At 36.7% G+C, this 57,671-nt stretch carries 57 protein-coding genes and 1 pseudogene (1 of these 58 running past the window's edge); 4 read left to right on the forward strand and 54 right to left on the reverse strand.

Annotated features, from left to right (window positions below; all coding sequences use genetic code 11):
• Nucleotides 1–464: 464 nt before the first annotated feature.
• The 7 genes from ACOMCU_RS20305 to ACOMCU_RS20335 all read right to left on the reverse strand — a co-directional run bounded on the left by ACOMCU_RS20305 (nt 465) and on the right by ACOMCU_RS20335 (nt 11,260).
• The gene (locus ACOMCU_RS20305) at nt 465–1,772 is read right to left on the reverse strand and encodes a murein hydrolase activator EnvC family protein (RefSeq protein WP_421051196.1); all 1,308 of its coding nucleotides are present in this window, start codon (nt 1,770–1,772) and stop codon (nt 465–467) included.
• A gap of 109 nt (nt 1,773–1,881) precedes the next feature.
• The gene (gene ftsX, locus ACOMCU_RS20310; protein WP_421051197.1) at nt 1,882–2,766 is read right to left on the reverse strand and encodes a permease-like cell division protein FtsX; all 885 of its coding nucleotides are present in this window, start codon (nt 2,764–2,766) and stop codon (nt 1,882–1,884) included.
• Nucleotides 2,756–3,442: a cell division ATP-binding protein FtsE gene (gene ftsE / locus ACOMCU_RS20315; RefSeq protein WP_010858075.1), complete on the reverse strand. Its 687-nt coding sequence runs from the start codon at nt 3,440–3,442 to the stop codon at nt 2,756–2,758. Before ftsE ends, ftsX begins: the two co-directional genes overlap by 11 nt.
• 826 nt (nt 3,443–4,268) lie before the next feature.
• A complete protein-coding gene (locus tag ACOMCU_RS20320; protein ID WP_421051199.1) occupies nt 4,269–5,456 on the reverse strand; it encodes a DUF4097 family beta strand repeat-containing protein in 1,188 nt (395 codons plus the stop codon).
• Between the two features lie 260 nt (nt 5,457–5,716).
• Nucleotides 5,717–8,581 (reverse strand): excinuclease ABC subunit UvrA, encoded by a 2,865-nt coding sequence (gene uvrA, locus ACOMCU_RS20325; protein WP_421051200.1) that lies wholly within the window; start codon nt 8,579–8,581, stop codon nt 5,717–5,719.
• A gap of 8 nt (nt 8,582–8,589) precedes the next feature.
• Nucleotides 8,590–10,569, reverse strand: coding sequence for an excinuclease ABC subunit UvrB (gene uvrB / locus ACOMCU_RS20330; protein ID WP_421051201.1), 1,980 nt, complete (start codon nt 10,567–10,569; stop codon nt 8,590–8,592).
• Between the two features lie 448 nt (nt 10,570–11,017).
• A complete protein-coding gene (locus tag ACOMCU_RS20335; RefSeq protein WP_010858071.1) occupies nt 11,018–11,260 on the reverse strand; it encodes an IDEAL domain-containing protein in 243 nt (80 codons plus the stop codon).
• Between the two features lie 227 nt (nt 11,261–11,487).
• Here ACOMCU_RS20335 and ACOMCU_RS20340 point away from each other — a divergent pair, with 227 nt between their 5' ends.
• The gene (locus ACOMCU_RS20340) at nt 11,488–11,997 is read left to right on the forward strand and encodes a competence protein ComK (RefSeq protein WP_010858070.1); all 510 of its coding nucleotides are present in this window, start codon (nt 11,488–11,490) and stop codon (nt 11,995–11,997) included.
• Nucleotides 11,998–12,101: 104 nt separating this feature from the next.
• Here the strand turns inward: ACOMCU_RS20340 and prfB are convergent.
• The 43 genes and pseudogenes from prfB to ACOMCU_RS20555 all read right to left on the reverse strand — a co-directional run bounded on the left by prfB (nt 12,102) and on the right by ACOMCU_RS20555 (nt 52,021).
• Nucleotides 12,102–13,203, reverse strand: a protein-coding gene (prfB, locus tag ACOMCU_RS20345; protein ID WP_421051252.1) for a peptide chain release factor 2 whose coding sequence is annotated in 2 segments (ribosomal slippage) — nt 12,102–13,130 and nt 13,132–13,203 — 1,101 coding nt in all. Because the reading frame shifts where the segments join, the coding sequence is not laid out codon by codon here.
• A 175-nt stretch (nt 13,204–13,378) separates the two neighbouring features.
• On the reverse strand, nt 13,379–13,936 hold the full coding sequence (locus ACOMCU_RS20350) for a competence protein ComK (protein ID WP_010858068.1): 558 nt from the start codon (nt 13,934–13,936) through the stop codon (nt 13,379–13,381).
• A gap of 436 nt (nt 13,937–14,372) precedes the next feature.
• Nucleotides 14,373–16,883 carry a preprotein translocase subunit SecA gene (gene secA, locus ACOMCU_RS20355; protein WP_010858067.1) on the reverse strand — a complete coding sequence of 837 codons (2,511 nt, stop codon included), beginning with the start codon at nt 16,881–16,883 and terminating at the stop codon, nt 14,373–14,375.
• A gap of 352 nt (nt 16,884–17,235) precedes the next feature.
• The gene (gene hpf, locus ACOMCU_RS20360) at nt 17,236–17,787 is read right to left on the reverse strand and encodes a ribosome hibernation-promoting factor, HPF/YfiA family (protein ID WP_054768184.1); all 552 of its coding nucleotides are present in this window, start codon (nt 17,785–17,787) and stop codon (nt 17,236–17,238) included.
• 90 nt (nt 17,788–17,877) lie between these two features.
• Nucleotides 17,878–18,207: a PilZ domain-containing protein gene (locus ACOMCU_RS20365; protein ID WP_235616334.1), complete on the reverse strand. Its 330-nt coding sequence runs from the start codon at nt 18,205–18,207 to the stop codon at nt 17,878–17,880.
• 316 nt (nt 18,208–18,523) lie between these two features.
• Nucleotides 18,524–18,745, reverse strand: a complete 222-nt coding sequence (locus ACOMCU_RS20370) for an IS3 family transposase (protein WP_421051202.1) — start codon at nt 18,743–18,745, stop codon at nt 18,524–18,526.
• Nucleotides 18,746–18,929: 184 nt separating this feature from the next.
• Nucleotides 18,930–19,292, reverse strand: coding sequence for an IS3 family transposase (locus ACOMCU_RS20375; protein ID WP_421051203.1), 363 nt, complete (start codon nt 19,290–19,292; stop codon nt 18,930–18,932).
• A 59-nt stretch (nt 19,293–19,351) separates the two neighbouring features.
• Nucleotides 19,352–19,912 carry a helix-turn-helix domain-containing protein gene (locus ACOMCU_RS20380; protein ID WP_421051204.1) on the reverse strand — a complete coding sequence of 187 codons (561 nt, stop codon included), beginning with the start codon at nt 19,910–19,912 and terminating at the stop codon, nt 19,352–19,354.
• A 76-nt stretch (nt 19,913–19,988) separates the two neighbouring features.
• Nucleotides 19,989–20,399, reverse strand: a complete 411-nt coding sequence (gene fliS / locus ACOMCU_RS20385; RefSeq protein ID WP_421051205.1) for a flagellar export chaperone FliS — start codon at nt 20,397–20,399, stop codon at nt 19,989–19,991.
• 74 nt (nt 20,400–20,473) lie between these two features.
• The gene (locus tag ACOMCU_RS20390) at nt 20,474–20,833 is read right to left on the reverse strand and encodes a flagellar protein FliT (RefSeq protein WP_421051206.1); all 360 of its coding nucleotides are present in this window, start codon (nt 20,831–20,833) and stop codon (nt 20,474–20,476) included.
• 34 nt (nt 20,834–20,867) lie between these two features.
• Nucleotides 20,868–23,351 (reverse strand): flagellar filament capping protein FliD, encoded by a 2,484-nt coding sequence (gene fliD, locus ACOMCU_RS20395; RefSeq protein WP_421051208.1) that lies wholly within the window; start codon nt 23,349–23,351, stop codon nt 20,868–20,870.
• A 22-nt stretch (nt 23,352–23,373) separates the two neighbouring features.
• Nucleotides 23,374–23,757, reverse strand: a complete 384-nt coding sequence (locus ACOMCU_RS20400) for a flagellar protein FlaG (protein ID WP_421051209.1) — start codon at nt 23,755–23,757, stop codon at nt 23,374–23,376.
• A gap of 221 nt (nt 23,758–23,978) precedes the next feature.
• Nucleotides 23,979–25,351: pseudogene (tnpC, locus tag ACOMCU_RS20405) on the reverse strand (IS66 family transposase).
• A 24-nt stretch (nt 25,352–25,375) separates the two neighbouring features.
• Nucleotides 25,376–25,729, reverse strand: a complete 354-nt coding sequence (tnpB, locus tag ACOMCU_RS20410; RefSeq protein WP_421051210.1) for an IS66 family insertion sequence element accessory protein TnpB — start codon at nt 25,727–25,729, stop codon at nt 25,376–25,378.
• A complete protein-coding gene (locus ACOMCU_RS20415; protein ID WP_421051212.1) occupies nt 25,726–25,920 on the reverse strand; it encodes a hypothetical protein in 195 nt (64 codons plus the stop codon). The genes tnpB and ACOMCU_RS20415 overlap by 4 nt, the downstream gene beginning before the upstream one ends.
• 184 nt (nt 25,921–26,104) lie before the next feature.
• Nucleotides 26,105–27,325, reverse strand: coding sequence for a flagellin lysine-N-methylase (gene fliB, locus ACOMCU_RS20420; RefSeq protein ID WP_421051214.1), 1,221 nt, complete (start codon nt 27,323–27,325; stop codon nt 26,105–26,107).
• A 199-nt stretch (nt 27,326–27,524) separates the two neighbouring features.
• Complete coding sequence (pseC, locus tag ACOMCU_RS20425; RefSeq protein WP_421051215.1) at nt 27,525–28,661, reverse strand: UDP-4-amino-4,6-dideoxy-N-acetyl-beta-L-altrosamine transaminase; 1,137 nt, start codon at nt 28,659–28,661, stop codon at nt 27,525–27,527.
• Nucleotides 28,658–29,704: a pseudaminic acid synthase gene (gene pseI / locus ACOMCU_RS20430; RefSeq protein ID WP_421051216.1), complete on the reverse strand. Its 1,047-nt coding sequence runs from the start codon at nt 29,702–29,704 to the stop codon at nt 28,658–28,660. The genes pseC and pseI overlap by 4 nt, the downstream gene beginning before the upstream one ends.
• The gene (gene pseG / locus ACOMCU_RS20435) at nt 29,701–30,660 is read right to left on the reverse strand and encodes a UDP-2,4-diacetamido-2,4,6-trideoxy-beta-L-altropyranose hydrolase (protein WP_421051217.1); all 960 of its coding nucleotides are present in this window, start codon (nt 30,658–30,660) and stop codon (nt 29,701–29,703) included. The genes pseI and pseG overlap by 4 nt, the downstream gene beginning before the upstream one ends.
• Complete coding sequence (locus ACOMCU_RS20440) at nt 30,660–31,382, reverse strand: cytidylyltransferase domain-containing protein (RefSeq protein WP_421051218.1); 723 nt, start codon at nt 31,380–31,382, stop codon at nt 30,660–30,662. Before ACOMCU_RS20440 ends, pseG begins: the two co-directional genes overlap by 1 nt.
• Nucleotides 31,383–31,397: 15 nt before the next feature.
• Nucleotides 31,398–32,570 (reverse strand): acyl-CoA reductase, encoded by a 1,173-nt coding sequence (locus tag ACOMCU_RS20445; protein WP_421051219.1) that lies wholly within the window; start codon nt 32,568–32,570, stop codon nt 31,398–31,400.
• Nucleotides 32,567–33,628, reverse strand: coding sequence for an acyl-protein synthetase (locus ACOMCU_RS20450; RefSeq protein WP_421051220.1), 1,062 nt, complete (start codon nt 33,626–33,628; stop codon nt 32,567–32,569). Before ACOMCU_RS20450 ends, ACOMCU_RS20445 begins: the two co-directional genes overlap by 4 nt.
• The gene (locus ACOMCU_RS20455; protein WP_421051221.1) at nt 33,625–34,959 is read right to left on the reverse strand and encodes an AMP-binding protein; all 1,335 of its coding nucleotides are present in this window, start codon (nt 34,957–34,959) and stop codon (nt 33,625–33,627) included. The genes ACOMCU_RS20450 and ACOMCU_RS20455 overlap by 4 nt, the downstream gene beginning before the upstream one ends.
• A gap of 58 nt (nt 34,960–35,017) precedes the next feature.
• Nucleotides 35,018–35,989, reverse strand: a complete 972-nt coding sequence (locus ACOMCU_RS20460; RefSeq protein WP_421051222.1) for a transketolase family protein — start codon at nt 35,987–35,989, stop codon at nt 35,018–35,020.
• Nucleotides 35,982–36,812 (reverse strand): transketolase, encoded by an 831-nt coding sequence (locus ACOMCU_RS20465; RefSeq protein WP_421051223.1) that lies wholly within the window; start codon nt 36,810–36,812, stop codon nt 35,982–35,984. The genes ACOMCU_RS20460 and ACOMCU_RS20465 overlap by 8 nt, the downstream gene beginning before the upstream one ends.
• On the reverse strand, nt 36,805–37,560 hold the full coding sequence (locus tag ACOMCU_RS20470; protein ID WP_421051224.1) for an SDR family NAD(P)-dependent oxidoreductase: 756 nt from the start codon (nt 37,558–37,560) through the stop codon (nt 36,805–36,807). Before ACOMCU_RS20470 ends, ACOMCU_RS20465 begins: the two co-directional genes overlap by 8 nt.
• 16 nt (nt 37,561–37,576) lie before the next feature.
• The gene (locus tag ACOMCU_RS20475) at nt 37,577–37,816 is read right to left on the reverse strand and encodes an acyl carrier protein (RefSeq protein WP_402928215.1); all 240 of its coding nucleotides are present in this window, start codon (nt 37,814–37,816) and stop codon (nt 37,577–37,579) included.
• A gap of 7 nt (nt 37,817–37,823) precedes the next feature.
• Nucleotides 37,824–38,387, reverse strand: coding sequence for a UDP-4-amino-4,6-dideoxy-N-acetyl-beta-L-altrosamine N-acetyltransferase (gene pseH / locus ACOMCU_RS20480; protein WP_421051225.1), 564 nt, complete (start codon nt 38,385–38,387; stop codon nt 37,824–37,826).
• A gap of 129 nt (nt 38,388–38,516) precedes the next feature.
• A complete protein-coding gene (gene pseB / locus ACOMCU_RS20485) occupies nt 38,517–39,506 on the reverse strand; it encodes a UDP-N-acetylglucosamine 4,6-dehydratase (inverting) (protein ID WP_421051226.1) in 990 nt (329 codons plus the stop codon).
• A gap of 145 nt (nt 39,507–39,651) precedes the next feature.
• Complete coding sequence (locus ACOMCU_RS20490) at nt 39,652–40,860, reverse strand: motility associated factor glycosyltransferase family protein (RefSeq protein WP_421051227.1); 1,209 nt, start codon at nt 40,858–40,860, stop codon at nt 39,652–39,654.
• Nucleotides 40,860–41,207, reverse strand: a complete 348-nt coding sequence (locus tag ACOMCU_RS20495) for a hypothetical protein (RefSeq protein WP_421051229.1) — start codon at nt 41,205–41,207, stop codon at nt 40,860–40,862. The genes ACOMCU_RS20490 and ACOMCU_RS20495 overlap by 1 nt, the downstream gene beginning before the upstream one ends.
• A 7-nt stretch (nt 41,208–41,214) precedes the next feature.
• Nucleotides 41,215–42,918, reverse strand: a complete 1,704-nt coding sequence (locus tag ACOMCU_RS20500; protein WP_421051230.1) for a motility associated factor glycosyltransferase family protein — start codon at nt 42,916–42,918, stop codon at nt 41,215–41,217.
• Between the two features lie 97 nt (nt 42,919–43,015).
• Entirely contained in the window at nt 43,016–43,828 is an 813-nt protein-coding gene (locus ACOMCU_RS20505; RefSeq protein WP_421051231.1) for a flagellin, read from the reverse strand.
• A 197-nt stretch (nt 43,829–44,025) separates the two neighbouring features.
• Complete coding sequence (gene csrA, locus ACOMCU_RS20510) at nt 44,026–44,244, reverse strand: carbon storage regulator CsrA (RefSeq protein WP_421051232.1); 219 nt, start codon at nt 44,242–44,244, stop codon at nt 44,026–44,028.
• A complete protein-coding gene (gene fliW / locus ACOMCU_RS20515; protein WP_421051233.1) occupies nt 44,244–44,687 on the reverse strand; it encodes a flagellar assembly protein FliW in 444 nt (147 codons plus the stop codon). The genes csrA and fliW overlap by 1 nt, the downstream gene beginning before the upstream one ends.
• Nucleotides 44,688–44,704: 17 nt before the next feature.
• Nucleotides 44,705–45,268, reverse strand: a complete 564-nt coding sequence (locus tag ACOMCU_RS20520; protein ID WP_421051234.1) for a DUF6470 family protein — start codon at nt 45,266–45,268, stop codon at nt 44,705–44,707.
• Nucleotides 45,269–45,416: 148 nt separating this feature from the next.
• Nucleotides 45,417–46,340 (reverse strand): flagellar hook-associated protein FlgL, encoded by a 924-nt coding sequence (gene flgL, locus ACOMCU_RS20525; protein ID WP_421051235.1) that lies wholly within the window; start codon nt 46,338–46,340, stop codon nt 45,417–45,419.
• Between the two features lie 73 nt (nt 46,341–46,413).
• Nucleotides 46,414–48,003: a flagellar hook-associated protein FlgK gene (flgK, locus tag ACOMCU_RS20530; protein ID WP_421051237.1), complete on the reverse strand. Its 1,590-nt coding sequence runs from the start codon at nt 48,001–48,003 to the stop codon at nt 46,414–46,416.
• A 64-nt stretch (nt 48,004–48,067) separates the two neighbouring features.
• Nucleotides 48,068–48,568, reverse strand: coding sequence for a flagellar protein FlgN (locus ACOMCU_RS20535; RefSeq protein WP_421051238.1), 501 nt, complete (start codon nt 48,566–48,568; stop codon nt 48,068–48,070).
• Between the two features lie 27 nt (nt 48,569–48,595).
• Nucleotides 48,596–48,856, reverse strand: coding sequence for a flagellar biosynthesis anti-sigma factor FlgM (flgM, locus tag ACOMCU_RS20540; RefSeq protein ID WP_010861190.1), 261 nt, complete (start codon nt 48,854–48,856; stop codon nt 48,596–48,598).
• A 416-nt stretch (nt 48,857–49,272) separates the two neighbouring features.
• On the reverse strand, nt 49,273–49,686 hold the full coding sequence (locus ACOMCU_RS20545) for a TIGR03826 family flagellar region protein (protein WP_107923592.1): 414 nt from the start codon (nt 49,684–49,686) through the stop codon (nt 49,273–49,275).
• 380 nt (nt 49,687–50,066) lie between these two features.
• On the reverse strand, nt 50,067–50,657 hold the full coding sequence (locus tag ACOMCU_RS20550) for a ComF family protein (RefSeq protein ID WP_421051241.1): 591 nt from the start codon (nt 50,655–50,657) through the stop codon (nt 50,067–50,069).
• Nucleotides 50,654–52,021, reverse strand: a complete 1,368-nt coding sequence (locus ACOMCU_RS20555) for a DEAD/DEAH box helicase (protein ID WP_010861187.1) — start codon at nt 52,019–52,021, stop codon at nt 50,654–50,656. The genes ACOMCU_RS20550 and ACOMCU_RS20555 overlap by 4 nt, the downstream gene beginning before the upstream one ends.
• Between ACOMCU_RS20555 and ACOMCU_RS20560 the strand changes: the two genes are divergently transcribed.
• Nucleotides 52,011–52,253 (forward strand): hypothetical protein, encoded by a 243-nt coding sequence (locus ACOMCU_RS20560; RefSeq protein ID WP_421051242.1) that lies wholly within the window; start codon nt 52,011–52,013, stop codon nt 52,251–52,253. The two genes, ACOMCU_RS20555 and ACOMCU_RS20560, sit on opposite strands and share 11 nt — an antisense overlap.
• A gap of 26 nt (nt 52,254–52,279) precedes the next feature.
• On the opposite strand, the gene ACOMCU_RS20565 is transcribed toward ACOMCU_RS20560, so the two are convergent.
• The 4 genes from ACOMCU_RS20565 to ACOMCU_RS20580 form a co-directional block, all read right to left on the reverse strand.
• Entirely contained in the window at nt 52,280–53,122 is an 843-nt protein-coding gene (locus tag ACOMCU_RS20565; RefSeq protein ID WP_421051243.1) for a DegV family protein, read from the reverse strand.
• A gap of 231 nt (nt 53,123–53,353) precedes the next feature.
• On the reverse strand, nt 53,354–53,899 hold the full coding sequence (locus ACOMCU_RS20570; protein ID WP_010861184.1) for a DUF3225 domain-containing protein: 546 nt from the start codon (nt 53,897–53,899) through the stop codon (nt 53,354–53,356).
• 331 nt (nt 53,900–54,230) lie between these two features.
• Nucleotides 54,231–54,905: a response regulator transcription factor gene (locus ACOMCU_RS20575; protein ID WP_010861183.1), complete on the reverse strand. Its 675-nt coding sequence runs from the start codon at nt 54,903–54,905 to the stop codon at nt 54,231–54,233.
• Between the two features lie 36 nt (nt 54,906–54,941).
• Nucleotides 54,942–56,090 carry a sensor histidine kinase gene (locus ACOMCU_RS20580; protein WP_010861182.1) on the reverse strand — a complete coding sequence of 383 codons (1,149 nt, stop codon included), beginning with the start codon at nt 56,088–56,090 and terminating at the stop codon, nt 54,942–54,944.
• Nucleotides 56,091–56,248: 158 nt separating this feature from the next.
• On the opposite strand from ACOMCU_RS20580, the gene ACOMCU_RS20585 reads away from it, so the two are divergent.
• The gene (locus ACOMCU_RS20585; protein ID WP_010861181.1) at nt 56,249–56,884 is read left to right on the forward strand and encodes a YigZ family protein; all 636 of its coding nucleotides are present in this window, start codon (nt 56,249–56,251) and stop codon (nt 56,882–56,884) included.
• A 338-nt stretch (nt 56,885–57,222) separates the two neighbouring features.
• Nucleotides 57,223–57,671: the start of an LCP family protein gene (locus tag ACOMCU_RS20590; RefSeq protein ID WP_421051244.1), read on the forward strand. It continues 613 nt past the right edge of the window; 449 of the gene's 1,062 nt are visible here — the first part of the coding sequence; it begins with the start codon at nt 57,223–57,225; the stop codon falls past the right edge of the window.

The following is a 57,671-nucleotide window of genomic DNA, read 5'->3' on the forward strand; positions in this document are numbered from 1 at the left end:
AAGCTCCTGCGGTGCCTTCAACTCATGCGATTCCCGCAGAAGTCGCCGCCTGCGCTCCAATCAACTAGTGTACGTTTATAAATGATGGAGGTGATAGATATGACAACGGAAAATATAAATAATAAACAAGAATTAATTAGACATGCTGACATTGGAAAATCATTGAACGTCCTATTTGGGCGCATCATGTGGAAGAAGCAGATCATTTCGTCATCAAAGTGACATGAAACAAATTCTATGCACGTCGAGAAGAACGATTGAACGTGTATTGCCTGCCATAAATTTGAAGAAGCTAGCTAAGTAGAAAATAGTTGATTGTAGCGTACTACTACTCTCGTTAATAGGGGCTATTTGTAACGAATATTTCTGATAAAATTTCAAAAGGTATTCGGAATGTGTTCATTTCCGAATACCTTTTGTCGTCAGTCTAAAGCTAACATTCTAATGTGTAGCTTTCGTTATTGTTATAAAGGAATATATTTCAGTGGATTTACACTACCAACTGCTTGTCCCTGCCAAGAACCAATATGCACCTCAAAGTGTAAGTGAGGACCGGTTGAACGACCAGTACTTCCCATCGCTGCAATTTGCTGCCCTTGTGTCACTTCTGTTCCAACACTCACGTTGAACGAATTTAAATGTGCATATACGGTTGTATAAATTTGACCGTTGATAGAATGCGTAAGAATTACGACATTACCATACGAGCTAAGCGGTGCTGCATATGATACGACACCGTCAGCAGCTGCCCAAATCGGTGTGCCTGTTTTGTTAGCAAGGTCCACTCCATAGTGGAATTCTGGACCAGCACCAATATTGCGCCAACCGTATGGGGATGTTAAACGGCCATTTGTTGGTTTAATCCATGTACCATTAGATTGTGGTGCATTGACTGTGGAAGAGCCAGAAGAGCCACCTGAATTTGCTGCTGCGGCTGCTGCGGCTGCTGCTGCCGCTTTACGTTTTGCTTCTTGTTGGCGTGCCACTTCTGCTAAACGATTTTGTTCTGCAATGATTTGCTGTTGTAATTCTGCACTGATATCAAGCGCCTCAGAATATTCTTTTTCAAGTAATACTTTTTCAGATTTTAGCTTTTCTTGTTCTTTTTCTAATTGATCGACTAAAGTATTTTTCTGTGCTTTTTGTCCATCTAATGATGATTTTAGACGCTCAAGCTCTGCTTTGTTGTCTTCAAGCTTTTGTCGCTTGTTTTCCAAAGCTTGCTTTTGTTCTTCTAATGTTTCTTTATCTGCTTTTTGGTCACGTATGATTTGACGATCTGCTTCAAGCAATGCATTGACAGCTGAGAAGCGGTCGATGAAATCGACAAAGCTATTGGAACCAAGTAAAACATCTATATAGCTGACCGAACCACCCGCTTGAATCGCGCGCGCACGATCCTGTAATAATACATCGCGCTCTTCAATTTTACGCATTAGCTCGTTGATAGATTCTTCTAATGCTTTAATCTCTGCGTTTGTCGTTTGAATATCCGCTAATACATTTTTTATATTACTATTTGTTTTGTCGATTTCAGCGTTTAACGATTGAATTTGATCTAATAATTTTTGTTGTTTTTCTTCATTCGCACTAATAGCACTTGTCTTATTACTGATTGAAGAATTTAATTCATTTTTCTTTGTTTCGACTTGTTTTTTCTCATCTTTTAAATCCGATAAACTAGTTGCATACGCTGATGGAGTTTGGATAAAAAGGAATAGTGCAGTCACTGCTGCAAATGTTTTTATAGAGTTTTTTGCCATACTTTTCACCGATCGAACTCCCCTTCGACTATTAATATCTATATTTCACTTAAGGCGTAATGTAGTTGTGGTTGACGATTCAATGAACTAAAAAATACGACTTACATTTTGAGTCAAGTTAAATTTTCAAAAACTTACGAACTGACATGAAACTTCCCCAAATACCGATCAGCACACCAATAAGTAACAGTAGACCGCTTACCTGGTACACTAGTGGTGAGAAATCGAGTAATTGAACGAGCTCCCCTTTTAAACGTGGTGCAATAATTTTATATACATTGTGGTAAAGGGTTGCGACAACCGCAATTGGAATAATAGACCCTAAAATTCCAAGCCACATACCTTCTAATAAAAATGGAATTCGTACAAATGAATTCGTTGCCCCAACAAGTTTCATAATTTCAATTTCATCACGACGTGCAATAATTGTTATTCGAATGGTATTGGAAATTAGGAAAATGGCTGTAAATAATAACCCTAAAATTAACACCAGTCCTACATTACGACTAATATTTAGGAAGTTGAAAAGTTTTTCTACTTTACCTTCACCATACATTACGTCATATGTATAGTCATATTTGTCAATTGCCTTTGCAACGGTTGCTGTTTGCTGTGGATCTGTTGCCTTGACATAAATTACATTGCGTAATGGGTTACTTTGCTCAAATAACTTGAAGTCATCGCCAAAATCTTTTACTAATTTCGTTAACTCATTTTCCTTTGTCGAATACGTCATCTCCTCGACAGCGGGCAGTTTTTCAATTTTTGTCTGTAGCTCTTTTTCAGCAGCTTCATCTGCTGTTTCATCAATTAAAACTTTGATTTCAACATCATTTTCTAAATCTGAGGCTACTTTGTTTAAGTTCATCATAATCAGTGCAAATACGCCTACAAGTATCAAAGTAACGGTTACTGCACTGACTGAGGCAATTGTCATCCAACTATTACGACCAAGTGATTTTATACTTTCTCGGAAGTGACGTTTTATCGTATTAAATTTCATAGCCGTAATCACCTCCGTGTTCATCACGGACAATCATTCCGCCTTCAATCGCAATTACCCGGCGGCGAATCGTATTCACAATCTCGCGGTTATGGGTCGCCATCACGATCGTTGTACCCCGTGCATTAATTTCTTCAAATAAATTCATAATCTCCCAAGATGTCTCTGGATCTAGGTTCCCAGTTGGTTCATCCGCAATTACCACTTTCGGTACATTAACAATGGAACGCGCAATGGAAACACGTTGCTGCTCCCCACCTGAAAGTTCATTCGGGAACATTCTCGCCTTATGTTTCAGTCCTACCAGCTCAAGTACTTCCATAACACGACGACGAATCTCTGCTGGTTCCTCTTCAATTACCTCTAAAGCAAATGCCACATTTTCATAGACATTTAGACGAGGAAGTAATTTAAAATCTTGGAAAACAACACCAAGTTGTCGGCGCAGGAAAGGTACTTTTTTATTTTTCAATGTTCCTAAGTCGATGCCGTTTACAGTAATTTCGCCTGAAGTTGCTTTTTCCTCACGATACATCAATTTGATAAATGTCGATTTACCTGCACCACTGGGCCCCACAACATAGACAAATTCACCTTGCTTTATGTTAACCGAAAGGCCATTTGTCGCAACGACACCATTCGGGTACTTCTTTGTCACATTTTTCATTTCTATCATATTTAAACCACCTAAACCTCTTACACATGTAAGATGTATTTCTTTTTCTATTATAGCACTCAATCTATGTTTTTTTATTACAGTTTCATTTCATTCCTTGGAAGTTGCTTCTATTTAAATATTATATTGTCAAAGATTATACTAGTGTATTATAAAATGACAGCAAAAATAAACAGGGATCGCTTCAAAAGTATGTAAGTCGATCCCTGTTTTATGTATATGCAACGTAGGCAATACCAACGTCAAAAAGCATTCAAGCTATGTTATTTCATTGTCTCATACTGTAGACAAACTCAAAAAATTGATTTTGTCACAGTATTTTTTCTTTTCAAATAGAAGTATCTATATGAACCCGTTGATTCCCGCTACGGCTGACGCTTTTCGGGCACGGCTTCAGTCTCCTCGTCGCTACGCTCCTGCGGGGCCTTCACCTCATGCTATTCCCGCAGAAGTCGCCGCCTGCGCTCCAATCAACTAGTGTATCCTATTTAACGTCAACGAAAGAAGGTAGAAGAAGACAGTATAAATCCAATCCACCTCAATGCGCAAGTTGTCCGTTATTGGCTCCATGTACAACGAGTAGCATCATCGGAAAATCATTGACGTCCTATTTGGGCGCATCATGGGGAAGAAGCCGATCATTTATGTCATAAGTCCAAAAATGGCGGAAAACAGTTGCTCATAGCGTACTACTGTCGTTTATAGGGCTATTTGTCACTACTATTTCTGATGAAATTTCAAAAGGTATTCAGAATGTGATTATTCCGAATACCTTTTGTCGTTAATCTCAAGCTATGTTATTTCGTAGCCTGAATGCTTTATCTTTTTATAATTCTTGCTCGTCTGTAGTTGTATAACGTACCAAAACTGCACCCGTTTTAGATTCGCCTTCGATAAATAAACGGTTTGCATTGTCTACTTCTTTGTCGAAGCGTACTACTTTTGATAAAAACTGATCCTGGGATTCCATTTTTGAAACATCTTGAATACCAACATCTACTTTACCAAAATTCGTCACAATTTTACCGCTTAATGACATCGTGCGAGGCACATATAATTCAACAGCTCCAGCAACAGTTTGTGCTTTGATTTTTGATGAATTACTTGAGCAAGTCGTCACTACAACATGTCCATTTACGGACTTTGCTTCTACTTCATCCAATGCACCATCTAAATAGACGCGACCATTTAAAGTTTCAGCTTCTAAATCTTTACCGCGCACATCTGTTAATTCGATTGAACCGTTAGAGGAATCAACCTCTGCTTTTGTAAAACTTAGCTTAGAACCTTTAATGACACCATTTAAAGTCTTTACTTTCAATTGCTCTAGTTCCGTATCTTGCAAAGTTACACTACCGTTCATCAAACGCACAGACAATTTTTCTAACTTTTCCTTAGGCATAAGTACTTTCACATTTACCTGTACAAGTTTTAATTGACTTAAAATTCGTAGTGAATCTACATCTTCTTTCACGACAAATTGCTCTAGGAAATGAGCGCGTGTTTCTTCTTCGCTCTCATTAATAAGAGGTGCCTTCACTTTACAAATAACTTGGAATTTATCTCCTTCACCAGGCTCTAATGAAAAATTGCCATTTGGTAATTCGACGATGACATTTTGTACATTGGCAGCTTCAAACTCTTCGGTATGTGTAAATTCAAACTTATCACCAAATGGAGAGGACACATCAAATTCCTTCACCTTTTTTACCGCCGTATTCATCATGTCCATAAAGAGTGAACCGATTTGGGATAAATCTTTACGAAAATCTTGCATTTCATCTTGGAAATATTTCGTGAAATCTGTATCCTTCTTTTGCTCCTCTTTTGGCGCTTCATTAAATATAGACTCTTTTTCTGTAGAAGATTGTTGTTCTTTGTTCAACACATCATTCATAACATTTTGAGTGGACTTGCTAGGTTGCTCTAATGCTTCTAATAATGTAATCGCCTCTTGCGCTGAAATAATCCCTTTTTCCACAAGTTCTAAAATTCGTTGACGTTCATTTTGCATAAATCTTAAAGCCTCCCTCAGTTCGTTATACTATTTATACGTCTCATTTTATGAAAGGTTTCATCTCAATAATGAAAAAAGTATGGCTTTAAAATGTAAAAAAAATTCACCTATCTTCCACGGGGTTCCACAAGCCTCAAAGATACTAAATATCTGTGCAGGCTTATGGTTCTCTATGCCGTGTAAATGTCGTGAATTTTTTTGTAAATATTCTATTTCATCAGCGCATATAAGCGCCAGCTAGCACCGTATCGAACATTTTATTTGGATGCTTGTGCTAAAACTGTGTCCATCCGCATACGATCACGCACTAAAATTGGCTTTAAATATTTCCCTGTATAGGAGCCCTTTACTTCTACTACTTCTTCTGGTGTACCTGTAGCGACGATTGTACCACCTTTGTCGCCACCTTCTGGCCCTAAATCGATAATGAAATCGGCTGTTTTAATAACATCCAAATTGTGCTCAATGACCAGCACCGAGTCACCATTTTCTACAAGTCGTTGCAAGACAACTAGTAAACGTGCAATATCGTCGGCATGTAAACCTGTTGTCGGCTCATCTAAAATATAGAATGATTTACCTGTGGAACGACGATGTAGCTCTGAAGCTAGCTTCACACGTTGTGCCTCACCACCAGATAATGTCGTCGCAGGTTGGCCTAGTTTCATATAACCTAACCCAACATCCACAATCGTCTGTAATTTGCGCTGGATTTTTGGAATATTTTCAAAGAATAAGACTGCATTTTCAATTGTCATATCCAAAATATCCGCAATACTTTTATCTTTATATTTCACTTCAAGCGTTTCACGGTTATAGCGCTTACCATGACAGATCTCACACGGTACATATACATCTGGCAAGAAATGCATTTCGATTTTAATAATACCGTCTCCACGACAAGCCTCACAGCGACCACCTTTCACGTTAAAGCTAAAACGACCTTTTTTATAGCCGCGTACTTTGGCCTCATTCGTTGTCGCAAAAACATCTCGAATATCATCGAATACGCCTGTATAAGTGGCAGGGTTTGAACGTGGTGTCCGACCAATTGGGGACTGGTCAATATCGATAACCTTTTCTAGTTCCTCCATACCCGCTACTTCTTTATGTTCACCTGGCTTTACCTTTGAACGGTTAAGCTTTTGAGCCAACGATTTATATAAAATTTCATTAATAAGTGTTGATTTACCAGAGCCTGAAACACCTGTCACTGCGACAAATAGACCTAATGGTATATCTACTTTAACATTTTGTAGATTATTTTCTTTTGCTCCCTTAATAGAAAGCTTACGACCATCTGGTTTGCGACGCTCAATTGGTAGTGGAATAAACTTTTTCCCACTTAAATATTGTCCCGTTAACGACTTAGGATTGTCCATTACTTCCTGTGGTGTTCCTGCTGCAACAATTTCACCACCATGGACACCAGCACCAGGTCCTACATCAATCAGATAATCCGCAGCCAACATTGTATCTTCATCATGCTCAACAACAATTAATGTATTGCCAATATCTCGCATATTTTGTAGCGTACTAATGAGACGGTCATTGTCTCGTTGATGTAAACCGATTGACGGCTCATCCAAAATATAAAGTACACCCGTTAACCGAGAACCAATTTGCGTCGCTAAGCGAATTCGTTGTGCTTCCCCACCAGAAAGTGTTCCAGCCGCACGACTAAGCGTTAAATAATCTAAACCGACATTGACTAAGAAACCAAGACGTTCTTCTATTTCACGCAAGACAAGCCGAGCAATTTGCATATCTTTTTCAGATAAATCCAGCTCTTTGAAAAAAGTATCTGCATCCTGAATTGAATACGTTGTTACTTCCCCAATATGCTTGTCAGCAATTTTCACAGCTAAAGTCTCCGGTTTTAAGCGATAGCCTTTACAAGATGGACAGTTTTGTTGTGCCATATATTTTTCCATTTGCTCACGTACATAATCGGAAGTTGTCTCTTTAAATCGACGCTCTACATTATGCACAACACCTTCAAACTCAATCATTTGGTCACGTACATTGCCAAACTCATTTTCATAATGGAAATGAACTTTATCCTTACCCGAGCCAAATAAAATCTTATCCATCTTCTCTTTCGGCAGATCTTTCACTGGCACATCCATCGCAATATCATAATGGTCACATACTGCCTTTAATAACTGTGGATAGTATTGTGAGCTTGTCGGTTCCCAAGGTGCAATCGCATGTTCTAATAATGAACGATCCCAATCTGGCACAATTAGTTCAAGGTCTACCTCTTGGGTTGTACCTAAACCATCACAACTCGTACATGCCCCAAATGGACTGTTAAATGAAAACATACGCGGTTCAAGCTCACCAATCGAGAAACCACATAATGGGCAGGCGTGATGCTCACTAAATAGTAATTCTTCATGCTCCATCACATCAACTAGCACACGTCCTTCTGCTAACCGAAGTGCCGTCTCGAGCGAATCACTAAGTCGTGCGGCAATACCTTCTTTTACAACGACACGGTCCACGACAACTTCAATTGAATGCTTTTTGTTTTTATCAAGATCGATTGCATCATCTAAATCACGTAATTCATCATCAATACGTACTCGTACAAAGCCTTGCTTCTTCAAATCTTCTAGCAGCTTTACATGCGTTCCCTTGCGCCCTGAAACCATTGGCGCAAGTAACTGCATTTTCGTACGTTCTGGATACACTAGTAGTCGATCGACCATTTGCTCAATTGTTTGGGATGTAATTTCAATGCCGTGATTCGGACAAATTGGTTTGCCTACACGCGCATAAAGTAAGCGCAAATAATCATATATTTCCGTTACTGTGCCAACAGTTGAACGAGGATTTCGACTCGTCGTTTTTTGATCAATTGATATGGCAGGTGAAAGTCCTTCAATCGCATCCACATCTGGTTTGTCCATCTGCCCAAGGAACTGGCGAGCATAAGCAGACAATGATTCGACATAACGACGCTGTCCCTCTGCATAAATCGTGTCAAAGGCTAACGAAGATTTTCCTGAGCCCGATAAACCCGTTAACACAACTAATTGATCACGTGGAATCGTGACGTTAATATTTTTCAAATTATGTGCACGTGCGCCCTGCACGACGATTTCTGTATTTTTCACAAGTCCGATCACCCTTCTGTCTTCAATTCAAAAATAGTATCTCGCAGTTCAGCTGCACGTTCGAAATCAAGTGCTTTGGCTGCTTCCTTCATTTCTATTTCAAGTGTAGCAAGTAATTTCTCTTTCTCTACCTTCGTCAACTTCTTACCTTTTGTTGCCTTTGTCACATATGATACTTCTTCTTCTGCTACCTGTGTCGCACGGATTATGTCAGGAATTTTCTTGACAATCGTCTTCGGTGTAATACCATGTTCCTCGTTGTACGCCATTTGTAGTGTTCGACGACGCTTCGTTTCACCAATGGCCTTTTTCATAGAATCTGTCATGTTATCGGCGTACATAATAACATGTCCATTGGCATTACGAGCCGCACGCCCAATTGTTTGAATCAATGAGCGTTCTGAACGTAAAAATCCTTCCTTATCTGCATCTAAAATTGCCACAAGTGATACTTCAGGAATATCCAGACCTTCACGTAACAGATTAATGCCGATAAGTACATCATATGTGCCCTTCCGTAGCTCACGGATAATTTCTATACGTTCAAGCGTCTTAATCTCTGAATGTAAGTATTCCACTTTTAAGCCCATTTCCTTCAGATAAGCTGATAAATCTTCCGACATTTTTTTCGTTAATGTTGTCACAAGTACACGCTCATTACGGGTAATGCGCTCTTGAATTTCATCGATTAAATTATCAATTTGTCCTTCTATCGGACGTACCTCAATCAATGGATCTAACAGACCCGTCGGACGAATAATTTGCTCAGCCATCACTGGTGTATGTTCAATTTCATATGGACCAGGCGTTGCTGAAACAAAAATCGCTTGCTTTACTTTTGCATCAAATTCTTCAAAACGAAGTGGTCTGTTATCCAGTGCAGACGGCAAACGGAAGCCATGCTCTACAAGTACACCCTTGCGCGCTTGGTCGCCATTATACATACCTCGTACTTGTGGTAGTGTTACATGGCTTTCATCTACTACAAGTAAAAAATCCTCTGGAAAGTAGTCCATTAAAGTGTAAGGTGTTGCCCCAGCTTCACGTAATGTTAAATGACGGGAATAGTTCTCGATACCTGAGCAAAAGCCCATTTCCTTCATCATTTCTAAATCATAGCGTGTTCGCTGCTCTAAGCGTTGTGCCTCTAGTAGCTTATCCTCTGCTCGTAATAGAGTAAGTCGTTCTTCTAGTTCTTTTTCAATATTTTCAATGGCTTTAATCATTTTCTCTTCACGTGTAACGAAGTGGGACGCAGGGAAAATAGCTACATGATCACGGTCCGCTAAAATTTCACCAGTCAACGCATTGACCTCACGAATACGGTCAATCTCATCACCGAAAAATTCAACTCGTATACAATGTTCATCGCGCGATGCTGGGAAAATTTCTACAACATCACCACGGACACGGAAAGTCCCACGTGTAAAGCTCACATCATTACGCTCATACTGCACATCGACAAGTTTTCGTAGCAACTGATTGCGCTCAATTTCCATGCCGGTACGAATTGACACGACCATTTCTCGATATTCTTGAGGAGAACCTAATCCGTAAATACAGGACACGGATGCAATAATAATGACATCATCACGCTCAAAAAGTGCAGATGTCGCAGAGTGACGTAATTTATCGATTTCATCATTTATGCTGGAATCTTTCTCGATGTACGTATCTGTTTGCGGTACATAGGCCTCTGGCTGAAAGTAATCATAATAACTGACAAAATATTCAACTGCATTATTTGGGAAAAACTCTTTAAATTCACTATATAATTGACCAGCAAGCGTTTTATTATGGGCCATAATAAGCGTCGGTTTCTTCACCTGCTGAATCACATTAGAAATCGTAAACGTTTTACCTGTCCCTGTTGCACCAAGCAATGTTTGATGACGTTTACCTGCGTGTACGCCCTCCACTAATTCTACGATTGCCTGTGGCTGATCCCCACTAGGCTGATATGGCGCTTGTAAATCAAATTCTTGCACACATGTCCCCGTCCTTTCCTTCCAATTTGTACATTTATTTTAGCATAGCAGTATGAAAATATCGAACATTTAACGAACGAATGTTTGTTTTTTTATTTTAGAATTCTTCTCTTTCGTATTATCTTTCTATCATTGACGTTTTCGATGGAAATTACTCCCTGAATTCATCATGGTAGCCGTGGTGTGGGTTGGAATACCCGCGGTGATTGATGGAATACCCGCGAATGCTGCTTGTTTACCCGCGTAATGGAGGGAATATACCCGGATTCTCAAATACCCGCGGTTTGATTTCATATCCAATTAGCATACTCGCAATAAGCACTGCAAAAACCGCGAACATTATTTTATTACCCGTAATTTAAGCAAATTAGCTCCCGATAGCAAAATGACTTCAAGTTAATAATAAAAAATCCGCCCTCCAATTATTGGAGAGCGGGTTCGTATCATATTATTCACTTACTACTTGGTGCAGTGCTTCTAGTTCAGTTGCGTATAGATGAAATGCTACTTCATCTTTTTCGTCGAGTGCTCTATCTATCAGAACCATGAGCTTCTCCTCACGATGCATACGCTGGATACGATTTAAAAATAAATCTAAATAAATCTCGTTCAATAATTTCTCTGCCTCATCAACTTTTTTTGAGTGACCAACGGCTTTTAGAAAATCTGTATACGAATAATATTTATCCAACGATCTCACCTCGATCCTTTTCTAAATTATAAGAAAATTGAAACTAAAATGCAATACTTAAGAAATGAAAATCAGTTTAATTTGGTAAATCCCTAGTGATTATTAACGTATTTCTTCTAAGAAATTGCCTGTTTTATCTATGATTTTTGCTCGTTATCTATATTTCCTGAATGTTATTTTGTGTTATAAACTACAGCTAATAAATAGGAAAAGGGGGCACTACATATATGTCAAGAAACTATGTTAATGGTTATTTAATGTCATTCAATACGTATTTGTTACAGCCGATTCAACATGAGTCCAAAATTTTCACAAGAGTGATTGATAAGCATAACGAACTTATTGTCACACGCAAGCCGATGCATGTATTGCGAAAATCTTGCCTATCACTAGGTACAACCTATGAGGCAGCAAAGTATTCTGCCAAACGTTTTTTTGGCAATCAACATAAACTACCGATTGTCGTCGCCTATGATTATGGCTTTCCTTGTATTTTTCTACCAACCTATTCGCCAAATTCTATACACAATACATGGATAGGACTCCATGCTATTTCAAATATTATACCTAGTAAAATCGGTTGTATCGTCATACTGAAAAATGACATAAGCATTGAATTTCCCATTAAATATGCTTCCATTAGCAAACAATTTGTCAATGCCTCTATGCTCTATAAACATTATATGGATGAACGTAAGCAGCTTAGCCATGATGCCCCGTACCATCCACCATTTTAACAATGATAGGGCGTCAGCCACTTGAAGTGTAACAGACGTTAATGTCATCCATAACCAATCCATAAAAAATACCTCAGGAGCACAGTGCTTCTGAGGTATTTTCATTATCCAATTCTTGAACGTAAGTATGCATTAATGAATGGATCTAAATCACCATCCATCACCGCGCCTACATTACCTGTTTCTTCACTTGTACGATGATCCTTCACCATAGAATAGGGATGGAATACATATGAACGAATTTGCGAGCCCCAGCCAATTTCCTTTTGCTCACCACGAATTTCATCCAGTTGTGCTTGCTGCTTATCAATTTCTAATTGATATAGCTTTCCTTTTAACATCGTCATTGCCTTTTCACGGTTTTTAATCTGTGAACGCTCTGCCTGACATTGCACGACTGTACCAGTAGGAATATGCGTAATACGAACGGCTGAATCCGTCGTATTAATATGCTGACCACCAGCACCTGTTGCACGGTACGTATCAATTTTTAAATCCTCTGTACGAATATCAACTTCAATATTATCATCAAATTCTGGCATTACATCACATGATACGAATGATGTATGACGACGACCTGAAGAATCGAACGGTGAAATACGTACTAAACGGTGCACACCCTTTTCAGACTGTAAGTAACCATACGCATTGTGCCCCTTAATCGATAATGTCACGGATTTAATCCCTGCTTCATCACCTGGCAAATAATCGACTGTTTCGACCTTAAAGCCACGTTTTTCAGCCCAACGATTATACATACGCAGCAGCATAGAACCCCAATCCTGTGATTCCGTTCCACCAGCACCCGGATGAAGCTCTAAAATCGCATTATTTTGATCATATGGACCGCTCAGTAATAGTTGCAACTCGAAATCTGCCATCTTTTGTTGGAATTCCACAAGCTCTTTGCCTAGCTCCTCTTGTAATTCCTCATCCGGTTCTTCGCGCAATAATTCTAATGTCATATCTAAGTTTTCATGTGTGTCTACTAATTCTTTATATTCATTTACGATCGCTTTTAAGCCGTTTCCTTCATTAATGACCACTTGTGCCCCTTGCTGATCATCCCAAAAGCCTGGCTCTAGCATCATTTCATCTAATTCCTGAATACGTGCCTCTTTGTTTTCTAAGTCAAAGAGACCCCCTAAAGTCCGCCAATTTTTTGGCTGTATTGTCTAATGCGTTACGTACCTCTGCTAATTCTATCATCGTTAAATCCTCCGAACATTTTTTATGGATTTCTACACGCAAATCCGTATCTTTCTATTATAGCGTTTTTATTTCGGAAAACATACTTTTTTCAGCACAACACCATTTTAAACAACAGAAGAAACACATACTATTTCACAAGTTCTGTGATAGTATGTGTCAAAAAATCCTTCTAATTTTCATCTTTCTTTGCTTCTTCTTCTAGCAAGGGGCGATTCCTCATTCGTTGAAATACTTTAACACGGTCATGTTTGACAAGTAAATGCTTCGTTCGTTTCTCTAATTTATATTTCAATAAAAAAGCTCTTTGAATTCGATATTCAAATGACTTTGCACTTACATCAACAATCATTTCCTTACCATTCATAAAAATCACTTTTGTCTGCTTTTTATCAACTGCTGTAAAATCATCTATTTGATGTACGGCAAACCAAATACAATCTGGATGTAAGGGCGACTTACTTGGAAACCATAATATATTAAAACGTTCATGCACAACAATTGGATTCTTATTGAGCTTACCTAGAATCATTTTTGATCCATCAAAAGCCCCTCGTAAACTTGATCCATAATATCGTAGATTAAAGTCCATTAATTGCGTTGGCGTTAATTTTGATACATATTGATAATCCCGTTCAATTACACGCGTACACAAATTTCCAAAGGAATCATACTCAGGCATATACAGCATTGTTTCACGACTCATGATATCTTCACTATTATAATGCAATGCTAAACCTCCTTAAATCTTCACTTTATATTTTCAATAAAAAAGGAATATACTGAATATATTGGTATACTCCAATGTATCTCCTCGAGTAAGTCTGGCAGGACATCATTACTCGAGGTTTTCTAATTTTCTACACATGAATCACCCCTTTTCTACAAAAAAGTACTTTCATATATGTTAAATACTTTTGATATATCAATTTGACTAGTCAATTCCACTGATAAAAAGTTAGTTCGAATGTAATAATCAATACAAATTAATTGAACTAAATACCTATTGTTACAGTTATTGTATACGGATGACACCGAATTGTCTATCAATTCTGACTTTTTTCTCCTTTTTTTACCTAAAAGCGGGTAATTTGTTTAATCAAATTAGGAAACGAAAAAAGACCATTTCAACGTCATGTTGAAATGATCTTTTCTGGAGATATTACTTATTGACCTGCACCATGGCAATTTTTAAACTTCTTACCACTACCACATGGACATAAATCGTTACGACCGATATCTTCAGCCTTGCGCACAGGTTGCTTTTTCGGTGCCGGCGAGCCATCTTCTTTCGGATTAACAGCCTGACCTTTTGCAACCTCTTCACGTTCTAGGTTACTACGAATTTCTGCTTTCATCGCATATTTTGCTACATCTTCACGAATTGAAGCGACCATATCCTCAAACATAGCAAAGCCTTCTTGTTGATATTCGCGTAGTGGATCATTTTGGCCGTATGCACGTAAATGAATACCTTGACGTAGCTGATCCATCGCGTCAATATGATCAATCCACTTCGTATCAATTGAACGCAATAAAATAACCTTTTCAAACTCGCGCATACGTTCTGGTGTAAGCTCCGCTTCTTTTTCATCATAGCGAATATGCACAGCGTCCGAGATAAATGCAATAATTTCTTCGGTAGATTTACCTTGTAAATCCGCAGCTTTTAAATTACCTTCTTCTAATAGGTTTGCAGCTACGAAGTCCTCAATTGCTTTTAAGTTCCAGTCCTTTTGCTCACCTTGCGTATACAGACCCACGATATTGTCAATTGTTTCTTGAATCATCGACTCTACAAGCACACGCATATTTTCTGTTTCTAAGACATCATAACGCTCTTTATAAATAATCTCACGTTGCTGACGTAAAACATCATCATATTGTAATAAACGTTTACGTGCATCGAAGTTATTTCCTTCAACACGTTTTTGTGCAGATTCAACAGCCTTTGAAACAACTTTTGATTGCAGTGGCTGAGAATCGTCCATACCTAACTTCATCATCATTGACTTCATGTTATCAGAGCCAAAACGACGCATTAAATCATCTTCAAGTGACAAGTAGAATTGGGTAACCCCTGGATTCCCTTGACGACCAGAACGTCCACGTAACTGATTATCTATACGGCGAGATTCATGACGCTCTGTACCGATTACCGCTAATCCACCGATTTCCATTACGCCTTCACCTGGTTTAATATCTGTACCACGACCAGCCATATTCGTCGCAATGGTTACCGCACCTTGTTCACCGGCATTCGCAATAATTTCTGCCTCGCGCTCATGGTTTTTCGCATTTAATACGTTATGTGGAATTTTATGTTTATTTAATAAGTTGGAAATAATTTCTGATGTTTCAATCGCAACAGTACCAACAAGAACTGGTTGGCCAGCTTTATGGCGCTCTGCAATATCCGCAGCTACGGCTTTATATTTCCCTTCCATCGAAGCAAAAATTAAATCCGCACGGTCATCACGCGCAATTGGTTTATTCGTTGGAATCGCGATAACACTCATATTGTAAATATTACGGAATTCCTCTTCCTCTGTTTTTGCTGTACCGGTCATACCTGCAAGCTTTTGATACATACGGAAGTAGTTTTGGAACGTAATTGTCGCCATTGTCATCGATTCGTTTTGAATCTCAACGCCCTCTTTGGCCTCAATTGCCTGATGCAGACCGTCAGAATAACGTCGACCTTTCATTAAACGACCTGTAAAGCCGTCAACGATGACGATTTCGCCCTCTTGCACCACATAGTCAACATCATTATGCATGCTGACATGTGCCTTTAACGATTGGTTTATGGCATGATTTAAACGCACATGAGTTAAATCGAACAAATTGTCGATGCCGAATGCCTTTTCAGCTTTTTCCACACCTGCATCCGTTAACGTAACACCCTTTGTGGATTCTTCATATGTGTAATCTGTATCTGCACTTAACATACGCACGAATGCATTAGACTGCTTGTACAATTGTGCTGATTTACCAGCCTGACCAGAAATAATTAATGGTGTACGTGCTTCATCGATTAAAATGGAGTCAACCTCATCGATAACAGCATAATGCAGGGGACGCTGTACACGTTCTTCTTTATAAAGCACCATGTTATCACGTAAGTAATCGAAGCCAAGCTCATTATTCGTGCTATACGTGATATCTGCCTCATATGCCGCTCGCTTCTCCTCTTTTGACAAGCTATTCAAGTTTAAACCAACTGACAGCCCTAAGAAGTTGTACAGCTCGCCCATTTCCGCAGCATCACGACTCGCCAAATATTCATTGACTGTTACAACATGCACACCCTTACCTGTAAGCGCATTGAGATACACCGCCATCGTAGCTGTTAAAGTTTTACCTTCCCCGGTTTTCATCTCCGAAATATTACCTTCATCTAGTGAAGCAGCCCCCATAATTTGCACGCGGAATGGGTACATCCCTAATACACGTTTCGATGCTTCACGACTTACAGCAAACGCTTCGGCACGAATCGACTCTAAATTTTCGCCATCCGTGTAACGTTGTTTAAATTCTTCTGTTTTCGCTTGTAATTGATCATCTGAAAGCTGTTCCATTTGAGAAGCGAATCCCTCTACTTGGTCAGCGATTTTTTCTAATTTTTTTAACTCACGTTTATTGAAATCAAATAATTTATTTAATAGGTTTGCCATGAATTTTTTCACTTCCTATATAGTCTCAACTTTCATTTTACCATTGTCTAACATCTTCATGCAAACAGTCTCTCTATTACGTATGTAAAGCGCATAAAAAAGGTTCTACATCAAGTGTTGGATGAGGCACAAAGTGAAGCTTCTCCAAAGGTTCCGGCGACTGCCCCTCCCTTTCCGCCGACTGACTCCAAGCCTCCTCGATTTGTTGACACAAACACTGCGGGGTCTTGACTAGCCAGTTTTTCGGCAGGAGTGTCGGGGACATCCACCTCCAACTTAAATTGTATGGTTACCCCAACAAATATTATAGAACCAAAAAAAAGCCCTCGCAATCGCGAGAGCCTTAAGTATCTTAAGTTGTTTCAATCAAGCCGTATTTGCCATCTTTACGTTTGTAGACAATATTTGTGCCATTTGATTCTGCATCCGTAAAGATATAGAAATCATGCCCTAGCATATTCATCTGTAAAACCGCTTCTTCTTGATCCATCGGTTTTAAATCAAATTGTTTTGTCCGAACAATTGAGTATTCTTCTTCCTCAGTTGCTGCATCCATTGTGGCCTGTGAAGTAGCGAAATAAATACCTGTACCTTCACGCTCACGGAATTTACGGTTTACCTTTGTTTTATGTTTACGAATTTGACGTTCTAATTTATCAACAATTAAGTCAACCGCTGCGTACATATCATTATGACGCTCTTCGGCACGAAGCGTTAAGTTTTTCATGGGAATTGTAACTTCGACTTTTGTTTGCTTGTCATTATAAACCTTTAAATTTACGTTGGCGTTGGCATTAATATCTTCGTTAAAATAACGCTCAACTTTTTCGACTTTATTCTCAACATACTCTCGAATAGCTGGAGTTACCTCAATATTTTCACCGCGAATGTTAAAGTTTAACATGTAAACTCCTCCTTTATAACTGCTATACTATCTATTTCTACACAAGTGTGTGAAATTCCTCTAAAAAAATTCCTTTTCTCACAATAATTTTTAGGAATCGATTTTTTTCATTTTTGCCTCAGCTGCTTCTTTTTTACGACGAGACTTCAACTCTTCGACAATAAAATCTTCTAGCGGTCCTTGATTATTGAAATACACACCATAGTACTTACCGTTAGCAAACGGACGACTCCAAATCACCTCACCATAAGCACGTATTTCTCTTGTATCCAGAATAAAACGTAAATCAAGAGGTGGCGGGTTCACCCCTAAATCAACCTCTGTAAACATCTTTAAACCTCTTGGACTCACATCGAGCAAGTCTGCCATCGCAGTTTGTGAATTATTGACTCTGCCGTTTTCATATATCGCAAAAGTCATTTTAACCGGCTCCTCGAATTTAAATCGAAAGCCTTCTTGACGCTTAAATATCATTTTCCCACCCCAATACTTTTCCAAACATTTATTTAGCTTGATTATGACACGAATGCACGATTTACATCCAGAGGGAATAAGTAACATATTCTACCGTTTTATGAACTAATTTATGACTATATGGGCTTATGCCTCTGTCTATCGTTGAAAGGCTTTAGGAATTATAGCGTTTTTTTATGAATATTTTCTAAGTTCAGGCCTATCTTCATATAACAAAAGAGACCATCATCATGGTAGTGACCCCTTAAAGTTAGAGTTTTATTTATGCAGCTAATCGGCTGGCATGAGTTCGGTATTTTACCGGGCTCATGCCGGCCAATTTTTGTTTTATTCGATCGTTATTAAAGTAATCGATATACTTCTCTATTTTCTTCTTTAATGCTTCATAGGAGATTAATTCTTCTCCGTAATACATTTCTTGTTTGAGTAAGCCAAAGAAGTTCTCCATGGTCGCATTGTCTGCACAGGTTGCTTTACGAGACATGCTTTAGAAAATCTTGTTTCGCTTTAATGTTATCACCCATAAATGATGTTGATAGTGCCAGCCCTGATCCGAGTGAATCGTTGTACGGTATTGGGCATGTTCTTGAATAATTGGGAGTGCTTGTTTCAATGAGTCTATTACGAAATCAAGTGTAGGGCGTTTAGACATACTAAAGCCCAGTATTTCACCCGTTATATAAATCCATAATCGGACTTAAATAGAGTTTTTCGTTGTTTGTACATTTGAATTCTGTTACGTCTGTCACGAGTTTTTGTAGGAAGTACGTTGTATGGAAACGGCGGTTTAATCTATTCTTCGCGACTTTCCCTACAGTACCTTTATACGATTTATAGCGAGATTTACGCACGAATTTCACGCATTTTAAATTCAATTCACTCATGATTCGCTGTACTTTTTTATGATTGATTTTATGTCCTTGTCCCTTTAATTCCGCATGAATGCGACGATATCCATATCGCCCTTCATGTTGCTCAAAAGTCTCTAAAATCAACGTTTTCCACTCTTGATCTGGATCTTCATTCTTCATTTGCTTGATGTGATAGTGATACGTTGCTTCTGGAATATCGACTTGTTTAAAGATGTCTTTTAATCTGAACCCTTCTTCTTTGAGTTCAAAGGCGATTGCTGCTTGTGCTTTTCGAGGAAGGCATCCGGGTTCTCTCGAAAAGCCTTCAACTTTTTTAAATACGCAACCTCTAGACGAAGTCGTTCATTTTCACGTTCTAACTGCTCCTCACGAGACATTGGTTTTTCTGCTTTTGTCAATGTAGCTTTTGTTTTTTTAGACATAGATGGCCTTCCCTTCGCATGTTTCAGGCCTTCTACTCCTTCTTTTAAAAACTTACTGTTCCAAGTTGCGATTAAACTAGGTTGATTCATGTTAAATCGAATTGCTGTATCTTGGTAAGAAGCACCTGTTTGTTTCATAAAGTTTAATACATCTAATTTGAATTGAACAGGATATTCTTCATGGTTTGTTTTCCGTTGTAAACCTTCTTCACCAAAAGCTTTATAAGCTCTAACCCAACGTTTGATTGGAGTTGGAGATGGAATACCATATTTTTGCGCTAATAATAAGTACCCCAAATTCCCTTTTAAATACTCTTGAACAATCTTTAATTTAAAACCTTGGCTATATTTCACCATACAAAAACACCCCAAAAGTTAGATTTATTACTCTAACTTTTGGGGTGCAGCACCTTGATGATGGTCTCTATTTTTCTTAAATTTGTCCGTTATTGCCACTTCCGAATTGTTGTTGTCGATTAATGCGAATAACTTCTTTCCAGGTATCGCGGAATTCCGTCACTAACCCTTCAACTTCTTCAATGATACTAATATCATTTTGGATATTCGCTTCTACTAAACGACGATTCATATATTCATAGAGAGCAAACATATTTTTCGACACTTCAATGTCCATGTTAAGCGTCGCCATAAACTCGCTAATAATCGCTTGTGCTTTTATCAAATTGGTATTCTTTTCTTGAATATTTTTTTCTTGAATCGCAAGTTTAGCTTTATTTAAAAACTTTAAACACCCATTATAAAGCATTAATGTAAGCTCACCAGGTGAAGCAGTTGTGACACTATTTTGCTTATATGCGTTTTGTGCTGTTAAATTTGCTGCCAATAAAGGACAACTCCTTTTAGATGTTACTTATTTACTATTTTAAACCATTAAACGTAGAAAAGCTAATAGAGAAATTAATTTTTCTTGTCGTAATACATTCCATCCATCACACGGACATTCCCATATGGATTGAAATATTGTGCTTCACTTTTTTTCGTTTTTTGAAGGTTTGCCATATCTTGCTTTACTGCGCTCATTACAGTAGCCAATCGTTCTTTAATCCCATTATCTAATTCAAGCAAGGTACGATGAACACGATCTTGTTCATCAAAATGAAAACCTGCTTGTTTCAAACCATTTATAATCGTTCCACGCTTATCCAACAAATTATTAATAGTATCCACATAGTCATCACGATCTTCACCTTTAGGGATATCTCCTAATAATTTATATAGATTCGCAGACGCCTGCAATAGTTCATTTGTTAGTTGCATAAACTTCTCCTACCTTGCTTCTTTAAAAGCCTAATCAAGAACCTTGAGAGAACAAGCTTGATTGAGAATTGGCTTTATTAATAGCTTGTTCCATTGCCGTGAATTGCTTCCAATAACGTGCTTCGATATTTTCTAATTTGCTCTTCCAAGTGCTAATTCGACTTTCTGTATCAATTAGATTTTTTCCGATTGCATATTGAGCGTCCGTCATCGTAGAGCGCCCAGCTTTTTTCTCAATAGTAATTTCTAAAGATTTCATCGATTCACGTAACTTGTCTAAATAACCACGTGTATCAACAGTTTTTCCGTCTACGACATCTTCTTTTTTGCCTTCACTATTTTTAAATAGCTTTTCGACTGCATCCGGATCTTCTTCTAATGCTTTTCGTAATTTTGTTTCATCAATTTCTAATGTACCGCCATCATTATAGTTTTTAGAAGTCGTAATTCCAATACTAAATAACGTATTATATTTAGAATCAATCCCTGGATTAGATTGATACACTAATGACCGCATATTAGACAATCCTTCACGAATAAGAGTATCCCCGCGAAGTAGACCACTCTTGGCCTTTTCTTCCCAAAGCTTAATCTCACTTTCAGACATATCTTCTTTTTGTTCGCTAGTTAATGGCGTAAAATCGCGATATTTAGTTTCTTTCGTTTGATCAGTAAAATCTTTAATTAGACCGTTATAAGTAGTAACAAATTCTTTAATTTTAGCCATGATATCGTCAACATTTGTTGTTGATGTCATCGTCACTGCTTGTGCTTTTGGCGCAGCATTTACTATCGTATCATCTACACTGCCATCAGGTTTTAAAATACCTGCTGCATCAGCATCTGCTTTTGCCGCATTTTGCGTACTAGTAGCTTCATTTAAACGTGTTTGTGCAGCTTTTTCTTCAGCATCTGCAGTTAAGTACTCTGAGCGTTTAATATTTTGATCCGCTAGGTCAGAAAATTGAGCCTTTTTTTCAGGTGATAAATTATTCCAAATTTCTTTTTGTTTCTCTGTTAAATCTTCAACCTTTTTAGAACCATCTTGCAAACCTTTAATCAGTGCATCTCCGAATTGACTATATTTTTGTTTTAAATCGTCAGCCTGAGCTTTTTCTTGATAAGTTTTTAAAGTTGCCGAATCAGTTGCTATTAAATTAGTTAAATCATCTTTACTTAATGACTTTAAAGCATCCTTTACTTCTTGTGAAAATTCCGTATTATCGTCGATATCTTTATGAATTTTTTCAATTGAATCATTACTGTCGTATGGGAAGCGTTTTAACGCATCAATGGCGTTTTGGTCAAAATCTTTTAATTTTGTTCCGTATTGTTCGTACACTGCTTGAGCTTTAAAATCAGTGAGTTGATCCTTGTTTGAAAATAAAACATCTAGCACTTCATTAGATAAACCTTTTAATTTCGCTTTGCTTTCATCACTTAAAGAGCTGCCGTCAAGATTATCTTTGATATCTTGTACTGATGACTGATTTTTGATGAAATCTATTTCATCTGTTGAAAAAGACTTCCATGCATCTCTTCCAAGTTTGTTGTATTGCACTTGTTGTGATATAGATAGCGATTTACCGAAAGCATCCGCATAAGCTGTTTCGTGTGCTTGTGTGTAACTATTAATATTACTAGCACCATAAGCATTTTGTTTTGTTGTAAGATTTGCTTGTTTATTTGCTAAATTAGTAGTAGCATTTTTAAATTCTTCCAAGGCAGCCTTATATTTATCTGAAATTGTTTGAAGGCCATTAAATGTATCTTTTAAAGTGACATTATAACCCGAGATTGAAAACGTATTTGTTGTTCGTTCTGTTGCTATACCATTCACAGTGAAAATAGCATTTTTCCCTTCAGTATTTTGAACCTTATTAGGATCAGCAAATCCTAACTTATTGAAAATGTCTACCCCACCTGTAACTTTAATTTCGTCATCGCCTTTAACATCACCAGTGTTTTTGGCAGTAAATGAGAATCGACCATTTTCAAATACCGCGCTAATTCCTGCATTACTAGTATTCACTTTACTAATAAACTGATTCACAGTCATATCAGAAGTAATTTCAATTTTTGTTGCTTCACTTGCTAATTGCCCATTGCTCTGAATAGCTTTAAACTCAATCGTCCCCGTTGCCCCTAAATCAGACATTTTCGTCGTACCTATAGCATTTACTTGGTCACCAACTTTACGAGCTGCTGTAGCTAATTGCGAAACACCCTCAATTGAAAGTGTTCCCGCAGCACTTCCTGTTGCAGTTGCAGATACTAGATTAGAGTTTGTACTAGCTGCTGTTTTAGAAAGAAAACTTTTTAAGACTAAATTATCAGCAATGTAAGTATCAAATGTTTTTAATTTTGTATTAACACTGCGATATGCGTCACGCTGCCACTCATACGTTTGTTTCTTTTGATATAACTTGTTTAATGGCGCTTTTTCCGCAGTCATTAATTTTTTTACTATTGAATCTATATCCATTCCTGATGCTAATCCACCGATTCTATTTACCATTATATTTTCCCCCTAAATATATTTATATCTTTTCGTCTACAATCATTCCTAATAACTTTTGCATTTCATAAAATGCGTCTAAAAGTTGTTTTGGCGGAATTTCTTTTACGACTTTATCTGTTTGGGTATCAACAACCTGTACGAAATAACGATCTAAACCGTCATGCAACACAAATTTAGAAGCATTATGATTTACTTGTAAAAACTCATTTACAGTGTCTACCGCATTTTGAAGCTTGTCTTTTGATATTTCTTGGTCTTCAGCAGTTGGTAGTTCTCTTGATTGCCCTACTGACTGCGATTTAACAGTTGTCATCGGGAGTTCCTCTGAACCAACTTTTTTAGAAAATGTTGATGAAGTTGCAGTTCCTACATCTGTAGATTGTCCTTGAGCTGCAATACGCATGATATGTAACCTCCTAAACATTTCTTATTCTTATATTTAATATCGGAAGTTTTTAGGAATGTTTCACCTTTTTAAGGTAACTACTTTCTAAAGCACATTTCTCATCAAAAAAGCCTTTGGTTCAAAAGTAAGCCCGAATTATAAAAAAATAGGCGCACCTTTTCGGTACGCATCACGAATAGCCGTATATCATTGATTTTTTTATCAGATATACGGCTATTTTATTTTCCACATGCAGCTTGGATGTTTTTTGACCAAGGCATGTAAAATTTCTAGGTTTCGGTGGATATCCAGATTCGGTAGATCCATCATTAACTTCATCAGATATTGATAGAAGTCCATACCATTTGCTTTGGCCGTTTCTGCGATGCTCAAGCAGATGGCGTTTGCTTTTGTACCTGCTTCACTGACAGAGAAAAGCCAATTTTTTCTCCCTATGACGTTGGGACGAATGGCATTTTCAGCTGGATTATTATCGATTTCAATACGCCCATCATTCAAGAATGCTTTCAGACCATTCACTCGATTGAGTGTGTATTCCGCAGCCTTTGCAAGCGCATTTTTTCCGTAGAACGGCGATTTTCCAACCCAATCCAGAAACTTTTCAATGATTGGTTTCGAATGCTTTTTACGTTGTTTTCGACGATTCCCTGGAGACATGTGCTTAAACTTACGTTCAAGTCGATATAAATCATCGCAATATTTTACGCCGATTTGCCCGTTTTTACTATCCGCCTTCAACCAATAACGACGAACATGTGCCCAACAATTGGCGAAGGTTACACCTTCTAGTTTGCCGTAAGCAGAATAACCATCACAAACAATTGTGCCAGTATAACCTTTCGTAAAATCTTCAAGGACAGACCGAGCTCGTGATAACGAACTCTGAAATAGAATAATCGTGGGACCTTGGCTCGGCACACTCCGGTAAACCCAATTATAGGCATTCGATTGACCGGACTTTCCATCCGAACGCTTAAGTATTTGTGCATATGTTTCATCGACATGTAAAACAGATTTCGCCATCATGATTGATTTCATTTGTTCGTATACAGGTAATAACCAATCCCTGCTGCGCGAATGACCCAGTTTGAAAGGTTTTTATCATTCGTATGTAAGCCATGACGTTCCCATTCCTTTATCTGACGGTAAAGAGGTAAGTATTGGACAAATTTATCATAGATAAGTTTTACCAGAACACTTGTGCCTGCAATACTACGTTGAATGGCAGGTTGTGGCGCCTTCCCACGTTTAATCTGCGCTTTTTCTTATGTATTTTACGTACAACTGTATAGGAAATTATGTGAGTGCTTTGTTCTTCTGTGTGCTCAGAATCACTAAAAGACGGATCATCATCAAATAATGATCCTTGCCCGTCTGGTGCAGTGTATTTTGATTTCTCGGTTTTCGATCAGTATAAAAGTTTTGTTAAATAGCGTACTTGTTCAGTTAGCGCTTCAATCTGTTTAGATAAGTCTTTGTTTTGTTGCTTCATATAATCAAGTTGTTCTTCAAGAAGTTTAATTACTTTATCATTGTTAGAAGAAGAGTTCACTAAAACATTCACCACTTTCAGTTCGTATAAGATTTTCATATTATACCATTTGAGCTAGTGAATTTAGAATACACCTTTTAGTGATTTTTGAATTGCCTTTGGCTGTTGTAATGATAAACCTTTTAGTAGCCAACGAAGTTCTTGTTGCGAAAGGTTCCGTACTTCATTTTCATCTTTCGGCCATTGGAGTTTTCCACCATCTAAGCGTTTATAAAGTAGGGCGAACCCATCCCCATCAAAATACAAACATTTATATCGATCTTTACTCAGACCGCAAAACAGGAAAACCGAATCGCTGTAGGGATCAAGTTCGAAAGAATCTTGAATCAGTGTAGCTAAGCCATCAATGCCTTTTCGCATATCCGTCTTCCCACAAACGATGTAGATATTTTTCACGTTAGTAAAATCGTGTTTCAAAGAAGTTTCAACTCCCTCATCACGCTTTGAATGATGTGCTCATCTTCGCCATTATAGAAGGCAATTTCCACCGTTGCTGTTTTAATCGTACATGTATTAATGCGGGGATCTTCTGTTGGGTTGACTACAGAGGGATTTTTAAGTTCGGGATATAATGTGACGGGGATAATCGTTAATTTTTGCTGTGGCATATGAAAGGCACCTCCTTTAATTGATACCTTTATAGTACCGGGAGGTGCTGCGTGTTTATATGCGTTATTTGAATACGGGCTTACGTTCAAAAAGGGTTTCTGAACCAAAGGCTTCGTTATATTTTTTCGATTTACATTACATATATTAAAATATTAATAATATAACATTTATCAAATCTTATTTTTAATTACTAATCATTACAAACATATGGCCCATTGTCGTATAACCCGCAGTTACCATACCCTCACGAACGCCTTGCAAATAAGATGGGTTATGTTCAATGATTTTGGCAAGCTGTTGTACACATTCGATGAGCATTTCTTGTGTTAATTGTTGTTGCTTTGCTGCCATTCCAATTAAATGCAACTTAATAAGCGTAAAATGGACAACAAGCATCATATAACTTTCGAATAGTGACTGATAATCATATGGGAATAAGTTTTTAAATACATAATTGACAATATAATTTTCTAACATGTATTCATGTTCTTTCATAAACGGTTCATATATATTAGTATAGGATTCTCGATAGGTAGCAATCGTTGATTCCATATCAACAATTTCATTTTTCTCATCTTCTTCCAACGCTAATCCTTCTAATAATTGTTGAAGAATCGTTACATATTTTTTAGAAGTGATATCACCAGTTATACGAAAACGAATTAATGCACGTGCTAAATTCAGTTGGAAATTTAAGTTACCCTTAATATCTTTTAATGATTCAATAAATTCATCATTATTTAAGCAATTTAAATAATCTTGCATAATCAATGGTAACTCATATTCCAACTCATCTGGCTTTAATTGTTCAATTTTTTGTATAAATAACCCTAAAATAATTAAGCGAATTTCAATTGGTTGTTGTCTACTTTGAAGAAGTTGAATTGAAAAAACTCGCAAATCCCAAAAATGAGGATGTTTTTCTAATAAGAGCTCCCTACTCATTAGTCCACGCGTATTTTTTGGTTCTTCTGCCTCAATAAAACCTAAACCTTCTTTACGTAATAAAACAATTCTTGCTGCCTCTGGGCAAGATAATGTTAAGCTTTTTTCTGTTACATGACCAACTTGTGTGAGATGCCGTGGATAAATGGCACATGTATTACATAAAAATTCTTCTCCTAATTCTTTATGAATACTACATAACCCACCATCTAACATCATATGACACTTTTTATTTTCGTCTAAGATAAACTTTGCATAATTAGAATCATCATGTTCTTTACGATTTCGTTTCACATATTTAAGTAGTTTATCTGCCATCTCTGGCTGACGCACTTTTCGATACGCTTGATATGTTTTCTTTTCAACTACAATATTCCAACCGGCACAACACGTATCTTCACAAGCACTACCTATACAACTAAAATCTTGTAGATATTCGGGTATTAATATAGGCCTCATTTTATCACATCCTTTTTTAAATTAAAAATTTCAAATTAATATTTTTTTCAATAGTTTTAAAATTAAAGAGTTGAATCTTCTATAATAATTTATTAATTGTCTTATTTACAGAATATTTCCGCCTCATTGTACTAAAGTTACGTTTTTAATTACATAACAACATTTTCTTTAAATCTTTTTAAATTTGAAATAAAAGCACTTATAATGAAATCTGTTCTTTTATTCTTTGCACAATATAATTAATCTCATCATCAGTTAAACGAGGATGTATAGGCAATGTTAGCGCTTTTTTATACCATTCCTCCGCCACTGGGCATAGTCCTCGCTCATAACCAAGGTTTTGATAATACGGATGCCAATAAACAGGTATATAATGCACATGGACACCAATATTTGCAGCGCGCATAGTATCAAATACTTGTTTCCGATTTGCTTCATCTAATTGAATCATATACAAATGCCAGCCAGATTCAGTATCCTCTAATTGCTTTGATATTGTAATTCCAGGCACATTTTTCAAGGCTTCATTGTACATTGCAGCAATTTCTTGTCTCCGCTTAATAAAATAATCAAGCTTTTTCATTTGTGAAACACCGAGGGCTGCCTGTAAATCTGTCATCCGATAATTATATCCTAATTCTGTCATTTCATAATACCAGTCACCTTGCTCTTTAGCATAAACTGTTGGCTCAATTCCATGGCTTCGGAACTTTAATAATTTTTTATAATAACTTTCGTTATTTGTAACAATTATGCCACCTTCTGCAGTTGTTACAGGCTTTACAGGGTGGAAACTAAACATTGTCATATCTGCCTGTGTTCCAATCTTACGCCCTTTATAACTAGCACCAAATGAATGAGCACCATCTTCAATGACGACGAGTTTATGCTCCCTCGCGATTTCCATAATTACATCTATATCGACAGGTTGCCCGGTAAAATCCACTGGAATAATTGCCTTTGTTTTCGATGTAATCTTTGAACGGATTTGTTCAGGATTAATATTATAAGTACGTTCATCAATGTCTGCAAAAACAACAGTTCCACCAACATAACGCACACAGTTTGCACTTGCAGCAAAAGTAATAGGAGAAGTAATTACCTCATCCCCTTCATCAATTCCAGCTGCGTAACAAGCACCATGTAAAGCTGCTGTTCCATTGCAAAATGCTACTGCATATTTTGATCCAACATAATCTGCCACAGCTTGCTCAAACTGTGCAATTTTCGGTCCTTGTGTTAAGTTTGGCGACCGCAATGTTTCTATAACAGCTTGAATATCATCTTCATCTATACTTTGACTGCCGTATGAGATAAATCGAGGTGAATCACTCATAGTAATAACTCCCAACTTAATGGTGTTCCCTTTTTCACGTCATACTTAATTGCTTTACCAATTACTAAATCATAGTACTTCGTTGGCAAACCAAGTCCTGGTCGAACGTTGCGAACATTTTGTTTCGTTAAAATATCACCAGCTTTTAAATCTTCACCAATATATAAAGAACGTCGGAATTTTGCTGATTCCTTTTCCGCATTTGTTGGTCCATAGCTCACATTCCCTAAACTTTGCCATGCACGCTCTGTTTCTTCCACTAACATTTTTAATTCATGTGGTTCCATTGAAAAGGCAGAATCAACCCCGCCTTCAGCACGCGATGTTGTAAAATGCTTTTCAATTACCGTGGCTCCAAGTGCCACTGCGGTAACCGATACGCCAACCCCCATTGTATGATCTGATAAACCTATTTCTGTACTAAACATTTCTCTCAAATGTGGTATCGTTACTAAGTTTGAATTGGCAGGTGTAGCAGGATATGTACTAGTGCACTTCAGTAATATGATTTGATTGTTGCCTTCTTCGCGAGCAGCACGAACTGCCTCATCTAGTTCAGCAGCTGACGCCATACCTGTTGAAATAATCATTGGTTTTCCTGTTCGCGCTACTTTTCTAATTAATGGAATATCTACATTTTCAAATGAGGCAATTTTATAAGCTGGTACATTCAATGTTTCCAGAAAATCCACTGCTGTCTCATCAAATGGTGAACTAAAAGCAAGGAGACCAAGTTCTTGTGCTTTTGCAAAAATCTCCTTATGCCATTCCCAAGGTGTATAAGCCTCTTTATATAAATTATATAAAGAATTCCCTTTCCAAAGATTCCCGTCCTCTTGGATGAAAAACTCACCTGTATGAACGTCTAATGTAATTGTATCTGGTGTATATGTTTGTAATTTCAGCGCGTCTACACCAGCTTCTGCGGCTAGCTCTACTAAATGTAATGCTCTTTCTAATGATTGATTATGGTTACCTGACATTTCTGCAATAATAAATGGCTTCGTATGACGGCCAATTTCTCTATTTCCTATTTTAATCATTTTATCAACTCCAATATTTTATAAACCCACGCATTTGGTTGCTCATTTTGAGTTAGAATAAGCCCTCGTTCACTTAAACCTTTAATTTGTACATTTTTTAATAACTGTTTGTAGGTTTCGGATGTCACATCACTATACCACCCCAGATTTATCACTATACCAAGTTCTGCAGCATATTCTGTCCCTTCCCTCTGATTACTAGCTACAATTGTACTCGATGAGGGCAGTCCAACATAACAACGTTCCCACGTCGTACTTCCCCCCGCACCAATAGCAAAATCAGCCTGTTGCATTAACTTTGCCATATAATTAATCTGACAATGATAATAATACCCACGCTCTTCACAAATCTTGCGAACTTGTTCCTTAAAAACATTACCATTTCCAATAACTACATCAACATGTTTAAACTGAAAATCCTCAAGTGCCTCCAATATTTTTATCGTCTCATTCGTTGGATCCGAACCGCCCATAAAAACGAGTAAATTTTCAATTTGCTCTTGCCTCTTGCGTAATAGTCGCCTTGCATCAATAAATTCATCACGCATAATTAAATATTTTGGACCTAATAGTTTTACACATGTATCAGACACTAAATCGTCATAACGCGACTCACAATTTGGCAATACATTGGGATCTAGAAGCAACTCGCAATCATGCTTACGGTTCGCTAAATCATCAATTACTGCGATTTTTTTGGTGAATACTCGTATTTTGGACTCCCATTCTTTATCAATCCCATAATGATCAATGATATAAAGGTCTGCTTGCTCAGCTTCAAAAATAATTCCGAAGCCTTCACTGATTACGTAATCAATTAGATTGCCAGGTAAATCTTGCATCCAAAAGATTACTTCACATCCATTCGGACGCAAATTTTTTGCAACTGTTAAACAACGCATGACATGACCACTACCGATTTCAATAGATGCATCTGTACGAATAATAACTTTCATCAAATCACCGGCTTTTGCTCGATATGAGCATTTAGTTTTGCAACATCTGGATTATCCTTTAAAAATCGAATGACATTTGCACTTGAAATTAAAGGGTTGTCGAAATGCTTCGCAACCTCATAAATGAGTTTATAGTCTTCATCTGTATCTAGCGTAATCCGTAGTTCTGGCGCAATTCGATTTGCTGGTGCTTTATATGTAACTGATTCAAACTCTTCTGCAAATTCGTAGGCATAATAAGTAACATGCTCACGATGTCGAGATTCTAGCCCTACTTTATGAATATATAAAAGCGCTTCATATGAAATAAGTTCTACCGCTAATCCGCGAGGTAATTGCCCGTCAATCAACACGATATCTTTACGTTCTTTTAGAATTAATTCTATAATTTCACTTGCCATTTCATAGTCAACAAATGGACAATCAGATGTTACACGCATCACATAATCAGGTTTGTATTGTTTTGCACATTGAACATAACGATCTAATACATCTTCTTCAGAACCTCTGAAATATGCAACTTGATGCTTCTCACACCAATTTGCAATTGCATCATCTTGTGGTAATATACTTGTCGCAACTATAACCTCGTTAACACCTTTGATGGCACGACAGCGCTCGATATCGTACCTTAACACATCTACATTTCCAAGTGGTTTTAAAATTTTTCCTGGCAAACGAGAGGAGCCCATTCTTGCTTGGATTATTACAATTGTTTTCATAGTTAAACTCTCCATTTATAAAATTATTACTTCCCTCGTAAACGATGTTAAGAAACTTTGTCCATCCCAAACACCATCAAAATTTAGCGCTTGCCCAATTGGTACAATCCGATCTATCCCTCGTGTTGAAATTGAATCTACTAATTCCACTAACTCGGGTTTCTCAAAACCAAAATATGCAATTGTTTGATCTTTATCGATTATAGTTTGTTCTAAGTCTATTAAGTTTTCAACTTCATACTCAAAAAACAAACCACCACCGCAATGCTGTTCACGTACATTTGCTGGTACGTCATTTAGCTTTATACGTGAAAAGTAAGTTATAGGTGCTACTTTTTCTACATAACTTTCAGCGGCTAATTGTAAACTAGTCGAATATTTTAATACTTGTGTCGCTGCTAATAACTCATGTTGCTTTATCTGGATTTTAAGTTCAAATGCCGTCCAGAAAGATTCTATTTTCTCACCTATCCAAACGACAAGTCTTGGTGATGAACATGCCATTTGGTCAAACCAAAACACATCGTTATAAAATTGCTCAAGTAATGCATCTAGAGCCTCATCATCTAACAGCTTAACTTTTTCAGAATTTAATATGGCTAATGAGAATCTGTCTGGAAATGCTAATTCATTTGCTATTGGCGCAAGCGGAATATTACGAATAGCTTTTACTGTTTCATCGCCTCCCCAAATAACACGTGTATGACATGCTAGACTAAGCACTTCCGTTGCATTCTCGTCATGTCCATATGTACAAATTATGATTTGTTCTGCTACCGATTTAAAATTCGGTAACTCTTCTAAGATTACTTGTAGTAACTCATTTATTTCCGTTTTACTTGAGATTCGAATGATGTTGCGATTCCCTGCAAGAAGTGACAGCATCCATGAATAAACGAAAATAGTATCAACATTTGAAGGTGCGATATGAAAAGCTGTACCACGCCCACGAACTACTTTTCCCTCAGTAGCATTTTCAAACTCTGCTTGCATTTGCTTAATATTTGATTTACGGAGCCAGTAACCTAATGCTACAACTTCGGGCATATATCGCATCCGCACAAAACGCTTCGATAAACTTTGTGTAAAAGCAATTATTTCTTCAGCAAAAGGTTTACTCAATTTTTGACTATTCAAGTTACATAGTGCATCATCAATATTTACATTTTTTGGCCAAAAAATTTTCACAAACGCACACCTCCTTGAAAAGTATCGCTACAGCCGCGTAATTCTGCCTTTGGTATACGCCCAACTACACTAAAATACTTCCCTTTCCATCCACATGGACAATCATCAACACCATGAATTGTGCCTAAATCCTCTGTCAATAAAGAATGACCTGGATAGCTTTTTGGTAATTCACTCACAACCTGAATTAACCCTTGTTGCCCTACAGGTAAAACATCAAACGTAATCGGATTGCGAATAATCACATCCGCATAGCTCGGTGCATGAAAATGTCCTTCACTACACTCCACAAAAATTGAACCGACCTGTTCAACCATGCCATAATAGTTATGTACTTCTTGAATGCCTAGTTGCTTACTAAGAAGGTGATTAAAAGTTAAAGCATCAACCGCCTCATCCTTAAGCTTTTTCCATCCACCCCCGTGAATCAGTACGCTATTATTAAAATTAATATTTAACCCTTTATCTCTTATTTCTTTATAAACGTATTGCCAAATCATAAATGTAAAACCAAACAGTAATATACGTTGCCCTTCGTATTCTTTTAAATACGCTTGTAAACCTTCAACATCCAATGTCATATCATCATTTAAAGCATAAAAGTGTTTGCGACCAAAATTAGAGAATCCTAAAATTCCCGCTCCACGTGCACTAAATGATTTACGATCCTTTAGCACAGATTTCGTATCTAACAGAATCATTGGCAAACGTTTATTACCTAAAATGGGTTTCATCACTTCTACAAGTGCTTTCGTCTGTGCAATCGATGTTTCTTTATCGAGATAAATTTTAGATACTTGCTGTCCCGTTGTCCCACTGGACGTTAACACCTTTACAACGTTCTCTTGAGAAACCGATTTTAAATTCATTAGTTTAAATAACTGCACAGGTAAAAAAGGTACTTCTTCTAAACAACTTGCTTCTAGTAATGCGTTGCTTTTTTCTAGCATTGATTTATATTCATGGCAGTTTTCGGTGTGCCATCTAGTTAGTTCATTTAATTTAACTACAAGCTCACTTTCTTTCTCAGCCTGTACTAAATGATAAGGGACCGTCATAAACAGCTCTCCTTTAGCTTCATATAATCGGTTTTGCCACTTACAAAACGTGGAATTTCATCAATCACCTTGACTTTAAATGCAGTTTTGTGAAGCTTATATAAACGTTCAATCGCTTCCTTTACTTGCTCAACAAAATCAGCTTGTTCAATAGCTACAATTAATTTATCGTCAGAACCAGTACAAGCTAAAGGTATTTGTAGTTCTTCTTCGAGTTTCTTTTCCACATCATCTAAATTAATGCGCAAACCAAATAACTTAATAAAACGCTTGATACGGCCTGTAATTGTAAAGTATCCATCTTCATCAACGATTGCTGTATCGCCAGTATAAAGTACCCCATTAAGTTCATAGTCTTTTGCTAAGTCTGCTAAATTCTCAGCGTACCCCATCATGACATTAGCACCTTTATAAATTAACTCCTCTGTTTCTGCATCTATAGAAAGTTTACCACCCGGAATAGCAATTCCAATTGTGCTGGACTTCTCTAATACTTTTTCATAAGGAATATAAGAAATACGCGGTGCAGCTTCAGTTTGACCATACATTATGTAAAATCTCTTATTTTGTTCTTTTGCATATTCTGCAAAATGCTTTACAAGCTTTTCATTTAATCGTCCACCAGCTTGTGTCATTGTCTTTAAATAAGGTAACTCCATTTTTGTAAAGCCGATACGTTGTAGCATTTGATATGTAAATGGAACACCTGCAATTGAAGTTGCTTTATGTTTTTTTACAAATTCCCAAAATGACTTCTCCATTACACTTTCATCGGTCAATAAAATTGAAGCACCTGCTAAAAGGTGACTATTCACAATCGACATGCCATATGAATAGGAAAGTGGTAGATTCATAATAGCTCGTTCATTTTGATTAATTTGTAGATAATCTATAATAGATTCAGCATTTACTCTGATATTGTCATAGGAAAGACGGACAAACTTTTGACTACCAGTTGTACCTGAAGTACTTAATAAAATTGCAAGGTCTGGATGAATATTTGTAACTATTTCTTTTGTTCTTATTAGTTGATTTTCGTTTTTTTCAAATCCTTCATGACTCTCTAATCCAATAATCCATTTCGGCTGATACGTTTTTATAATGTTCGCTAGTAATTCACGATTAATGCCTTCAGCAATCAGCATGACAGCATGCTCACTATTCATAGCTGAAATATAAGTAGCTAAAATGTCAATTGTATTTTGCCATAGTATCAATATTAACTCTTTACTTGTACTATGAAATTCAATTTTAGGAATTTCACTAAAAGCGTATGTTTGTTCATTTGTAATAATCGCCACATGATTACTTTTTAAATTAAAAAGGTTCATAAACTCGCTCCTTCTTTATAGGAAAAGGTGTGATAGCATCTACCACACCAATAAATAATTAAATATTATTTAATGTTTCCTTTATACTTTTAGCAACCTTATTAGCAGTTAGCCCGTAATGATCTAGCATTTCTTCATATATACCTGCTTTACTATAATCACTAGGTAATCCTAACATTAAGTGAGGAGGCTTTTTAACTTCAAGAGCTATCGCTTCAGAAATGGCACTACCTACCCCCCCAGCAATAACATGCTCTTCCATACTTACAAGAAGCTTTTTATCTTTAATAACTCTTTTTATTCCTTCAATATCTAAAGGTCTAATAGTATGGACATTAATTACTTCAACTTTAATGCCTTCTAATTCTAATAATTCTGCAGCTTTTATTGCCTCACTTATAATGGAACCAGAAGCAAATATCGCGATATCTTCGCCATTTTTCACTGAGATAGTTTTTCCGATTTCAAAATTATAATCCTCTTTATAAATAATTGGAGAGGGCGCTCCACTAGTTAATCGAAGATATACGGGATTAGGGTAATTATCCAAAGCTTCTAATACTTTTACTAATTCAAAAGAATCTGCAGGTGAAATAATAGTTATGTTTGGAATAGCACGAATAACAGCAATATCTTCAAAACTACAATGCATATTACCTATCATACCTAATACTACACCACTAGATAATCCTACCATCCTTACTGGTTGTTTCATTTCACCAATATCCATTCGAATTTGCTCTAAGCATCTTAGCGTATGAAATGGAGCATATGTTGTTGTATATACATCAAAACCTTCACTCGCTAAACCAGCGGCTATACCAATCATATTTTGTTCAGCAATTCCTACATCAATAAATTTGTCAGGATATTGTTTTCTATAACGATCTAAGCCTGCTGGAATAGATACATCAGCTGTTATCACCAATAAATCTTCATTTTCTTTGGCCTTCTCTAACATTACCATTCCAAATGTGCCTCGTTGACCTAAACGTGCTAACATTTTATGATTCTTTAATGTATTATTCATATTCTTTCACCTGCTCTTCTATCGCTTCGTTAAATAATTTATCTGTTAGGACAGCATGATGCCAATCAATATTGTGTTCCATAAAAGAAACACCTTTGCCTTTAATAGTATTAGCTATTATTAATTTAGGTTTATTCGAAATACTATCAAATACATTTATTAATGCCTCAATATCATGCCCATCTACAGTGGAAACAGCCCAGCCCATCTCTTCTAATACTTTCTCCAAATGATTCATTGGTAAAATATCGTTCGTTTTACCACCTAACTGAATACCATTGCGGTCAATAATGACTGTTAAATTATCTAATTTAAAGTGTGGAGCAGATAAAAACCCTTCCCAAATAGATCCTTCGTTACTCTCACCATCACCTAATAATACATAAACATGGTTTGATAATTGCTTACGTTTTAGTCCTATCGCAACGCCCATAGCTAATGATAAGCCCATTCCCAAACTACCACTTGTAAATTCAATTCCTTTTTTACGATTCATTACTGGATGACCTAAAAAGGCACTACCTGTTTTCATAAAACTATCTAAATTTTCCTCAGTAATAATTCCATTCTCATATAAAGCACTATAGTAAGCTAATACCCCATGTTCTTTACTTAATATAAAACGGTCTCTACCTTCATCTAAAAGATTTTTACTGCTTATATTCATTGTGTGACCGTATAAAACAGCTAAAATCTCAATGATGGATAAGCCCGGGCCTACGTGAGCAGCATTATTCCCTGAAGCATTTGCTAATTTCAAAGCATTTATTCTCATATGACCAGCTTGTCTCTTTAATTTTTCTACAAAGCTTGCATTAATCATTAAAAAGTCCCCCATCTACTCGTAATATTTGTCCAGTAATATAGGATGACAAATCAGATGCCAAAAATAACACACTATTTGCAATCTCCTCAGGTCTAGCTAAACGTTTTAAAGCTAAATGACTTTGTAGTTGTGTCAAAAATTCTTTATTTGTGACTGCATTTGATACCATATCGGTTTCTGTAAACCCTGGAGCAATCGCATTTACCCTGATATTAGCACTACCTAGTTCATTCGCTATTGTTTTAGTAAAGGCATTAAATGCAGCTTTACTTGCCGTATAGGAAATCATCCCTTTGTAACTATCATCGGCTGCAATAGATGTAATATTTACAATAGATGCTGCTGTACTTTTTCTCATTAACTTCACAATATATTGCGTCAATAAAAAAGGACCATAAAAGTTCACTTTCATTTTTTCTTCAAGTGTTTCCATTGCAGTCATTTGATAAATTGTATCCCCAGCAATCCCAGCATTGTTAACTAATATATCGATCGTAGGGAACAGATTTCTTATTTTTTTTATGGCTAGTTTCACTTCATCTTCCTTACTAATATCAAAATAGACAGGTGTTATTTGAACACCTGTCTCGTTTTGAAGATTAGTTAAGTAGCTTTCAAATTCCACAGTACTTTTTCGAGCACATGCAATTATATTAGCGCCATGTTTAGCAAATACAGTTGTAATGGCTTTTCCAATTCCCCGATTACATCCTGTTATAACCGCTACTTTTCCGCTTAAAAGCATACTAACTACCTCCTACTTATACTTCTACATCATATTTCTTTAAAATTTCTATACCAATCGTATATGAGCTAAACTCAATCACATCATCTGTTTCAAGCATAATGTCAAATACATCTTCTAGTTCAGCAACCATTGCCATATGACCTACAGAATCCCACTCTTCAATTGAGTTATATACTAACGTTTCATTTAATTGGTCCTCAGTAACATTAAAACACTCTTTAAAAACATTGTTATACTTGTTAAGATTATTCATTGCTATTTTATCCTCTCGATTCGAATGGAGCTCTTAATTTATGATATTTTTGATAGTTATTAATCCACGTATCTTTTAAAATTTCGAGAACTTCCACATCATAATATACACCATCTTTTTTTATATGCTGAGTTAACGTACCTACTTTTCTAAATCCATAATGATAGTCCATTTTCAACATAGATTCATTTTTAGAGAGAACTTCAATTACCAATTTATTAAACTTCATTTCGAAGAAGTAAAAATTTAAAAAATAGGGTATAATACGGCTTGAAACAATAGAATACTCTAACTCACCAATATAAAATCCCGAACTGGCTTTCTCATGTATGTAGTCAATATTATTTAATGAAATTAAACCTATAGGGCTATCTTTATAAACAATAACCCAATTTAATTGAGTATTATCTTTGTTTATCTTTTCAAACCATTTCTTTTGTTTGTTTAAATCAGGCTCAATATCTGTATACATAAATTTAGTTACATGTTCACTAGTACGCCATTTCATTACTAAATCTAAATACTTTTCACTTAATAAAGTAAACTTCAAAAAGATTTCGCCACCAATCATTTATAGTAAAATCATATCAGTTTTCCTGCTAGTAAGACTGAAGGATACAATTACTAAGGAAAACTAATACAATGTTTAGCTAACTTTTGAAATAAGTATATACCTTCAAAAGAAATAGAAGAAGTTTATTTAATTATTACTACACTCCAAGTCTCCCTCTTTTACCAATAATTCCAATTGTTCTATAGTAAGCCATTCGGTATTATTATCACTTGTATAAGCAAATCCATCAGGTAAGGCTTCCCCACCATTTAATTGCTCTTTAGCAAACCAAGCAAGCTCCGGTTGGATAACGTAGTAATCATCGAACTCTAATGTATGACGAGCATCATCTTCCATAATCATTGCTTCATGCAATTTCTCACCTGGACGAATTCCAATCACTTCTATTTCACATTCGGGACCAATTGCTTTTGCCAAATCTGTAACTTTCATACTCGGAATCTTCGGTACAAAAATTTCTCCACCGTACATTCTCTCTAAATTATCTAATACAAATTGCACTCCCTGATCAAGGGTAATCCAAAAACGTGTCATACGCTCATCTGTAATAGGTAATTTACCTGTATCTTTAATCTTTTTAAAAAATGGTACTACGCTACCACGACTTCCTACTACGTTACCATAGCGTACAACTGCAAATCGTGTTTTCTTTTCTCCTACATAAGCATTTGCGGCGACGAATAATTTATCAGATGCTAGTTTTGTCGCACCGTATAAATTTACAGGAGAGCAAGCTTTATCGGTAGATAATGCAATGACCTTTTCTACGCCTCGGTCAATTGCTGCTTCAATAATGTTTTGTGCACCATGAATATTGGTCTTTACCGCCTCAAACGGGTTATATTCACATGCATCTACATGCTTCATAGCAGCTGCGTGGATTACAATATCCACACCATCAAATGCACGATATAAACGGTCTTTATCCCGCACATCACCAATAAAGAATCGGATTCGTTCATCTTGGAACTCTTGCTTCATTTCATATTGCTTTAGTTCATCGCGACTGAAAACGATAACTTTTTTCACACCTAATGTAAGTGCTTTTCCAATAAATTTTTTACCAAAAGAGCCTGTACCACCTGTTACTAGTACGGTTTTATTTTTTAACGGCATCAATAAAAAACTCCTATCTTATGTAAGCGATTAAAAATCATATAAATATAATTAAAAAATCAATTAAACAAATTTTTTGTCTTAAGTTTTCTTATGATATATATCGACAAATTTTTAAAATCATAAAGAAAAACTCATAAATCTATTAGTTTTTAATAAGTTCATAAAGTTGTTCTTCGTCTATCAATGGAACACTTTCTATTTTCGCCCCATTTTTGGCTGTATTATATACATAACATTTACTTTCCTTACAATTTCGATTGAACCATGTTAAGTAACTATATAAATTTGGCAGTGATTTAATAGCGGCTCCAGAGTTGGACTCTATTTCTATATACTGCTCGTCTTTTGACAGATTTCTTCCTGAAGTAGAATTAGTGGCATGCGTGTATTCATCCGTAAAACCTAAATCCTGACCAAACAGTACTATTGACTTAAACCCTAGATACTCCAACAAACTAAAGCCAGTAGTAGCTACTGAACCACCCGTTTCTAACAATGGATAATTCATTTTCTTAGCGTATTGTTCTGCTAGTTCATATCCTTTTTGTAATAATATATATTTATCTCCCTCATGAGACCTTATCGTATTAAAATCTGCAGTACTTAAAAAGAAAAGATCTCCAGTATATCCAGAATCATTTAATTGTTCGAAAATTGTTGGTTGGCAATCCGATATAATGACCCCATCTGGAACAATGCCTTCCTCCAATAGTACTTTCAATGCAGATCCTACACATAGTAGGTACACCTGTCCATTAACAACTTCCAACCACTTTTTAGTAACGTCTAAAGAAGGTCCACTAGAAATTAGACAAGAAACCTTTTTCTGCTTTAAACTTTCTTGATAATGTTGTAATGAGAAATTCCGTTGCTGAATATTTTCATAAAAGTTCATTTCCATCATTGATGCGAAGCGTTTAAAAGACATCTGTTTCATTTTAATATCCATTAGCAAATAATAAAGTGGATGTTGTTTATCCATTACTTGTAGCCAAACGTGTGGCATAATAATTTGATAATCATTTACAGTAGCAATTTTTCTATAGTCTGTAGTAATAGTAATATTGCTTGGCAATTTTCCACTACCAAAAATAGACTCATATAAGTCTATTTCTTGTCTATCCAAAGCATAGACAAAAATCGGCTTCGAATCAGTAACTAATTTTAATAAAGCCTGTAGATGATAGCCTAATCCTAATCCGATTAATAAGTATCCTTTATCGTCATTATTAAACTCACTTTCAATGAACTTTTCAACATCTATAATCGGCCGATACTTACTATATAACAATATATTATTTACCTTTAAAGTGGCATTTCCGTCCCGCGCTTCTATTTTTTCAAACTGCATTAGATTTTAGAAGCTCCTAATTCAATATCTGAAAAAAATGGAACAATCTCATACTCAAATATATCTGCAACCAAATTATAATCACCAATTGACAATCCATCATTTATTTCAGATAAATAATCTACAATCTTTGTCATATCGAGAGTGATAGCCACATTATTTTCTTTTAACAGCCTGCTTGCTTCCGCAATCCAACCTGCACCTTCTGAAAAATCTCGGATATGATTAAGAGCTTCGGCAATACGATCATCGCGAAGGTTATTTGCAATCATCATACATCCTTCAGGTAATCTCTCCATATATTCATTAAAGCTTATAATTGTATCGTTTAAAAGTTCATTCATCATAGTAACCTCACATTAATTTATTGGTGTTTTTTATTACATCTAAAACATATTGTCTTGAAACTTTAAAAGCCTCTAATAGTCTTGAATAAAGTTCTTTGTTTTGGTTGAATACTCTTTCAAAAGCTACTCCATCGCTTTCATTAGGTACTGGTTCATAATTACGTAGGACATCCATTGTAATAGGATCAAATATATGATTCATTGCGATCCTAGTCTTGTATTTTTTAATCAATTTATCTATCTTATCTAATTCACGTAATACACTTTTTTCAAATACCATAGTCGATTTATTTCTATCTAACTTAGCTAGACCAATTTGAATTTCTCCAATAATCTTATTATAAATCGCTATCTCAGCTTGCATTTTTTTAATAAAGATATCACTATCTTTTGATTTCGGTCTAGATTTGCTATTTAATTTTATGTTAGTTTCTCCATTAATAAATAAATCACAAAATTCCGAGAATGGGATTTGTTCCATCCCTTCTATTTTCGCTCCCCCTTCTGTACAATTGAAAATAGGCGACGGATGCTGTATTTGCCTATTAAGCCTTTCAAAATCCTTCTTCATAAGTAAAAACGCATAGTCGGTTAAAACTTTATCATTATAGTACCCTGTTGTTTCAAACACCCCACGACTCTTCTTGTATGATTCATCTATTTCTATAAAGTGTTTATTACTATCTTCATGAGATTTATTATCCGTATAGGCCAAATCTTGTCCAATAATTGCAATTGGCCCACTCGTCATATAACAAGCTACTGTAAAAGTAAAATTCGCTACGGATGCTCCGCCTGCAATAAGGGGCACCTCTAAACTAAATATGATATTTAAATAATTTTGAAAGTCACTATCTCCAACATCTAAAAGAGCGTATTTTGCGTTTGGAAATATCTCTTGAATTTTATAATGGCTACTAAAACCAAAAATCAATTGGGACTTTATATTGCCAATTTCCTTAAAATGATTATAATTGGCTATTCCTCCATCTATAGAAACTACATAATCAGGTTCAATTCCATGATGTAATAGAGAATTGATAGTTGATCCAGAGGCAATTGTAATAATATTATCTTTTATTTCCTTCAACTTTAAAATCTGTTTTTTTAAAGATGGGCCACCTGAAATTACAATAATCGGGCAGTCATAGAGCTGTTTTAACTCTTTTAAAGAATGATTCATATATGACTGCAAAATATTATGTACATAATTCTCTTGCCAGTCTAAGGAAAATTGTCTTGTCGTATTTTCTCCAACTTGATGAAGCCTCTGCACTGTTTTAACGCTTTCTAAAACAATCAGATATTCTTCTTTTAAAATTTTTTCATAATTCGGTGAGCATATTACTTTTACTTGGGTGCTTAAATTGACTAAATTGGCAGCTACAACCTCTTCAATAACTTCACTTTTCACCTCTTCAATAAGAGTAAATGCAATATTATCAGCTATTACTACATCTTTGAACTCCTTAAATAAAGGATCAATAACGATTAACTTTTCGTTTTTTCTTATTTTTTTTTGCAACTCATCAATAATATAACCTAAGCCATACCCAAAAACTACATGTACAAAATTGGGTTCGAACTCTTTTTCTACAATTCTCTTTGCTTCTTGAATAGGATTGTATTTACTATGTAAAAAGAAATTATTTACTCTAATTGTTTTTAAATTGTTATTAGTTGATAAATATTCGATATTATATTTACTCAAATTTAACCACCTCTTATCTATTATCGTCCTAAAATAAAAAAAATAAAGGAATCTGCCGAAAGACAGATTCCTTTATTTTTCACTAAATGTTAATCAATTATTGTAATAATTGAAGAACGCCTTGTGGTTGTTGGTTAGCTTGAGCTAACATAGATTGAGCAGCTTGCATTAAGATATTGTTCTTAGTGAAGCCCATCATTTCTTTCGCCATATCTGTATCACGGATACGAGATTCAGCAGCTGTTAAGTTTTCAGAAGTTGCACCTAAGTTGTTGATAGTGTGCTCTAAACGGTTTTGAACAGCACCTAAGCTAGAACGTGCATCTGAAACTGAAGTAATCGCTTTATTGATAGTATCAATAGCAGTGTTTGCGTTCCCCTGACTAGAGATACTGATTTTAGAAACTGCCAATTTAGCTGCTGACATTGTTGTAATAGTTAAATTGATTTTTTGGTCCTTATTTGCACCAATATGGAATGTTTTACCGCTGAATGAACCATTTAATAATTTTTGAGTATTGAACTCTGTATCAGTTGAGATACGTGTAATTTCTTCAGATAATGCGTTAATTTCTTTTTGTAGATCTGCACGGTCAGAAGATACGTTTGTATCGTTTGAAGATTGTACTGCTAATTCACGCATACGTTGTAAGATAGAGTGTGTTTCATTAAGAGCACCCTCAGCAGTTTGGATTAAAGAAATTGAATCTTGAGCGTTTTTAGTAGCCATGTCAAGACCACGGATTTGTCCGCGCATTTTTTCAGAGATTGCTAAACCAGCAGCGTCATCGCCAGCACGGTTGATTTTGTAACCTGAAGATAACTTCTCAAGATTTTTAGAAGCTTCAGTGTTGTTGAAAGAAAGGTTACGGTGTGTGTTTAAAGCTGAAATGTTGTGTTGAATTCTCATTTGGAATTCCTCCTTGAATGTTTGTTTTTGTTATTCCACGTCCGTGTGGAATATTGTCGGTTTAGGTTGTATGTACTTCCCTTACCCTACAATCTATATATCGTTAGTAGTTGGAAAAGTTTAATAGTTTTTTAAAAGTTTTTTTATTTTTTTATGTAATAGATTTGAAGTTTGAAGTTACCATTAAAAAATAGCTACTATTTTTTCTTTAGCTGTTCTAAAAAATTCGCTGAAGAAGAAAGCGCTTCTTTATTTTGTACTTGAATTGCTTCAAAAACTTCTGAGCGATGTACTTTTACCGTTTTTGGAGCAACAATACCAAGTTTGATTTGGTCACCATCAACTGCTAAAATTTTTATTTCGATTTGGTCGCCTATCATAATGGACTCATCTTTTTTTCGTGACAGTACTAGCATTATTTCGCACTTCCTTCCAATGGTTGCATTGGATAACGTAATGGAAAGGCATTATTATCTTGAAGAACGATTTGCTTCCCACGTTTTTTTTCTATATTTAAAATAACGGGTGCTAACAAGTTAATCGTAGAATCTTGGAATGTTTCTTTCATTGTTACAATGGCATATGGAAGAACATTTTCTTGTTTTTCAATCTGTAATTGTTCACGATCTTCTTCGCTAATGTCAAAGCTATAATTTTGTTTAAATGCAAAGGGATAGGCAACGACAAAGCCAATTTCCACATGCTGAACAGATTGTAATAGTGCAAGTGGAAGGTCTGCATCGATTGGTAGCAATACAAATTCTCTTTCTTCCTCTAATCCTAGTAAGCCATGTTCAAATGTCAGGATATCCTGTTCAACGATTTCGACTTCTCCTAAAAATTTAGTAGCAATTTTCATATTTTCCGCGCACTCCTTTAAACGATGACATCAATGTCAACATCTGGTCTTTGTATCATTGTACCAGTTACTTTACCTGGTGTGTATTCATGGATTGGTTTGTTCACTTGGGCGTCAATATTTGGCTCTCTACGCTGAATATTGACGTCGGTTGTACCTGGCGTGTAGTCAATTTTAACAGACCCAACAGACGGCACAAATTTTACATTAAATTGAACACGATGGGGGCCATGGTTTTGTTTAGCGATATTTTGGATAGTTGATCTACCTTGGTCTTTGCCGGCGCCTTCCATCATTTGTCGACCTTCCCTTGCTCTTCGTGCCATCCCCTTCATTGCCTCTTGTTTACCTTTTTGTGCGTAATTCGCACTTGATTCCAATGGTCCAATTAAGCCTAAGTCACGTCTTGCTTGAGACGAATCAATTTTTAGGACGCTACGTGTTGTATTGATATCAAGTATTGCAGCTGGCTGTTCAATATGTTGTGTAGCTTTTGGCTGTTTAATATATTGCTGTGGCTTGGAAATATTAAGATCAATTTGTGCATCCGTTGTACGAATTTTGATTTGCGGGAGTCTCATGTACACCTCTCCTTTCAAGAAAAGCGTCTGAACAAAATGTTCAAACGCTTTTTATATTAGTAAATAAAGTCTACTAAGGTTTGCTACTGACACTTTTAAGGAAAAATTAGTTAAATATTACTTATGTTATTTTTTATAGAAGCTATTTTTATCTAATAAAATCCACTAAGGTTTGTTGAATAATTTTAGCACCCACTGATAATGCAGCTTGGTGAATAGATTCATGTGTCACCATTTCAGTAATGGCCTTTGAATAATCCACAGATTCATTATCTCTCAACTGCTTTGTTACATTTACCTCTTGAATACCTAGACGATTTTCCATCATCTCCACACGATTTTGACGTGCACCCACGTCAGCCTGCGCTTCAAGTATTTTGTTATGCATTGCTGTAATGTCATCACTTGTACTTGACGATGTAACACCACCAAGTGTATCTCCAATTTCTGCGCCAGTTTTGGTTGGATCGCCTAGCACAGTAGAAATTTTCCCCATCAAATCATCTATACTTTTAAATAGATCCTTCCCAGGTGTATTCACTTGGATTTGAATACCATCATAAACTTCTATGTTTACAGAATTATTCGCACCGTTAAGCGCTGGATTAATCTCTTTTCCACCACCGGCCGCTGGCGTAAATAATGGTTGATTTGTATTCGTTCCACTAAAAAGATAGCTACCTGCTACGTTTGTGTTTGCTACATCCTGAAGTTGCTGACGAATTTGGTCAATCTCCATTTTTATTTTTTCACGTTCTTCTGGTGTATTTGTATCATTTGCAGCTTGAATAACTAGTTCACGAACACGTTTCATTTGTTCGCCAACCTGATTAAGTGATTCATCTGTTGAATCTAACCAGCTATTTGCTGTGATCATATTTCGAGAATATTGCTCAACTTTAGCTAAATCACGGCGATAGCCCATCCCCTTTACTGCGATTACAGGATCATCTGACGGTCGAGTAATTTTAGAGCCTGAGTTTATTTGATCTTGTAGTTTGGACATCTTACCATAACTGTTGTTTAAATTTCGTAACATATTATTTGAAAGCATTGATTGTGTTACACGCATCTTGCAAAAACCCCCTTCTTTAAGTTGGAGAGGTATGTCTCCGATTCACTAATACTATATTAAAAAATAAATCTTATAGCCCTACACGACCCATACCGTTGATAATCTTGTCTAGCGTTTCATCAACAACAGTAATCATACGTGCATTGGCATTATAGGCTTGTTGGAAGGTAATCATATTCGTCATTTCTTCATCTAGAGATACTGCGCTCATGGCGTCACGGCTATTTGAAACCATAAGACGTTGTGATTCAAAACTTGAAAATAAACGCAGTGCTTCCTCACCATCTACACCAATCTGTCCAATAACCCCTTGATAAAATGTTTGCATAGTAGCATTACCGATATCCGCAAACAGTTTATGTTGCATATTGGCAAGCTCGAACGCATGCTTACCATCACCTTCTTCTGCTGCACCTGAAGCTGCGGCAATAAGATTCGGATTATTTGAAATGGCGTCAGTTACTTTAATACCGCCTGCACCAGTACCTTCAAAGAACTGCCCACCGTTAGCTGATGGATTTATAACATTTCCTGCTGAGTCCTTTTCTTCAAGCGTATAGCCTTGTGCATGAAGAGCATTGAATTCTTTAATAAATGCATCGGCTAGTTGATCTAATTTTTTTAACGTTTCTGGATAATAACCCTTTATATCACCATTTGCACTTTGGTAGCCGTAGGAATTAATTAAAGATAAAAATTTCCCTTTCGAAGCTTCGAAGTCTTCTTGTTTAATCGCTTGTTGTGTACTATTTACAGTACCTGCTTCATGTGCCTCTAAAGATTCTATACCTGTTAACTGCATTTCAGAGAAAATATTTGTAATATCATCCCCTGTAACCTGCCCACTAGTTCCCATGACAGTGAATTGAGCAAAATCTTTTCCATCCACTAAATCTCTTACAACACCGTCAGCACCCTTAAAAGTAATTTTCAAACTACCCTCAGCTACATCTAAGGCTTTACCGCCAGAAGGCATGCGCTCAATAGACACTGGAATATACTCATTTAACTTGTCTACTAAAACATCACGTACATCGTATAAGTCATTTGGAACATGACCATTCGGCTCAACCTCTTGAATTTGTTTATTAAGGGCTGCAATTTGTTTAAGTATCGTATTAATCTGAGTAGTAGAAACGTCAAGCTCTTTACCTAAGTTACCTTGAATCATTTTTAACTGTGTATCCATATAATTAAATGATTCAGCTAAATGTTCAGCACGTCTAATGGCAACCTTACGTGAAGCCGCATCGGCTGGCTTTGTACCAACGTCCTCTAGTCCCTTCCAAAACTGTTCAAATGCTTTATCTAAACCAAATTCAGAAGGTTCACTCATAATATCTTCCATTTGAGAAATGGCTTTTGTTCTCGATTCCCAATAGCCAAACTTATTTGTTTCTTGGCGGAATTGACGGTCGATGAATTCGTCACGAATACGTTGAATCGAACCTGCTTCTACCCCTGTACCAAGATGCCCTGGGTAAATAGGCTGGTTTAAACCGGCTGTTGGAAAACCTGGTGTTGCTTGCATATTTACTCGTTGACGAGAGTAGCCAAGCGTGTTGGCATTCGATATATTGTGTCCTGTTGTATATAAAGCTGTTTGCTGTGTGAATAAACCTCGTTTACTTGCTTCTAAACCCATAAATGTAGAACGCATTCTTTTTCCTCCCTATAGTAACGTCCAAAAAATCAAGCAATTAGTTTCGCGCAGGCGCAAAAACCTATGCTTGAGAATCGAAATATGATTTTTTGGCAACTGTATTTGTGCCGCGTACCTCACTGCCTGAGTAGTTCATTTGCTCAGGGCGCGGACGTATTGTATCTAGTGTCAGATTGACAAATTGTAGTGATTGAAATACTAGCTTTTGATTTAAATCATTTTGTTTACGTAAATCCTCTATGATTAGCATTAATCGATTGCGCACTGCTGAAAGTGTGTCTTTTTCAGCAGGTTGTTCAGCAGCCTCGATGACATCAGCGACAGTCATTTTGTCAGTAGAAGCAAATCCTTTTGCTTCAAGGTAGTCCGTTACCTGTATTTGACGCTGTTGCTCGAGCTTATCGATGGCCGCTATATGTGCCTGCTCATCCTTGAGCATTTGGTCCAGTGCTTCGATATTGCCGGATTTAATGATTTCAGTTTTTTTGAAGGCTAGTTCAAGTAAGCTTTTATGCATTCTTTCTAGCTTTGTTAATGTAGAACAAATTGCTTCTACAGACATATTGCTAAACACCCTTTCTGTTATTCCCTAGAAACGATAATATTTCAGCATATCTTCTGCAACTTGGCGTGCATTTACTTTGTAATCACCAGAAGCGATATCTGCTTTTAATTGCTGTACACGCTCAGCACGCTCAGCGCTATATGTTGATACACCCTGCATTTCCTGTGCGGTTTTTGAAATTTCAATTTTATCGGCGAAAGATGCTTTGTTGTCACCTGATTTTACATTGCGCACTTGATTTTTATAAGCGTTTACAGCATTCACACCATAAGATGTAATTTTCATGTCAGACCCCCCTATCTAAAAAGCTTATCTTCCTATTATTTCGGACTTTCTCACACAATGTTAAGTTTCAAACATAAAAAAAGAGAAGGTGCTATCTAAAAAATCCCTTAAATAAGAAATACCATCATTTTTATGGGTAAGAAACCCGCTAAGTTTTTCGGTGGGCATGTCATGAGCCACGGAACTTATTTACGTTTCCTTCCGGGTGTCGTGCTATTTTTTTACCTTAAATCAAAAATAGTATGCCTAGGAGTACTCCTAGCATACTATTTTTAGTTTTGAAACAGTCTCCTACCCCAACTGGCAACAGCAAAATGGTGTCTTTAGTTGAAGAGTGGGCTATTAAAACTGTATTCTTATCAACTATAGTGAGAAAAGCTTTTACTTCATACTGTTAAAGTTTGTCTCTTCCGTCTTTATCTTTTGCGATCAGAATGATATGTTACACGGTCACGTTGTGCAACACCATCACGGAATTCCTTTGCCGCATCAAATGTGCGAAGATCTGACTTTAATTCGTTCTGGCATTTTGTACAGAGTTTTCCCGTTGTCGTTAAATGACCACAGTTATCACATGGATAACCTAAGTTTGGGAACATCGCAGGTTGTAAACGACCTTTTCGAACCCATCTATATAATAGTTCTTCTTCTGCTCCTGTAGCTTCCACAATACGCTCAACAGTTGCTGCCCGGTTTTCCCGTTTACGCAAAAAGCGATAAACGATTTGATATAATTCTTCTTCAGATTGAGCGCATTTATGACAAACTTCTCTTACCCCTATATAATTAAAAAATTCATTACATTTTGGACAATTGCGAACCTCTGCCATCTACTCTTCCTCCTCTTGCATGATAATCATTATATAAAGTGAAACTTCAGTCAGATTCAGTGGGGGTGTCCTTCATCCCTCACTGATTGTTAGTTGAATCAATCAGGCTTTTACGGTTAGTTGATTGATCGCCTACTCTTCCCACTAAAGGTGGGCGTCTTACTGACCGTTACTGCGGGATAAAGTGAAACTTCAATCAGTGGGGGGTTCTTCATCCCCACTGATTGTTAGTTGAATCAATCAGGCTTTTACGGTCAGTTGATCGCCCCTCTAATCTTTCCACTGAAAGTAGGCGTCTTATTGACCGTTACTGCGGGATAAATTGGCTAAATTATACTATACAATTTGCTCTATCTATTATACATGATGCTTTTTCATTTTCATCCATTAATTAACGTGAAACTACGAACATTTTTGGCACCAGCTTGTAGTAGAATTTCTGTGGCATGTCGTAATGTAGTTCCTGTAGTTTGTATATCGTCAAAAAGGACATATTCTTTATATGCTACAGTTACGCTAGGTAATAACTGAAAAAGTGACGCCGTTTGTAATCGTTCCTCTCTATTTTTCGAGCTTTGTGTTTCGGCCGTTGTTTTTTCTAATAGTTGAAAATAGGGAATCTTTGCGGCTTTTAGTAGTTCCTCCATATGGGAAAAGGTACGCTCTTTTTGTTTTAAGGGATGCATCGGTATTGGGATAATAGGCGATTTTTCATGTTTGAATTGATCCTGTAGCTCCTGACGAAATACTTTGGCTAGTGCCACGTCTTGGAGAAATTTATATTGATGCAAATAGTCTTTCATGGCGTCATTATATTGATACAATGCTGATGTTGTAGTGTTGCGTTCAAATCGTGAAGCGCATTTTTGACAAATGCACGGTGGGAATTGTTTAGTTAAAAGTGTTTTCCATGAAGGTGCTGATTGCAGAGGCTGAGCGCATAGTAAGCAATGTGTTTCCTTTTTATTCATAGTGAGAGTCCTATCTTATTGTTATATTGTATCTTAGCTCGTGCCTCATCCATTTCTACTGTAATGCCGTGATGAAAAAATACAACATCGCCGTCAGCAAAAGCTATATTTCGCCCAACACGTCCTGCAATTTGAATCAGTGCGCTTGACGTATAAATAGAAGATTCTGCCCCGACAACAGCAACCTGAACATTTTTTATAGTAATTCCTCTTTCTAATATAGTCGTCGTTAATAATCCAGGAATTTCTTCATTGCGTAGCTTGAGTACCTTTTCTTTTCGTTCAGGGTCCGCTGCATGAACTGCTAAAATACGAGCATGTAATACTTGAAAAAGTGGGATGGCAATATCCAACAACTCCACTTTTGGCAAGAAAATAAGGAATGGCTCTTTTTGCGCAAGTCTATCCTCTGTCCACTTTTTCAGCTTCAGCGGAATCACGCCTTTTTTCAACTTTTTTTCATAGCCCCATAACGAACTATAGCGAGGCATTGGCAAAGGATGATTGTGATAGCGCTTCGGAATAAAGGAATAGCATCTGTTTTGATGCTGATTCAGTAACTTTTGCGATGGGGTTGCTGTTACAAAAAGTATCGGCGCCTCGGCAGTTTTTGCTTTGTACACAGCTCTTTTTAATGTTTCATCAAATATATAGGGAAATGCATCCGCTTCATCGACAATCATGACGTCAAAAGCTTGCTCAAAACGGTATAGCTGATGGGTAGTCGCCATGACAAGTTGGGCGTAACCTTGTTGCAGTGGAGCGCCCCCATATAATGCATGAATCGTCGTTTGTGGAAAAACCTTGAGAAAGCGTGGAAATAATTCTAATACCACATCTGTTCGCGGTGTGGCGATACATACCCGCAAGCCTTTCTGCAATGCATAATGAACAGATGGGAAAAGCAACTCCGTTTTGCCAGCTCCACACACTGCATTTGTGAGATGAGATCGTTTTACTTTAACACTTTCTAGCATTTCATCGGCTGCTTGTTGTTGAAGTTTGGTAAATTGCCCCGTCCATGCTAATGAATGCCTTGTTTCTCTTATGGCTTGTGGCCCTCTCCACATCACCAATTGTGTACAACTGCTAACTCTACCCATAGTAAGGCAATGTCTACAATAGACACATAGCTGCTGACATTTTGAACAGTCAAACATCGTAAATTGCTGGGGGTTGTCGTTATGGCATCGAATGCATTTTAGATGCGGTGTTTTTTGAATTCCTTCTATTATATTAAAGTAATTTCGTTCGATTGCCCGCTTCATATCGTGTTCTGCAATGGGTGTATGCTCTCTTAGCCAAATGCGTCCCTCATGAAAATCCCGTAATGCAGGTGGTAATAACCATCCTTTGTATTTCATATTGTTTAGCTCCTTTCTCCTTGTGATTATTCTTCTATCAGCGATTGCACTGTTGTTATCATCGATTTTTACTATGCTAGCGGCGATTCTTACTTTGCTACAGGCGATTTTCTCTATTTTATCAGCGTTTCTCACTATGCTATCAGCGTTGTTCGCCATGCTATCAGCAGTTCTCACCATCCTATCAGCGATAATCGCCATCCATCCAAATAAAAAACAGTCTCTACAATAATCTGTAGAGACTGTCTTCACATAGAATTATTTTTTTGTCCAGCCTAGACCCATTGAACCTTCACCTAAGTGAGTGCCGATAACTGGGCCGAAATAGCTTAACTTAAAGTTTACGTTTGGGTAGCTTGTCGCAAGTTGCGCCATCCATTCTTCAGCTTCTGCTTGACAATTGCCATGAATGACAACAGCATCCATTGCCTCGTACTTGCTAGCATCTTGAGCTAGTAGTTCTTCCGCACGCTTCAATGCCTTTTTACGTGTGCGAATTTTTTCAAATGGCACAATTACCTTGTCCACAAAATGTAGGACTGGCTTTACTTGTAATAAGCCACCAATTAAGGCTGCTGCTGCAGACAGACGCCCTCCACGTTGTAAGTGCGCTAAGTCATCTACAATGAAGTAAGCACGAATATACTGCTGCATGTCCGCTAATGCCGCAAGTATTTCCTTTGCTGAAAAGCCCTCTGCAGCCATTTCTGCTGCGCGTAATACATAAAAGCCTTGGACAGCGCACGAAATCTCGCTATCAAATGAGTACACATCAATGTTATCCACCATTTCGCCTGCTTGGACCGCTCCTTGATATGTACCACTTATCCCACTTGATAAATGTATGGATACTACCTCGTCATAATCTTTTGCCAGTTCTTCGAAGAGTGCCGCAAACTCTCCTACTGGTGGCTGCGTTGTTTTTGGGAATTCCTTTGCACCACGTACTTTATCATAAAATTCAGATGCAGTAATATCAATTTCTTCTGCAAATAATTCGCCTGCGATGTTTACACTTAACGGAATCATACGAATATTTAAGCGTTCACGTTCCTCAGGCGTAATATATGCAGTACTATCTGTTACGATTGCCGTCCTCATCCATGTCCACTCTCCTATGTTCCATAGTTTACAGTAAAAAGAAATGAATGTGAAATCAATTTTACCTCTAATCTTGTTCAGACTTTGATTTGGCTTGTACACTTCACACCACTCAAAATTCGTGACATTTACTAGAGGATTAGCTTTATTCTACAAGAAACTTTGTCGAATAAAACCGAAATTTCACATTCATTACCTATGTATGTTAAAGGGAATTAAATTCCCCTTGTTCTATTTGCCCGTGCTTGACTTTGTGTCGTCTCCAATATAAAAGACGCTTGTTACCTTCCAATCTTCATCCTCTTTGGCGAAAACTGTTACCTGACGCCCAGCACTTTCATGTTCAACTTTCGTCTCAAGCTGTAGAGAGTGCATTGTCATGTTAGCGAAAACTTGCGCTTCTTTTTCATCATATTTCGCGATCGTTACATTTGCCACGTCACGCTTAATATCAAATTGGTTGAAAACGTCAGTTGCATACGTTTTCTCTTCATCATAATTAAAACCTTTTGGGTCCTTCGATATTGTTTGCATATAACGATTTATTTCTTCCGCATTTAGAGCTGCAATATATTCATCAAATGCCGCTATAATTGCTTTTTCATCTTCTGCTGGCACGTTTTCAGCCTTTTCTATGTCTTCTCCCATCATTTCAAAGCCTACTGTACCATCCTCAATGACTTGGTCGCGCTCTTCCACACTTAACTCGTCATCTTTATTACCACAGGCAGTTAACACTAATAAGGTTAAAACTGCTAGAATACTTTTCTTTAACATCTTAAAACCTCCCGCGCAATATTGTAGCATATAAATGCTTTCGTAGGAATTTTGTTGCGCATTTTCAACTTTTAGTTGTTACATCTTTCTTATGACGTTATAAACTAAAAAATGTTGCACAATCTATTACGCCTCTATCTAATTACTTCTGGAGGCTTTATTTCCATAACAACGTACATTTGGATTTCATTTAAAAAACGAATCGTGTAAGTTCACTTCTTTAGTTATCATGCTTGATATTTTTTTGCTGAACACGATAAAAAACTGCTTTAAAAACTACTTCTTATATCAAGTAGCTTTTAAAAACAGCTTTTATTCCAATGTTATGCAGTTATCGTACTTCAACCCAACCGTTTTTAATAGCTGTTACAACAGCTTGCGTACGGTCATTTACATTCATTTTTTGTAAAATGCTTGAAACGTGGTTTTTGACTGTTTTTTCAGAAATGAACAATGTCTCACCAATTGTACGGTTTGATTGACCGTCTGTTAGTAGTTGTAATACTTCACATTCGCGTTTCGTTAATAGATGGAATGGACGGCGAATTTCTGTTTGATGGAAGTTACCTTTGTTTTCATGCTCAGAAAGACGACGGAATTCTGCTACTAAATTTTTTGTTACTTTTGGATGTAGGTAAGAACCACCATTCGCTACTACTTTAATTGCTTCTACGATTTCGTCAGCATCCATCTCTTTTAACATGTAACCAAGTGCACCTGATTTCAGTGCATGTGTAACGTATGTTTCGTCATCATGAATAGATAGCATGATTACTTTGGCATCTGGGAATTCTGCAATTAAATCTGCTGTTGCTTCTACACCATTTCTACCTGGCATATTAATATCCATTAATACTACATCTGGTTGGTTTTCAGCGTATAAATTTACTACATCTGTGCCATCGTCACCTTCAGCAACTACATCAAAGGTATCTTCAAAATCTAAAATACGTTTTACCCCTTCACGGAATAGCTGGTGATCGTCTACAATAATAATCTTCGTCATAAGTCTTTACCCCCTAAATTTCTGCAACAAATTGCTTCACTCTACTTCTAACGGAATTTTAAATAGGACCGTTGTGCCTCGATCTATCTCACTATCAATTGAGATTGTACCATTTAATATTTCAATGCGTTCTCTCATGCCTAAGATACCAAAAGAATGGTCTTTGACACCTTGTGGATTAAATCCAACGCCATCATCTTTGACAACGATATTTACCGCATTGCTCAACCACTCAAGCTTGACCCATATATCCTTACATTTTCCGTGCTTCATGGAATTGGTTACACATTCTTGCACTAATCGGAAAATGGATACTTCATAGTTTGAAGGAATACGTTGTTCGGTGCTTCTTGATTGGAAATGAATTTCAACACCAGGATTATATTCAGTCACTGTCGACAAATACTTCTTTAATGTCGGAATAATGCCCAAATCATCGAGCGCCATTGGTCGTAAATCGTAAATAATACGACGCACTTCAGATAATGCATTACGCACCGTTTTCTTTAAATCGGCTATTTCTGCCAAAGCATTTTCAATGCCCTTTTCACGATACGTTCTTTCAATTAAATCTGTACGCATTAATACATTTGCCAACATTTGAGCAGGTCCATCATGAATTTCTCTTGATAATCGTTTACGCTCTTCTTCTTGCGCAGCGATTATACGGATACCAAAATCCTGCTTCATTTTTGCTTGTTCAAGCGCTAATCCAACATTTTTTAAATCCGATGTTAAATAATTTAAAACCACATTCACTTGATTGACAATATGATCAGCACGTTCAATCGTATCGAGTAATCCTCTTAATCTTCTCTCTAAGTCATCTCTTTTGTCACGTAGCTGCTTTTCTTGAGTTTTAATGACTGATAGCTTCACTTGAAAATCATGTGCCGTTTCATATGCATCTCTAACTTGTTCTTCGGTATAATTATCGAATGCTTTACTCACTAACACAAGTCTTTGTTTAGCAAGCTGCGTACTTTTTTCTAAAGCATCGCCTTCATCGATGACTATTGATATTTGTTTTCGAACAATTTCTAGCTCTTTTTGCATATCTTCGAAGCTTCTACGGCTTTGTTCGCTTATAATGAAGATATCATCTTTGGAGCTCATTATTGTATCTAACATTCGATTAAATACGTCATCAAGCGACTCTAAATCGAAGGTATCATTTGAAAACATAGTGTACTCTCCAGTCTAATGTCCTTATGATTACATACTATTTTGAAAGACCAATTTCATAAGTCTACACCTATTATAGCATCACAATCATAAAATTTAATGCTTTTTCTTTATGAAAATTATAGAATACAACCCTATTTTAAAGGAGAATGACACATATGAGAGAAAACTATTTAACTGTTAAAGGCTATGGCGAAAGCGAAATCATTATTTCTAAATCTCGCTTTCTCACTTATATAGAACGTACGGAGACAGAAGAGGATGCAATTACTTTTATTGAAAGTATAAAAAAATTACACCATAATGCAACACATAATTGTTCGGCCTATATAATTGGAGAACATGATCATATTCAAAAGGCGAATGATGACGGGGAACCTAGTGGCACAGCCGGCGTCCCAATGTTAGAAGTATTGAAAAAACAAGGTCTAAAGGATACGGTCGTTGTCGTTACACGATACTTCGGTGGCATAAAGCTAGGTGGCGGCGGTCTTATTCGTGCATATGGAAAAGCAACAACAGAAGGCATACACGCTGCACAAGTTGTCGAGCGCAAGCTACATCATATGATGAAAATTGCAATCGATTACACATGGCTTGGAAAAGTAGAAAATGAGATTCGTAGTTCCTCCTATAGATTAGAAGAAATTCGCTACCTGGAAGGTGTCGAAATCATTGTATCTGTGCTAAAAGAGCAAGAAGGTTTGTTCCGAAATTGGGTAACAGAGTTAACAAACGGACAAGCAAATATTACTTGCGAGGATGCAAATTTTATCGAATTTCTTGTGAAATAAATAGTTTTAATTGTCGAACACCGATTATCCATAGTATAATTTTAATATTGAGCTATTTTATCAATTACACAATAAGCGCAATTAGTCCCAAGCTTTGAGCTAAATCCACCTTGCGTGCTGTACCCCAGTTAGTAGTTATCACATAGACGCGAAGTTCTATTAACATGAGTTCTTATCAAATTTTCCACCTGCCACTTCGCTTTTGTGAACAATAAACGCGGCATCCGCCGAAGGCTTTACTGAATTAAATAATTTTTGCATTCGTCCATGTATTGAATTAGTACTCAAGTAAGATTAATCGCTTCATTATTCCCAAATTAGAGGAGAATATATAAATTATGAAAAGAAACAATGTAAAAAAGAAAAAGGGGTCTTCTAAAGCTTCCTTAATTATCAAAGTGTCCTTATTACTCGTTGCTAGTTTACTAATTTGCGTCACGGCTTATGGTGTCTACATCACGAAGCAGGCTGAACATGCCGCAGACTCAGCGCACGAGGTACTGGAAGGTCGAGAAATTTCTACACTACGTGAAGATAAAGTAGAACCGGTGCATGATAATGTTTCCATTTTATTTGTCGGTGTTGATGATAGTGAAAATCGTGGTCAAGGTTCTGAAAACTCGCGTTCAGATGCGCTCATTTTAGCAACTTTAAACAATAAAACGAAGACAATTAAGATGCTTAGTATCCCGCGTGATTCTTATGTTTATATTCCTTCCGTAGGCTATAAAGATAAAATTACACATGCACATGCATTAGGCGGTACATTATCAACAATCGAAACGGT

Source organism: Lysinibacillus sp. UGB7 (assembly GCF_049058285.1).
Lineage (GTDB): Bacteria > Bacillota > Bacilli > Bacillales_A > Planococcaceae > Lysinibacillus > Lysinibacillus sphaericus_B.

Excerpts from the sequence above, each read along its gene's own strand:
- ftsX (WP_421051197.1), bottom strand. The coding sequence starts at position 2,766 with ATGAAATTTAATACGATAAAACGTCACTTCCGAGAAAGTATAAAATCA.
- ftsE (WP_010858075.1), bottom strand. The coding sequence starts at position 3,442 with ATGATAGAAATGAAAAATGTGACAAAGAAGTACCCGAATGGTGTCGTT.
- ACOMCU_RS20320 (WP_421051199.1), bottom strand. The coding sequence starts at position 5,456 with ATGCAAAATGAACGTCAACGAATTTTAGAACTTGTGGAAAAAGGGATT.
- ACOMCU_RS20340 (WP_010858070.1), top strand. The coding sequence starts at position 11,488 with ATGTCAAGAAACTATGTTAATGGTTATTTAATGTCATTCAATACGTAT.
- secA (WP_010858067.1), bottom strand. The coding sequence starts at position 16,883 with ATGGCAAACCTATTAAATAAATTATTTGATTTCAATAAACGTGAGTTA.
- hpf (WP_054768184.1), bottom strand. The coding sequence starts at position 17,787 with ATGTTAAACTTTAACATTCGCGGTGAAAATATTGAGGTAACTCCAGCT.
- ACOMCU_RS20365 (WP_235616334.1), bottom strand. The coding sequence starts at position 18,207 with ATGACTTTTGCGATATATGAAAACGGCAGAGTCAATAATTCACAAACT.
- ACOMCU_RS20370 (WP_421051202.1), bottom strand. The coding sequence starts at position 18,745 with ATGTCTCGTAAAGCAACCTGTGCAGACAATGCGACCATGGAGAACTTC.
- ACOMCU_RS20375 (WP_421051203.1), bottom strand. The coding sequence starts at position 19,292 with ATGAAGAATGAAGATCCAGATCAAGAGTGGAAAACGTTGATTTTAGAG.
- ACOMCU_RS20380 (WP_421051204.1), bottom strand. The coding sequence starts at position 19,912 with ATGGTGAAATATAGCCAAGGTTTTAAATTAAAGATTGTTCAAGAGTAT.
- ACOMCU_RS20390 (WP_421051206.1), bottom strand. The coding sequence starts at position 20,833 with ATGCAACTAACAAATGAACTATTGCAGGCGTCTGCGAATCTATATAAA.
- fliD (WP_421051208.1), bottom strand. The coding sequence starts at position 23,351 with ATGGTAAATAGAATCGGTGGATTAGCATCAGGAATGGATATAGATTCA.
- ACOMCU_RS20400 (WP_421051209.1), bottom strand. The coding sequence starts at position 23,757 with ATGCGTATTGCAGCTCAAGGACAATCTACAGATGTAGGAACTGCAACT.
- ACOMCU_RS20415 (WP_421051212.1), bottom strand. The coding sequence starts at position 25,920 with ATGCCACAGCAAAAATTAACGATTATCCCCGTCACATTATATCCCGAA.
- fliB (WP_421051214.1), bottom strand. The coding sequence starts at position 27,325 with ATGAGGCCTATATTAATACCCGAATATCTACAAGATTTTAGTTGTATA.
- pseC (WP_421051215.1), bottom strand. The coding sequence starts at position 28,661 with ATGAGTGATTCACCTCGATTTATCTCATACGGCAGTCAAAGTATAGAT.
- pseI (WP_421051216.1), bottom strand. The coding sequence starts at position 29,704 with ATGATTAAAATAGGAAATAGAGAAATTGGCCGTCATACGAAGCCATTT.
- pseG (WP_421051217.1), bottom strand. The coding sequence starts at position 30,660 with ATGAAAGTTATTATTCGTACAGATGCATCTATTGAAATCGGTAGTGGT.
- ACOMCU_RS20440 (WP_421051218.1), bottom strand. The coding sequence starts at position 31,382 with ATGAAAACAATTGTAATAATCCAAGCAAGAATGGGCTCCTCTCGTTTG.
- ACOMCU_RS20450 (WP_421051220.1), bottom strand. The coding sequence starts at position 33,628 with ATGACGGTCCCTTATCATTTAGTACAGGCTGAGAAAGAAAGTGAGCTT.
- ACOMCU_RS20455 (WP_421051221.1), bottom strand. The coding sequence starts at position 34,959 with ATGAACCTTTTTAATTTAAAAAGTAATCATGTGGCGATTATTACAAAT.
- ACOMCU_RS20460 (WP_421051222.1), bottom strand. The coding sequence starts at position 35,989 with ATGAATAATACATTAAAGAATCATAAAATGTTAGCACGTTTAGGTCAA.
- ACOMCU_RS20465 (WP_421051223.1), bottom strand. The coding sequence starts at position 36,812 with ATGATTAATGCAAGCTTTGTAGAAAAATTAAAGAGACAAGCTGGTCAT.
- ACOMCU_RS20470 (WP_421051224.1), bottom strand. The coding sequence starts at position 37,560 with ATGCTTTTAAGCGGAAAAGTAGCGGTTATAACAGGATGTAATCGGGGA.
- ACOMCU_RS20475 (WP_402928215.1), bottom strand. The coding sequence starts at position 37,816 with ATGAATAATCTTAACAAGTATAACAATGTTTTTAAAGAGTGTTTTAAT.
- pseH (WP_421051225.1), bottom strand. The coding sequence starts at position 38,387 with ATGATTGGTGGCGAAATCTTTTTGAAGTTTACTTTATTAAGTGAAAAG.
- pseB (WP_421051226.1), bottom strand. The coding sequence starts at position 39,506 with ATGCCGTTAAAAAATAAAACCGTACTAGTAACAGGTGGTACAGGCTCT.
- ACOMCU_RS20490 (WP_421051227.1), bottom strand. The coding sequence starts at position 40,860 with ATGCAGTTTGAAAAAATAGAAGCGCGGGACGGAAATGCCACTTTAAAG.
- ACOMCU_RS20495 (WP_421051229.1), bottom strand. The coding sequence starts at position 41,207 with ATGATGAATGAACTTTTAAACGATACAATTATAAGCTTTAATGAATAT.
- ACOMCU_RS20505 (WP_421051231.1), bottom strand. The coding sequence starts at position 43,828 with ATGAGAATTCAACACAACATTTCAGCTTTAAACACACACCGTAACCTT.
- csrA (WP_421051232.1), bottom strand. The coding sequence starts at position 44,244 with ATGCTAGTACTGTCACGAAAAAAAGATGAGTCCATTATGATAGGCGAC.
- fliW (WP_421051233.1), bottom strand. The coding sequence starts at position 44,687 with ATGAAAATTGCTACTAAATTTTTAGGAGAAGTCGAAATCGTTGAACAG.
- ACOMCU_RS20520 (WP_421051234.1), bottom strand. The coding sequence starts at position 45,268 with ATGAGACTCCCGCAAATCAAAATTCGTACAACGGATGCACAAATTGAT.
- flgL (WP_421051235.1), bottom strand. The coding sequence starts at position 46,340 with ATGCGTGTAACACAATCAATGCTTTCAAATAATATGTTACGAAATTTA.
- flgK (WP_421051237.1), bottom strand. The coding sequence starts at position 48,003 with ATGCGTTCTACATTTATGGGTTTAGAAGCAAGTAAACGAGGTTTATTC.
- ACOMCU_RS20535 (WP_421051238.1), bottom strand. The coding sequence starts at position 48,568 with ATGTCTGTAGAAGCAATTTGTTCTACATTAACAAAGCTAGAAAGAATG.
- flgM (WP_010861190.1), bottom strand. The coding sequence starts at position 48,856 with ATGAAAATTACATCTTATGGTGTGAATGCTGTAAACGCTTATAAAAAT.
- ACOMCU_RS20545 (WP_107923592.1), bottom strand. The coding sequence starts at position 49,686 with ATGGCAGAGGTTCGCAATTGTCCAAAATGTAATGAATTTTTTAATTAT.
- ACOMCU_RS20550 (WP_421051241.1), bottom strand. The coding sequence starts at position 50,657 with ATGAATAAAAAGGAAACACATTGCTTACTATGCGCTCAGCCTCTGCAA.
- ACOMCU_RS20555 (WP_010861187.1), bottom strand. The coding sequence starts at position 52,021 with ATGAAATACAAAGGATGGTTATTACCACCTGCATTACGGGATTTTCAT.
- ACOMCU_RS20565 (WP_421051243.1), bottom strand. The coding sequence starts at position 53,122 with ATGAGGACGGCAATCGTAACAGATAGTACTGCATATATTACGCCTGAG.
- ACOMCU_RS20570 (WP_010861184.1), bottom strand. The coding sequence starts at position 53,899 with ATGTTAAAGAAAAGTATTCTAGCAGTTTTAACCTTATTAGTGTTAACT.
- ACOMCU_RS20575 (WP_010861183.1), bottom strand. The coding sequence starts at position 54,905 with ATGACGAAGATTATTATTGTAGACGATCACCAGCTATTCCGTGAAGGG.
- ACOMCU_RS20580 (WP_010861182.1), bottom strand. The coding sequence starts at position 56,090 with ATGTTTTCAAATGATACCTTCGATTTAGAGTCGCTTGATGACGTATTT.
- ACOMCU_RS20585 (WP_010861181.1), top strand. The coding sequence starts at position 56,249 with ATGAGAGAAAACTATTTAACTGTTAAAGGCTATGGCGAAAGCGAAATC.